General features: G+C 67.7%; 49 protein-coding genes (1 of these 49 running past the window's edge). 30 read left to right on the plus strand and 19 right to left on the minus strand.

Annotated elements, in window-relative coordinates; all coding sequences use genetic code 11:
- On the minus strand, positions 1-138 hold the 5' end (the start) of the coding sequence (locus ACT535_RS07300) for an IclR family transcriptional regulator domain-containing protein (RefSeq protein ID WP_168459894.1). 717 nt of this gene lie to the left of the window's left edge; only the first 138 of its 855 coding nucleotides appear in the window; the start codon lies at positions 136-138; the stop codon falls past the left edge of the window.
- Between the two features lie 206 nt (positions 139-344).
- On the opposite strand from ACT535_RS07300, the gene ACT535_RS07305 reads away from it, so the two are divergent.
- Positions 345-1385, plus strand: a complete 1041-nt coding sequence (locus tag ACT535_RS07305) for a 2-dehydropantoate 2-reductase (RefSeq protein WP_168459895.1) — start codon at positions 345-347, stop codon at positions 1383-1385.
- 199 nt (positions 1386-1584) lie between these two features.
- Here ACT535_RS07305 and ACT535_RS07310 read toward each other — a convergent pair whose 3' ends face one another.
- Positions 1585-1719: a hypothetical protein gene (locus tag ACT535_RS07310; RefSeq protein WP_476363855.1), complete on the minus strand. Its 135-nt coding sequence runs from the start codon at positions 1717-1719 to the stop codon at positions 1585-1587.
- Positions 1720-2161: 442 nt separating this feature from the next.
- Here ACT535_RS07310 and ACT535_RS07315 point away from each other — a divergent pair, with 442 nt between their 5' ends.
- Entirely contained in the window at positions 2162-2743 is a 582-nt protein-coding gene (locus ACT535_RS07315; RefSeq protein WP_476363856.1) for a YqaA family protein, read from the plus strand.
- 27 nt (positions 2744-2770) lie between these two features.
- On the opposite strand, the gene ACT535_RS07320 is transcribed toward ACT535_RS07315, so the two are convergent.
- Positions 2771-3640: a hypothetical protein gene (locus ACT535_RS07320; protein ID WP_476363857.1), complete on the minus strand. Its 870-nt coding sequence runs from the start codon at positions 3638-3640 to the stop codon at positions 2771-2773.
- 635 nt (positions 3641-4275) lie between these two features.
- Between ACT535_RS07320 and gltB the strand changes: the two genes are divergently transcribed.
- Positions 4276-8979 (plus strand): glutamate synthase large subunit, encoded by a 4704-nt coding sequence (gltB, locus tag ACT535_RS07325; RefSeq protein WP_476363858.1) that lies wholly within the window; start codon positions 4276-4278, stop codon positions 8977-8979.
- A 197-nt stretch (positions 8980-9176) separates the two neighbouring features.
- Complete coding sequence (locus tag ACT535_RS07330; protein ID WP_168459899.1) at positions 9177-10598, plus strand: glutamate synthase subunit beta; 1422 nt, start codon at positions 9177-9179, stop codon at positions 10596-10598.
- Positions 10599-10707: 109 nt separating this feature from the next.
- Here the strand turns inward: ACT535_RS07330 and kce are convergent, their stop codons facing one another.
- From kce to ACT535_RS07355, 5 genes are all read right to left on the minus strand, one after another.
- On the minus strand, positions 10708-11658 hold the full coding sequence (gene kce / locus ACT535_RS07335; protein ID WP_476363859.1) for a 3,5-dioxohexanoate:acetyl-CoA acetone transferase: 951 nt from the start codon (positions 11656-11658) through the stop codon (positions 10708-10710).
- A 62-nt stretch (positions 11659-11720) separates the two neighbouring features.
- A complete protein-coding gene (locus tag ACT535_RS07340) occupies positions 11721-12668 on the minus strand; it encodes a 3-hydroxyacyl-CoA dehydrogenase (protein WP_476363860.1) in 948 nt (315 codons plus the stop codon).
- 205 nt (positions 12669-12873) lie between these two features.
- Positions 12874-15399: a branched-chain amino acid ABC transporter ATP-binding protein/permease gene (locus ACT535_RS07345; protein ID WP_476364007.1), complete on the minus strand. Its 2526-nt coding sequence runs from the start codon at positions 15397-15399 to the stop codon at positions 12874-12876.
- A gap of 74 nt (positions 15400-15473) precedes the next feature.
- Positions 15474-16349, minus strand: a complete 876-nt coding sequence (locus ACT535_RS07350) for a branched-chain amino acid ABC transporter permease (RefSeq protein WP_168460330.1) — start codon at positions 16347-16349, stop codon at positions 15474-15476.
- A 563-nt stretch (positions 16350-16912) separates the two neighbouring features.
- On the minus strand, positions 16913-18193 hold the full coding sequence (locus tag ACT535_RS07355) for an ABC transporter substrate-binding protein (RefSeq protein WP_476324094.1): 1281 nt from the start codon (positions 18191-18193) through the stop codon (positions 16913-16915).
- Between the two features lie 132 nt (positions 18194-18325).
- On the opposite strand from ACT535_RS07355, the gene ACT535_RS07360 reads away from it, so the two are divergent.
- Both ACT535_RS07360 and ACT535_RS07365 read left to right on the plus strand, forming a co-directional pair.
- On the plus strand, positions 18326-19081 hold the full coding sequence (locus tag ACT535_RS07360; protein ID WP_168459903.1) for a GntR family transcriptional regulator: 756 nt from the start codon (positions 18326-18328) through the stop codon (positions 19079-19081).
- Positions 19082-19153: 72 nt separating this feature from the next.
- Positions 19154-19930, plus strand: a complete 777-nt coding sequence (locus ACT535_RS07365; RefSeq protein ID WP_476363861.1) for an SDR family oxidoreductase — start codon at positions 19154-19156, stop codon at positions 19928-19930.
- Between the two features lie 66 nt (positions 19931-19996).
- Here the strand turns inward: ACT535_RS07365 and ACT535_RS07370 are convergent, their stop codons facing one another.
- A complete protein-coding gene (locus ACT535_RS07370) occupies positions 19997-21442 on the minus strand; it encodes an NAD-dependent succinate-semialdehyde dehydrogenase (RefSeq protein WP_168459905.1) in 1446 nt (481 codons plus the stop codon).
- A 288-nt stretch (positions 21443-21730) separates the two neighbouring features.
- On the opposite strand from ACT535_RS07370, the gene ACT535_RS07375 reads away from it, so the two are divergent.
- Entirely contained in the window at positions 21731-22057 is a 327-nt protein-coding gene (locus tag ACT535_RS07375) for a hypothetical protein (RefSeq protein ID WP_476363862.1), read from the plus strand.
- 73 nt (positions 22058-22130) lie between these two features.
- Here ACT535_RS07375 and ACT535_RS07380 read toward each other — a convergent pair whose 3' ends face one another.
- The 4 genes from ACT535_RS07380 to ACT535_RS07395 all read right to left on the minus strand — a co-directional run bounded on the left by ACT535_RS07380 (position 22131) and on the right by ACT535_RS07395 (position 26210).
- Entirely contained in the window at positions 22131-22733 is a 603-nt protein-coding gene (locus tag ACT535_RS07380) for an FkbM family methyltransferase (RefSeq protein WP_168459907.1), read from the minus strand.
- Positions 22734-23041: 308 nt separating this feature from the next.
- The gene (locus tag ACT535_RS07385) at positions 23042-23794 is read right to left on the minus strand and encodes a response regulator (RefSeq protein WP_476363863.1); all 753 of its coding nucleotides are present in this window, start codon (positions 23792-23794) and stop codon (positions 23042-23044) included.
- Positions 23795-24076: 282 nt separating this feature from the next.
- Positions 24077-24979, minus strand: coding sequence for an RNA polymerase sigma factor RpoH (gene rpoH, locus ACT535_RS07390; protein WP_168459909.1), 903 nt, complete (start codon positions 24977-24979; stop codon positions 24077-24079).
- 160 nt (positions 24980-25139) lie between these two features.
- On the minus strand, positions 25140-26210 hold the full coding sequence (locus ACT535_RS07395; protein WP_476363864.1) for an RluA family pseudouridine synthase: 1071 nt from the start codon (positions 26208-26210) through the stop codon (positions 25140-25142).
- A 29-nt stretch (positions 26211-26239) separates the two neighbouring features.
- Here ACT535_RS07395 and ACT535_RS07400 point away from each other — a divergent pair, with 29 nt between their 5' ends.
- A complete protein-coding gene (locus ACT535_RS07400) occupies positions 26240-26587 on the plus strand; it encodes a hypothetical protein (protein WP_168459911.1) in 348 nt (115 codons plus the stop codon).
- 1 nt (position 26588) lies between these two features.
- On the opposite strand, the gene ACT535_RS07405 is transcribed toward ACT535_RS07400, so the two are convergent.
- Together ACT535_RS07405 and trxA are read right to left on the minus strand one after the other, a co-directional pair.
- Entirely contained in the window at positions 26589-27260 is a 672-nt protein-coding gene (locus tag ACT535_RS07405) for an LON peptidase substrate-binding domain-containing protein (protein WP_476363865.1), read from the minus strand.
- A 109-nt stretch (positions 27261-27369) separates the two neighbouring features.
- A complete protein-coding gene (trxA, locus tag ACT535_RS07410) occupies positions 27370-28296 on the minus strand; it encodes a thioredoxin (RefSeq protein ID WP_476363866.1) in 927 nt (308 codons plus the stop codon).
- 337 nt (positions 28297-28633) lie between these two features.
- Here trxA and smc point away from each other — a divergent pair, with 337 nt between their 5' ends.
- The 10 genes from smc to ACT535_RS07460 all read left to right on the plus strand — a co-directional run bounded on the left by smc (position 28634) and on the right by ACT535_RS07460 (position 38855).
- Positions 28634-32086, plus strand: coding sequence for a chromosome segregation protein SMC (smc, locus tag ACT535_RS07415; protein ID WP_476363867.1), 3453 nt, complete (start codon positions 28634-28636; stop codon positions 32084-32086).
- A 255-nt stretch (positions 32087-32341) separates the two neighbouring features.
- The gene (locus ACT535_RS07420; RefSeq protein ID WP_476363868.1) at positions 32342-32725 is read left to right on the plus strand and encodes an AtpZ/AtpI family protein; all 384 of its coding nucleotides are present in this window, start codon (positions 32342-32344) and stop codon (positions 32723-32725) included.
- Between the two features lie 177 nt (positions 32726-32902).
- Positions 32903-33655: a F0F1 ATP synthase subunit A gene (locus ACT535_RS07425; protein WP_168459915.1), complete on the plus strand. Its 753-nt coding sequence runs from the start codon at positions 32903-32905 to the stop codon at positions 33653-33655.
- 63 nt (positions 33656-33718) lie between these two features.
- On the plus strand, positions 33719-33946 hold the full coding sequence (locus ACT535_RS07430; protein WP_024280371.1) for a F0F1 ATP synthase subunit C: 228 nt from the start codon (positions 33719-33721) through the stop codon (positions 33944-33946).
- A 111-nt stretch (positions 33947-34057) separates the two neighbouring features.
- Positions 34058-34789, plus strand: coding sequence for a F0F1 ATP synthase subunit B (locus ACT535_RS07435; protein ID WP_476363869.1), 732 nt, complete (start codon positions 34058-34060; stop codon positions 34787-34789).
- A 154-nt stretch (positions 34790-34943) separates the two neighbouring features.
- On the plus strand, positions 34944-35426 hold the full coding sequence (locus ACT535_RS07440) for a F0F1 ATP synthase subunit B family protein (protein ID WP_168460339.1): 483 nt from the start codon (positions 34944-34946) through the stop codon (positions 35424-35426).
- Positions 35427-35718: 292 nt separating this feature from the next.
- Positions 35719-36888 carry an SGNH/GDSL hydrolase family protein gene (locus ACT535_RS07445; protein ID WP_476363870.1) on the plus strand — a complete coding sequence of 390 codons (1170 nt, stop codon included), beginning with the start codon at positions 35719-35721 and terminating at the stop codon, positions 36886-36888.
- A gap of 133 nt (positions 36889-37021) precedes the next feature.
- Positions 37022-37921 (plus strand): HpcH/HpaI aldolase/citrate lyase family protein, encoded by a 900-nt coding sequence (locus ACT535_RS07450; protein ID WP_476363871.1) that lies wholly within the window; start codon positions 37022-37024, stop codon positions 37919-37921.
- A gap of 7 nt (positions 37922-37928) precedes the next feature.
- Positions 37929-38630, plus strand: coding sequence for a DJ-1/PfpI family protein (locus tag ACT535_RS07455; protein ID WP_476363872.1), 702 nt, complete (start codon positions 37929-37931; stop codon positions 38628-38630).
- A 21-nt stretch (positions 38631-38651) separates the two neighbouring features.
- Entirely contained in the window at positions 38652-38855 is a 204-nt protein-coding gene (locus tag ACT535_RS07460; protein ID WP_168459919.1) for a DUF1737 domain-containing protein, read from the plus strand.
- A gap of 41 nt (positions 38856-38896) precedes the next feature.
- On the opposite strand, the gene ACT535_RS07465 is transcribed toward ACT535_RS07460, so the two are convergent.
- Positions 38897-39811 carry a cation diffusion facilitator family transporter gene (locus tag ACT535_RS07465; RefSeq protein ID WP_168459920.1) on the minus strand — a complete coding sequence of 305 codons (915 nt, stop codon included), beginning with the start codon at positions 39809-39811 and terminating at the stop codon, positions 38897-38899.
- A 193-nt stretch (positions 39812-40004) separates the two neighbouring features.
- Between ACT535_RS07465 and ACT535_RS07470 the strand changes: the two genes are divergently transcribed.
- A complete protein-coding gene (locus ACT535_RS07470) occupies positions 40005-41057 on the plus strand; it encodes a MaoC family dehydratase (protein WP_168459921.1) in 1053 nt (350 codons plus the stop codon).
- Here ACT535_RS07470 and ACT535_RS07475 read toward each other — a convergent pair.
- Positions 41033-42085, minus strand: coding sequence for a CE1 family esterase (locus ACT535_RS07475; protein ID WP_476363873.1), 1053 nt, complete (start codon positions 42083-42085; stop codon positions 41033-41035). The two genes, ACT535_RS07470 and ACT535_RS07475, sit on opposite strands and share 25 nt — an antisense overlap.
- Positions 42086-42499: 414 nt before the next feature.
- On the opposite strand from ACT535_RS07475, the gene ACT535_RS07480 reads away from it, so the two are divergent.
- The 6 genes from ACT535_RS07480 (at position 42500) to ACT535_RS07505 (ending at position 47674) form a co-directional block, all read left to right on the plus strand.
- Positions 42500-43186 carry an OmpW/AlkL family protein gene (locus tag ACT535_RS07480; RefSeq protein WP_168459923.1) on the plus strand — a complete coding sequence of 229 codons (687 nt, stop codon included), beginning with the start codon at positions 42500-42502 and terminating at the stop codon, positions 43184-43186.
- A 316-nt stretch (positions 43187-43502) separates the two neighbouring features.
- Complete coding sequence (gene sdhC, locus ACT535_RS07485) at positions 43503-43904, plus strand: succinate dehydrogenase, cytochrome b556 subunit (protein ID WP_168459924.1); 402 nt, start codon at positions 43503-43505, stop codon at positions 43902-43904.
- Positions 43905-43914: 10 nt separating this feature from the next.
- Positions 43915-44331, plus strand: coding sequence for a succinate dehydrogenase, hydrophobic membrane anchor protein (gene sdhD / locus ACT535_RS07490; protein ID WP_476363874.1), 417 nt, complete (start codon positions 43915-43917; stop codon positions 44329-44331).
- 3 nt (positions 44332-44334) lie between these two features.
- Positions 44335-46170: a succinate dehydrogenase flavoprotein subunit gene (sdhA, locus tag ACT535_RS07495; protein ID WP_168459926.1), complete on the plus strand. Its 1836-nt coding sequence runs from the start codon at positions 44335-44337 to the stop codon at positions 46168-46170.
- A 111-nt stretch (positions 46171-46281) separates the two neighbouring features.
- A complete protein-coding gene (locus ACT535_RS07500; RefSeq protein ID WP_476363875.1) occupies positions 46282-47067 on the plus strand; it encodes a succinate dehydrogenase iron-sulfur subunit in 786 nt (261 codons plus the stop codon).
- A gap of 352 nt (positions 47068-47419) precedes the next feature.
- A complete protein-coding gene (locus ACT535_RS07505) occupies positions 47420-47674 on the plus strand; it encodes a hypothetical protein (RefSeq protein ID WP_476363876.1) in 255 nt (84 codons plus the stop codon).
- Between the two features lie 136 nt (positions 47675-47810).
- Here the strand turns inward: ACT535_RS07505 and ACT535_RS07510 are convergent, their stop codons facing one another.
- Positions 47811-48302, minus strand: coding sequence for a hypothetical protein (locus ACT535_RS07510; protein WP_476363877.1), 492 nt, complete (start codon positions 48300-48302; stop codon positions 47811-47813).
- A 346-nt stretch (positions 48303-48648) separates the two neighbouring features.
- On the opposite strand from ACT535_RS07510, the gene ACT535_RS07515 reads away from it, so the two are divergent.
- The 5 genes from ACT535_RS07515 to ACT535_RS07535 all read left to right on the plus strand — a co-directional run bounded on the left by ACT535_RS07515 (position 48649) and on the right by ACT535_RS07535 (position 55763).
- On the plus strand, positions 48649-49944 hold the full coding sequence (locus ACT535_RS07515) for a lipopolysaccharide biosynthesis protein (protein WP_476363878.1): 1296 nt from the start codon (positions 48649-48651) through the stop codon (positions 49942-49944).
- Positions 49945-50114: 170 nt separating this feature from the next.
- On the plus strand, positions 50115-52277 hold the full coding sequence (locus ACT535_RS07520; protein ID WP_476363879.1) for an exopolysaccharide transport family protein: 2163 nt from the start codon (positions 50115-50117) through the stop codon (positions 52275-52277).
- 256 nt (positions 52278-52533) lie between these two features.
- Positions 52534-53346, plus strand: coding sequence for a polysaccharide biosynthesis/export family protein (locus tag ACT535_RS07525; protein WP_476363880.1), 813 nt, complete (start codon positions 52534-52536; stop codon positions 53344-53346).
- A 118-nt stretch (positions 53347-53464) separates the two neighbouring features.
- The gene (locus ACT535_RS07530; protein ID WP_476363881.1) at positions 53465-54334 is read left to right on the plus strand and encodes a WecB/TagA/CpsF family glycosyltransferase; all 870 of its coding nucleotides are present in this window, start codon (positions 53465-53467) and stop codon (positions 54332-54334) included.
- A 22-nt stretch (positions 54335-54356) separates the two neighbouring features.
- Positions 54357-55763: a hypothetical protein gene (locus ACT535_RS07535; protein WP_476363882.1), complete on the plus strand. Its 1407-nt coding sequence runs from the start codon at positions 54357-54359 to the stop codon at positions 55761-55763.
- Positions 55764-55769: 6 nt separating this feature from the next.
- Here the strand turns inward: ACT535_RS07535 and ACT535_RS07540 are convergent, their stop codons facing one another.
- On the minus strand, positions 55770-57398 hold the full coding sequence (locus tag ACT535_RS07540) for a GMC oxidoreductase (RefSeq protein WP_476363883.1): 1629 nt from the start codon (positions 57396-57398) through the stop codon (positions 55770-55772).
- Positions 57399-57671: the final 273 nt, after the last annotated feature.

Below are 57671 nucleotides of genomic sequence, written 5' to 3' on the forward strand. Positions count from 1 at the left end.
CGCCATGCCGTCCTGGTCCGCCACCACGCGCAAAAGGGCGATGGCGCGATCCAGCGACTGGACCTCGGCCCCGCCCTCCGACGCCGTGCCGGAGGCCGGCCGTCCCCTGCGCCGCGGTGCGAGCTCGGTGTCCGGCATGCCGCATTCTCCTCCCGTTTGGTTGCCCAACAAACTATCGTTCCCCTCGCCCCCGTCCACCCCGCGCGCTGCCCCTGCGTCAAATTTTCCACGTTGCGGAATTAATTTCCATAAGTATGGTGGCCAGCACTTGCCGAACGGCGGGGCTGCCCGCTAATCTGGTATACATAATACGACACAGATCGCGCACAGCAGGGAGGATCGCCATGAAGGTATGCATTTACGGTGCCGGGGCCATCGGCGGCTATCTGGGCGTGCAGCTCGCGCACGCCGGCGCCGAAGTCAGCCTGGTGGCCCGCGGCGGCCATCTGGAGGCCATGCAGACCAATGGCGTGAAGCTGCTGATCAATGGCGAGGAGCGCGTCGCCAAGGTGCGCGCCACCGACGACCCGCGCGAGCTCGGCCCGCAGGATTACGTCATCATCGCCCTCAAGGGCCATTCGGTCCCCGGCGTGGTGGAGCAGATGCGCCCGCTGCTGGGCAATGACACCTCGGTCGTCACCGCCGTGAATGGCGTGCCCTACTGGTATTTCTACAAGAATGGCGGCCCGCTGGAGAACCGCACCCTCGCCACCATCGATCCCGGCGCGAAGCAGTGGGAAGTGCTGCGCCCCGAGCGCGCCATCGGCTGCATCGTCTATCCCGCGACCGAAGTTGTGGCACCGGGCGTCATCCAGCACATCTATGGCGACAAGTTCCCCCTCGGGGAGCCGTCGGGCGAGATCACGCCCCGCGTCACCGCCCTCAGCGAGATGATGGAGAAGGGCGGCCTGCGCGCGCCGGTGATGCCCAACATCCGCGACGAGCTGTGGCTGAAGCTGTGGGGCAACCTCTGCTTCAACCCCATCAGCGCCCTTACCCACGCCACCCTCGACCTCATCGCCGCCGATCCCGGCACCCGCGCCGTGGCCAAGGCCATGATGCTGGAGGCCAAGGCCATCGCCGAGCGCATCGGCGTCAACTTCCGCGTGGATGTGGAACGCCGCATCAACGGCGCCGGTGCCGTGGGCGCGCACAAGACCTCCATGCTGCAGGACCTGGAGCGTGACCGGCCGATGGAGATCGATCCGCTGGTCAGCGTCGTCCAGGAAATGGGCCAGATGCTGGAGATGCCCACCCCGACCCTCGACGTGGTGCTCGCTCTGGTGCGCCAGCGCGCCGCCATGGCCGGCCTCGGCGGCATCCTCGCCAACCCGCCCCTGACCGCCGCCGATCTGGAGCCGCAGAAGAAGGCGGCCGTCCACTGAGCCCCCTCCCCCGATGGCCGGGCCTGCCCGGTCATCGATGCGGCAACGGGCATGAAAATGAAAAGGCCGGGCGCTTGCCCGGCCTTTTTTCATATCTGCTTTGCTTCATGGAAACTGCGCGGCCATCGACCTGACACCCGCCGTGGTCCATCGACCGAGGACGGGAGGCGCCCCGATGGGCGCCTTGATCGGGATGCGATCAGTTGCTCTCGGTCTGCGCAGTGGCAGGCGAGGCGGGGGAAGCGGCGTCGGCCGGCTGGCTGGCGTTCAGCGCCATGCCTGTCAGCACATAGCCCAGCACGAGAGCGGCAAACACGGCGATTCGCTTGGTCATCCTCGATCCTCGGAACTTGCGTCGCGGCTTCCGTTGCCGACGGCACCCTTGCGGCGGTGCAGCACGTTTACGCTTCCCGTGCGGCACCGGAGCTGAATGAGTGTGTCAGCACCGGTTCATAAAGACTGAACGGCACCGGGGTGTTCCCCGGAAAATCGTCCGGGGCGTGGCCCGCCCCGCCGGCACCGCGACCGGGGTGACGCCCCCGCGACTCGACCGCAGCGAAACCGGGTTTACACCGCGCCGCGCCATGTGTCTGTGTCTTGCGAGTCACAGGGACCTTGCGTGAACCGGGGTGGTAAAGCATCGGTTTACGAGCCCAGGCGTGGCCATGCCCCGCCCCGCGATGGCACCCCCGCGAAAGGCCGCGCGGCGCGGCGCTTTACTCGGATCGGTCGAGGCTCTAAGCGAAAGCACTCTTCCGCAACGCAGCAAGGCGCCCATGCTCCGCAAGCTCTACGACTGGATCATCGCGTATTCGGCGAAGCCGTCGGCGCCCTGGGCCCTCGCCATCGTGGCCTTCGCGGAAAGCTCGGTGTTCCCGGTCCCGCCGGACGTGCTGCAGGTGCCCATGACGCTGGCGCGGCCGGACAAGGCCTGGCGCTACGCCCTCATCGCCACCATCGCCTCGGTGCTGGGGGGCCTCGTCGGCTACGCCATCGGCGCGCTGCTCTATGACAGCGTGGGCAAGTTCCTCATCGAGCTGTACGGCTACGGCCAGAAGGTCGACCAGTTCCGCGCCGCCTACGCCCATTACGGGCACTGGGTGATCCTGCTGAAGGGATTGACGCCGATCCCGTTCAAGCTGGTCACCATCACCTCGGGCTTCGCCGACTACAGCCTGTTCTGGTTCATCGTGCTGTCGGTCATCACCCGCGGCGCGCGCTTCTTCCTGCTGGCGGCGATCCTCTACTATTTCGGCCCGGCCGCGCGCGAGTTCATCGAGAAGCGGCTGGGCCTCGTCACGCTGGGCTTTCTCGCCATCATCCTGATCGGACTGGTGGCCGCGGCCTACCTGGCGTGAGGCCGCCGGCCTCTCGCTGACCCTCTCCTACTGACCTTTCGGACGCGACAGGACCGAGGCGGTGCCCGCCGACGCGCTGTCGGTGGTCGCCGTGCCGGCGCCGGCCTTGCGCTTCTGCGGCTGGGCGGCGCTCGCGGGCGGTGCCGGCGTCGCGGAGGGCGCGGCATTGGCCGATTGCTGGGCCGCCGTCTGGCCTGCAGGCGCGTTGGCGCTCGCGCCCGGTGCCGGCTGGGCCGCGGGGGCGGCGGGAGCGGGAGAAGGCGCAGGCGCCGCAGTAATCGGCGTGGCTGGGGCGACCGCCGAAGGCGCGGGCGTCACTGCCGCCATGGTCGCCTCGGGCGGGCGCTGGGGCGGCAGCGGCGCCGGGGTCCCGGCCATCGCCGGCGCGGGAGCGGGGGCGCTGTAGGCGGGCGCCGGAGGCGGAACCGCGCGCGCGGTCGCCGGAGGCGCCGCACGCTGGGGCGCGGGATAGGGCGCAGGCGCGGCCACGGCCGGTCCGCCCGGAATATTGCGAGCGCTGACTACCCGGCCGGTGAAGGCGTTCACCCGCAGGAGCGCCCGCCCCTCCTGGTCGGAGGCGGCCACCAGATAGAAGCGGCCGGAGAGCTTCGGGGCACCGATGTTCCAGTAGCCGAGGCTCTGCGCGATGGCGCGGATTTCCTCCGGCGGCAGCACCGGATAGCGCGCCTGCGGAACGGCATACGCGCCGCCGGGATAGGTGCCGGGCGGATAGGCGCCGGGCGGCACGGGATAGCCCCGCGGCGCGAGGCCGGGCTGGCCCTCATAGATCAGCACCTGCGCCGCCGTCGGCAGCGCGCTGCCGAAGAGAAGGGCAGAGACGGCGGCCGCGCGCAGCAACGGCCGGGAGCCGAGGGGAAGTGAGACGGTGTGGCGCACGGCGCTGCTCCGGAACAGTGGAAACCTGCGGCGGTCGGCCGTTCTCCCCTGCCCCACCCCGCGCGCATCCGCGCAAGCGAGGAAGAGACCCGGGGACGGCCCGATTCCCGATCACATAAGCCTTTCAATGCGGCAGCCGTGGGACGGGCCCCGGCGGGGGAAGCGGGACGCCCGCCGGCTTTCGCCACGGCGTCGGCAGCCACCCCGAAATCCCGTTGCGCGAGGACCAACCGCCCCGTACCGTTCTTGCGTCAAACGCGCCGGCCGCGCAATTTTTCGCCAAATTGGCGGTTTCTGCGCCATCGTGGCGCTTGTGAGGCTGCTGCTTTTCTGGCATCTTCGCCGAGATAGGGCAGTCCTGCTTCCCTATCTCCCGTGCGCGCCGAATTGCCGAGCTTACGTTCCATGGGGCCGGCCCGTCGCCGGCCGAGGCCGGACGGGGGCGCATTTCTGCGCGGCGCGGCTGTGGTGCAAAAGTTGCAAAGCAGGTATCGGATATCGCCGGGACGTCCCGTCCGGGCGAAGGGGGTCCGACGCCCGGCGCGATGCGCAGGGGCGCCGACAATCTGGGGAAGGCCGGCGGCGAAGCCGGCGAATGCGGGCGGCGTGCCGCCCTATGGAAAAGGAATGGTCAGATGGCACCGATGGATCGCAAGGATGGCTTGATCGGAAGCGTGGCTCACACTGCCGCCGCCGTGAAAGACACGGCGATCGTCGGCCGTCCGGACGCCTTCGGCCTGTTCGACCCGGCGCACGAGCGTGACGCCTGCGGCGTCGGCTTCATCGCCGACATCAAGGGCCGCAAGAGCCACCGCATCGTGCAGGACGGCATCAACATCCTGCTCAACCTGGAGCACCGCGGCGCCGTGGGTGCCGATCCGCGCGCCGGCGACGGCGCGGGCATGCTGGTGCAGATCCCGCACAAGTTCTTCGCCAAGGAGGCCGCCCGCCTCGGCTTCGCCCTGCCCGAGCCCGGTGAATATGCCGTCGGCCACATCTTCATGCCGCGCGATCCCGAGGGCGAAGCCATCGTGCGCGCCGCCTACGAGCGGGTTGTCGCCGAAGAGGGCTTCGCGCTGATCGGCTGGCGCGACGTGCCCACCGACAATTCCTCCCTCGGCGTCAGCGTGCTGCCCACCGAGCCCAAGCACGTGCAGATCTTCATCGGCCGCGGCGAGTTCGCGGGCGACGAGGACGGCTTCGAGCGCCGCCTGTTCGTGCTGCGCAAGGTGATCTCCAACACCGTCTACGGCGCCAAGGACCCGCGCACCGCCGGCTATTATCCGGTTTCGCTGTCCTGCCGCACGCTGGTCTACAAGGGCATGTTCCTCGCCGACCAGCTCGGCGCCTATTATCCGGACCTGCATGACCCGGACTTCGAGAGCGCGCTTGCCCTCGTCCACCAGCGCTTTTCCACCAACACCTTCCCGGCCTGGCCGCTGGCCCACCCCTATCGCATGGTGGCGCACAACGGCGAGATCAACACCCTGCGCGGCAACGTCAACTGGATGGCGGCGCGGCAGGCGAGCGTGGATTCGGAACTGTTCGGCGCCGACATCTCCAAGCTCTGGCCCATCAGCTACGAGGGCCAGTCCGATACCGCCTGCTTCGACAACGCGCTCGAATTCCTGGTGCAGGGCGGCTACTCGCTGCCCCACGCGGCCATGATGCTGGTGCCCGAGGCGTGGGCCGGCAACCCGCTCATGGACGAGGAGCGGCGCGCCTTCTACGAGTATCACGCCTCCCTCATGGAGCCGTGGGACGGCCCCGCCGCCATCGTCGCCACCGACGGCCGCCAGATCGTCGCGACGCTGGACCGCAACGGCCTGCGCCCCGCCCGCTACATGGTGACGAGCGACGACACCATCGTCCTCGCCTCGGAAATGGGCGTGCTCACGCTGCCCGAGGAGAAGATCGTCACCAAGTGGCGCCTCCAGCCCGGCAAGATGCTGCTGGTGGACCTCGAGGAAGGCCGCCTCGTCCCCGACGAGGAGATCAAGACCGAGCTGGCCCGCGCCAACCCCTACAAGGAGTGGCTGAAGCACACCCAGCTGGTGCTGGAAGACCTGCGCCCCGTGGAGGCGCGCGAGGTGCGCACCGACGTGTCGCTGCTCGATCGCCAGCAGGCGTTCGGCTACACGCAGGAAGACCTCAAGCTGCTCATGGCGCCCATGGCCATCACCGGCCAGGAGGCCGTCGGCTCCATGGGCACCGACACGCCGATCAGCGTGCTGTCCAACAAGTCGAAGTCGCTGTTCAGCTACTTCCAGCAGAACTTCGCGCAGGTGACGAACCCGCCCATCGACCCGATCCGCGAGGAGCTGGTGATGAGCCTCGTCTCCTTCATCGGGCCGCGGCCGAACATCTTCGACCTGGAGGGCAACGCCCGCCGCAAGCGCCTTGAGGTGCGCCAGCCCATCCTCACCAACGAGGACCTGGAGAAGATCCGCTCCATCGGCTTCATGGAGGAGCGGTTCGACACCCGCACGCTGGACATCACCTACCCGTCCGACAAGGGCGCGGCGGGCCTGGAGGATGCCGTCGAGCGGCTCTGCGAGCGCGCCGAGGCGGCCGTCCATGGCGGCTACAACATCATCATCCTGTCCGACCGCCTCGTGGGCGCGGACCGCATCCCGATCCCGGCGCTGCTCGCCACGGCGGCGGTGCACCACCACCTCATCCGCAAGGGCCTGCGCACCTCGGTCGGTCTCGTGATCGAGACCGGCGAGGCGCGGGAAGTGCATCACTTCGCCTGTCTCGCCGGCTACGGCGCCGAGGCCATCAACCCCTATCTCGCCTTCGAGACCCTGCTCTCCATGAAGGACGAGATTCCGGAGGAGGTGGACGACAAGGAGATCGTGAAGCGCTTCATCAAGTCCATCGACAAGGGGCTGCTGAAGGTGATGTCCAAGATGGGCATTTCCACCTACCAGTCCTATTGCGGCGCGCAGATCTTCGACGCGGTGGGCCTCTCCTCCGAGCTGGTTCACAAGTATTTCTTCGGCACCGCCACCACCATCGAGGGTGTCGGCCTGCCGGAGATCGCGGAAGAGACCGTGCGGCGGCACAAGCTCGCCTTCTCGGACGCGCCCATCTTCCGCTCGGCGCTCGATGTGGGCGGCGAATACGCCTACCGCATCCGCGGCGAGGACCATGCCTGGTCGCCGGACTCGGTCGCGACCCTCCAGCATGCCGTGCGCGGCAACGCGCAGGACAAGTACCGGGCGTTCGCCGCCATGATCAACGAGGAGGACAAGCGCCTCCTCACCGTGCGCTCGCTGTTCCGCATCAAGGGTGCGGAGGAGATCGGGCAGGCGGGCGTGGACATCTCCGAGGTGGAGCCCGCCTCCGAGATCGTGAAGCGCTTCGTCACCGGCGCCATGTCGTTCGGCTCCATCTCGCGCGAGGCGCACACGACGCTTGCCATCGCCATGAACCGGATCGGCGGCAAGTCGAACACCGGCGAGGGCGGCGAGGAGCCCGAGCGCTTCAAGCCCCTGCCCAACGGCGACAGCATGCGCTCCGCGATCAAGCAGGTGGCCTCCGGCCGCTTCGGCGTGACGGCGGAGTATCTCGTCAATTCCGACGTGATGCAGATCAAGGTCGCGCAGGGCGCCAAGCCCGGCGAGGGCGGCCAGTTGCCCGGCCACAAGGTGGATGCGGTGATCGCCAAGGTGCGCCACTCCACCCCGGGCGTGGGCCTCATCTCCCCGCCCCCGCACCATGACATCTATTCCATCGAGGACCTTGCCCAGCTCATCTACGACCTCAAGAACGTGAACCCCGACGCGGACGTGTCGGTGAAGCTCGTTTCCGAGGTCGGCGTGGGCACGGTGGCGGCCGGCGTCGCCAAGGCGCGCGCCGACCACATCACCATCTCCGGCTTCGAGGGCGGCACGGGCGCGAGCCCGCTGACCTCCATCAAGCACGCCGGCTCGCCGTGGGAGATGGGCCTCGCCGAGACCCAGCAGACGCTGGTGGCCAACCGCCTGCGCTCGCGCGTCGCGCTGCAGGTGGACGGCGGCCTGCGCACCGGCCGGGACGTGGTGATCGGCGCCCTGCTCGGCGCCGACGAGTTCGCCTTCTCCACCGCCCCGCTCATCGCGGCGGGCTGCATCATGATGCGCAAGTGCCACCTGAACACCTGCCCGGTGGGCGTGGCGACGCAGGACCCCGTGCTGCGCAAGCGCTTCAAGGGCACGCCCGAGCACGTCATCAACTACTTCTTCTTCATCGCGGAAGAGGTGCGCGAGATCATGGCCTCCCTCGGCTTCCGCAAGCTGGAGGAGATGGTGGGCCGCGCCGACGTGCTGGACCAGAAGGCGGCCATCGACCACTGGAAGGCCAAGGGCCTCGACTTCTCGCGCATCTTCGCGGTGCCGCAGGTGCCCGCCGACGTGGGCATCCGCCACACCGAGCGCCAGCACCACCCCATCGAGAAGGTGCTCGACCGCACCCTCATCGCAAAGGCGGCCCCGGCGCTGGAGCGCGGCGAGCGCGTGGAGATCGAGACGCCCATCCGCTCGGTGGACCGCTCCGCCGGCGCCATGCTCTCGGGCGCGGTGGCCAAGGCCTATGGCGGCGCCGGCCTGCCCGACGACACCATCCACGTCACCCTCTCGGGCACGGCGGGCCAGGCCTTCGGCGCCTTCCTCGCGGCGGGCGTCACGTTCGATCTCGTGGGTGAGGCCAACGACTACGTGGGCAAGGGCCTGTCGGGCGGGCGCATCATCGTGCGGCCGCCGGCCAACTCGGCCATCGTGGCGGAGAATTCCATCATCGTCGGCAATACGGTGATGTATGGCGCCACCGAGGGTGAATGCTACTTCCGCGGCGTCGCCGGCGAACGCTTCGCCGTGCGCAATTCGGGGGCAATCGCCGTCGTCGAAGGCACCGGCGACCATGGCTGCGAATACATGACCGGCGGCATCGTGGTGGTCATCGGCCCCACCGGCCGCAACTTCGCGGCCGGCATGTCCGGCGGCGTCGCCTACGTGCTCGACGAGGACAAGAGCTTCGCCAAGCGCTGCAACCTCTCCATGGTGGACCTGGAGCCGGTGGAGGAGGAGGAGGACCTGCTGGAGCGCCTCCACCACCACGGCGGCGACCTGGAGTTCAAGGGCCGCATCGACGTGCAGGGCGACATGTCCCGCCACGACGAGGAGCGCCTGCACCAGCTCATCGCCAAGCACCTGCACTATACGGGCTCGGCGCGGGCCCAGCAGATCCTCGACAACTGGGCGGACTACCGCTCCAAGTTCGTCAAGGTGATGCCGGTGGAATACCGCCGCGCCCTGCGCGAGATGGAGAAGCGCCGCGGCCTCGCGGCGGCCGAATGAGGCAGGAGCGTCCCCTCCCCGGAGGGGACGCCGGCCGGCCCGGAGCGGCCGGCGAGCGGGCCGGTCGCCCGTGCGGGAACGCGCGCGAAAACCGAGTCCTCAAGCTGGAACAATTCTTGTAATGGAACTGGTGGTGCGGCACGCGGAGACATCCGGCGCGCGCGGCGGTTCCCTCAAGGTTCGCCAACGAGGTTTTTATGGGCAAGGTCACGGGGTTCCTGGAGATTGATCGGCGCGAGCAGAAGTATCAGCCCGCATCCGACCGCATCCGCCATTTCCGCGAGTTCACGCTGCCGCTGCCCGACGCCGAGGTGGAGAACCAGGCGTCGCGCTGCATGGATTGCGGCATCCCCTTCTGCCACGGTCCCACCGGCTGCCCGGTCCACAACCAGATCCCGGACTGGAACGACCTCGTCTATCGCAACGAGTGGGAAGAGGCCGCGCGCAATCTCCACTCCACCAACAATTTCCCCGAGTTCACCGGCCGCATCTGCCCCGCCCCGTGCGAGGAAGCCTGCACGCTGAACCTCGAGGACGTGCCCGTCACCATCAAGACGGTGGAGCAGGCCATCGCCGACAAGGCCTGGAAGAAGGGCTGGATCAAGCCCGAGCCCGCCGAAGTGAAGACCGGCAAGAAAGTGGCCATCGTCGGCTCCGGCCCGGCGGGCCTTGCCGCCGCCCAGCAGCTCGCCCGCGCCGGCCATGACGTGCATGTCTATGAGCGCGAGCCCAAGGCCGGCGGCCTGCTGCGCTACGGCATCCCCGACTTCAAGATGGAGAAGCACCACATCGATCGTCGGGTGAAGCAGATGGAGGCGGAAGGGGTCACCTTCCACTACAACGAGAACATCGGTGTGGTCCGCCCCCTGCAGGAGCTGCTTGATACCCACGACGCGGTGCTGCTCGCCGGCGGCTCCGAAGCCCCGCGCGATCCCGGCCTGCCCGGGCAGGAGATGGAGGGCGTGCACTTCGCCATGCCCTATCTCGTGCAGTCCAACCGCCGCGAGAGCGACGAGCCGGTGAACGAAATCCCGATCCTCGCCGGCGGCAAGCACGTGGTGGTGGTGGGCGGCGGCGACACCGCCTCCGACTGCGTGGGCACCGCCTTCCGCCAGGGCGCGCTCTCGGTCACCCAGCTCGACATCCGCGCCGTGCCTCCCATGAAGGAAGACAAGCTGGCGGTGTGGCCCTTCTGGCCCACCAAGTTCCGCACCTCCTCCTCCCAGGCCGAGGGCGCCGAGCGCGAGTTCGCCTGCGCGACGCTGGGCATCGAGGGCCGCAACGGCCGCGTCACCGGCGTGAAGTGCGCCCGGGTGGATGCCAAGCGCCAGCCCATCCCCGGCACCGAGTTCGTGCTGCGCGCCGATCTCGTCTTCCTCGCCATCGGCTTCGCCCATCCGCTGTTCGCCGGGCTCATCGAGCAGTCCGGCGTGGCGCTGGACAAGCGCGGCAACGTGAAGGCGGACGAGGAGGCCTATGCCACCTCCGTGCCGAAGCTCTACGCCGCCGGCGACATGCGCCGCGGCCAGTCGCTGGTGGTCTGGGCCATCCGCGAAGGCCGCCAGGCCGCCCACGCCATCGACAAGGATCTGATGGGCGCCACCACCCTGCCGCGCTGAGGCACATCGCCCGCGCCGCAGATCGAGATCACCCGCTTCTCAAAGCAAAAGCCCCCAGCCGATGGCCGGGGGCTTTTTCGTGTGTCGTTGATGCGGCCCGCAGGGGCCCTCAAATATTCGTCTTGTCCGCGCCCTTCAGCTCCAGGATCTCGCGCGCCTCGTCGGGGCTGGCGACTTCCAGTCCCAGACCCTCGATGATCTTCGCGGCGAGCTTCACCTGATCGGCGTTGGAGGTGGCGAGCTTGCCGCGCCCGGCCCAGAGCGAATCCTCCAGCCCCACGCGGATGTTGCCGCCCATGGAGGCGGCCATGGCGGCGATCGGCAGCTGGTTGCGACCGGCGCCGAGCACGGACCAGCGATACTGATCGCCGAACAGCCGGTCGCAGGTGCGCTTCATGTGCATCACGTCCTCGGGGTGGGGACCGATGCCGCCGAGGAGGCCGAACACCGACTGCACAAACAGCGGCGGCTTCACCAGCCCACGCTCCAGGAAGTGCGCGAGATTGTAGAGATGGCCGATGTCGTAGCACTCGAACTCGAAGCGCGTGCCGTTGTCGTAGCAGGTGGTCAGGATATATTCGATATCCTTGAAGGTGTTGCGGAAGACGAGATCACGCGTGTTCTCAAGATGGGTCTTCTCCCACGGGTGCTTGAACTCCTTGTACTTGTCGAGGAGGTGGAACAGCCCGAAATTCATGGAGCCCATGTTGAGAGAGGCGACCTCCGGCTTGAAGGTGGCGGCGGGCAGCACGCGCTCCTCCACCTTCATGTAGGGGCTGCCGCCGGACGTGATGTTGATGACGGCGCCGGTGGCCTGCTTGATGCGCGGCAGGAAGGGGGCGAAGGCCTCCGGCGTCTGGTCCGGCTGTCCGGTTTCCGGGTTGCGGGCGTGCAGGTGCAGGATGGCCGCGCCGGCCTCGGCTGCCTTCAGCGCGTCGGCGACGATCTCGTCCGGCGTGATGGGCAGGTAGGGCGACATGGTGGGCGTGTGGATCGCCCCCGTGATGGCGCAGGTGATGATGACCTTGCGGTTGGATTTCTTGGGGGCGGCCTCGGTCATGACGGTCTTGCCTCTGTGGTCGGGAATGTCGGAAAGGCGAAAGATTCAGGCGCCGATGAAATTCAGGCGCCGATGTCCTTGGCGGCCTTGCGCTTGTGGGCAGCGAGCGCCATCAGCCGGCGGTCGCGCCACACCTGCCGCTCCTGAAGCGCATCGTGGGCGAGGCGCGCGCGGCGCTCGGCGAGCACGGTCTCCAGCACCGGGCCGGCCCAGTCCACGCGGCGCCACTGGTCGGGCGAGATGCGCTCGTAGATCTGCTGGTAGCGCGCCACATAGTCCGCGACGCCGCCGGGCGCGTTGAGATCGATGGTCTCGAACGGCCCCATGAAGGACCAGCGCAGGGCCAGCCCCTCGCGGATGCCGATGTCCACGTCCTCGACGCTGGCATAGCCGTCGGCGACGAGGCGGAACGCCTCCTCCAGGAGCGCGCCCTGCATGCGGTTCATCACGAAGCCGTCCAGCTCGCGCTTCATCACGATGGGCGACTGGCCGGCGGCGCGCATAAGGTCAGCGGCGCGGCTCATGGTGTCCGCGGAGGTCCACGGCGCGGGCACCACCTCCACGGCGGGGATGAGATAGGGCGGATTGATGGGGTGGCACACGCACACCCGCTCGCGGTGCGTCAGGGTCTCGGAAAAGCGCGACGGCAGGATGGCCGAGGTGGAGGAGGCGAGCACGGTCTCGGGCGCGGCGAGCGCGTCGAGTTCGGCATAGAGCGCCTGCTTGAGGGCGAGGTCTTCCGGCGCATTCTCCTGCGCGTGGACGGCCCCCTCCAGCGCTTCCGCATAGGAGCCGGCGGCGGAAAGGCGCCCGCGCACGGCCTCGGGGGTGGCGCCGTTGAGGAGGTCGTTGGCGGCGAGGTCCGGCAGCACGCCTTCGATGTAGGCGAGCGCCGCCTCGGGCGCGCCTTCCGCCTTGTCCGCCAGCGCCACGTCGAAGCCGGCGCGGGCGAAGGTGATGGCCCAGGCCCGGCCGATGAAGCCCGAGCCGATGATGGCGATCTTGGTCATGGATGCCTCGTCATGGAAATGGAACCCGCGCCCCGGACCAGCGACGGCGCAGCCGGAGCGCCGAGCCGGGGCCCAGGGGAAAAGTCGGCGCAGCCGGCAAGGGCCTCCAGCCGACGGTGTAGAGCCGCCTTCGGCGTACCATTGCGCTGGACCCCGGCTCTCCTTCCGCTGACGCTGCAGTCGGCCGGGGTGCGAGGCAGGCGCATCACAGCCACAGCACCTGCCTTCTGAGATCGAGATCGCGCGCCAGCGGGCGGGCGGGGCCTTCGTGGACCACCTCGCCGCGCTCCAGCACCACCGCGCGATCGGCGAGGTTCAGAACCACGTCGAGATGGTGATCGACGATGACGAGGGTGAGCGAGCGGCGCAGCCGGTCGAAGGCGTCGAACAATTCTTCCGTGACCGCCGGGGACAGGCCCTCGAACGGCTCGTCCAGCAGCAGCACGCGGGTGTCGCCCATGAGCGCGCGGGCCACCGCCACCATCTGCTGCTCGCCGCCGGAGAGGAGATCGGCCGGCGTGTCCATGCGCACCTTCAGGCGGGGGAAGAGCTCCAGCACCTCCTCCTCACTGAAATGCTTGCCGGCCCCGGTGATGCGCTTCAGCCGCCCGAGTTCGAGGTTGTGGCGCACGCTCATGCCGTGGAACAGCGCCCGCCCCTGCGGCACGTAGCCGACGCCGCGCCGGGCGATGGCGGCGGAGGAGAGGCCGGCGAGTTCCTCGCCCGCCAGCGTCAGCGACCCGTTCATGGGCTTGACGATGCCGGTGATCGCCTTGAGGAGCGTGGACTTGCCCGCCCCGTTGCGGCCGAGCAGGGCGAGGATTTCCCCCTCCTTCGCCTCCAGCGAGACGCCGGCGAGGATGCGGCTCTTGCCATAGAAGGCGTCGATGCCGTGGAGCCGCAGCATGGTTTTGTCGGTGGCGGCGGATTCGAGGTCGCGGGCAGCGAGCGCGGCAGCGCCGGAGCCGATATAGACCTCCTGCACGCGCTTGTCGGAGCGCGCATCCTCCACCGTGCCGTCGACGAGGACCGCGCCGTCGGCCATCACGGTCACGGCGTCGGCCAGCTCGAACACGCGGTCGATGTCGTGCTCCACCAGCAGCACCGGCACTTCGGCGGAGATGTCCTTGATGAGGTTGGAGACGCGCGTGCGCTCCGCCGCCGCGAGGCCCGCCAAAGGCTCGTCCAGCAGCAGCACGCGCGGGCGTGAGGTGAGCGCGAGGCCCATGTCCAGCAGCCGCTGCCCGCCATAGGAGAGCGCGCCGGCCTCCGCCTTCTCCATGCCCGCGACGCCGAGGAAGGCCACCATTTCCGCCGTCTCGGCATTGATCTCGGGGATGGCGGCGGCATCCCGCCAGGGGTCGAAGCGGCTCTTGTGGGTGGCCTGCACGCCGAGGCGCAGGTTTTCCTCCACGCTGAGCGTCGGGAACAGATTGGTGATCTGGAAGGAGCGGGACAGGCCCTTCATGCACACTTGATTGGGCGAGAGCCCGTCGATGCGCTCCCCCGCGAGGCGGATCTCGCCGGCATGGGGCGGGAACATGCCGGAGATGATGTTGAAGGTGGTCGTCTTGCCGGCGCCGTTGGGGCCGATGAGGGCGTGGAGGGTGCGGTCCTTCACCGCCACCGCGCCCTGCCGCACCGCCTTGATGGCACCGAAGCCCAGCGCCAGCTCCTTCGCCTCCAGCAGCGGGGCGGTTCCGTCCCAATGCGGGCGCTCCGCCAGCGCGCGGGGCAGCGGCCGCTTCTCGGCGGAGGTGCGCCGGCCCATGGCGGCGGCCTCGATGGTCTTCTTCCGGAGCGGCGCCAGCAGCCGGCCGGCGACCCCCACGAGGCCGGTAGGCGAGAAGACGATGAAGGCCATGAACAGCAGGCCGAACCAGAACAGCCAGTTCGCCGTCCACATGGACAGGAACTCGCGGAACAGCACGAAGAACAGCGCCCCCAGCGCCGGCCCGAGGAAGGAGCGCATGCCGCCGATGACCACCATGGCCAGAAGCTCGCCCGAGAAGGCGATGGCGATGGGATCGGCCGAGGCGAAGCGGTGGTTGAAGGCGAGCAGCGCGCCAGCGAACGACGTCAGCCCTGCCGAGAGGGTGAAGCAGGCGATCTTGTAGGCCCGCGTATCGTAGCCGATGAAGCGCGCCCGCTGCTCGTTCTCGCGGATGGCGACGAGCACCGTGCCCACCGGCGAGCGCACGAAGCGCTGGAGGGTGAGGATGATGAGGAAGGCCGCCCCCGCCACCACCCAGTAGAAGGTGGCGTTGCGGTCCACATCGAGGCCGAGGAAGGGGCCGCGATTGACGCCGCCGAGGCCGTTCTCACCACCCGTCACCGCCGTCCAGCGGAAGGCGACGGTGTAGGCCAGCGCGGTCAGCGCCAGCGTCAGCAGCGAGAAGTAGACGCCGCGCCGGCGCAGCACCACATAGCCCACCGGGATCGCCGCCAGCGTCACCAGCACCGCCGCCGGGATCGCCAGCGCGAGGCCCCACTCCGGGAACAGCCGCTGCTGCAGGAGCGCCGCCGCATAGGCGCCGAGGCCGAACCACGCGCCATGGCCGAAGGAGACGAGGCCGGTGTAGCCGACGAGCAGGTTCAGCGCCATGCAGGCGAGGGCGAGGATCACCACGTCGGTCGCGGACGTCACCGTCAGCCCGAGGGCGGAGAGCAGCGCCGGCAGCAGCGCGAGCGCCACCGCGGCGATGATGAGGTTGGCGTTGCGGGCGAGCATCGCGGCTCCTGAGGCGGGAGGGGTCGCAGTCACGAAGGGGGCGGCGGGAGCGTTGGTGGCCTTGAGCATGGTGGTCACTCGAAGCGCAGGATGCGCTCGCCGAACAGGCCGCGCGGCCTCGTGAGCAGCACCGCCAGCATCAGCACGTACATGGAGGCCTCGGCGGCCGGCGGAATGAAGTAGACCGTGAGCCCGCGCACGAGGCCCACCAGCAGCCCCGCCGCCACCACGCCCCAGAACGAGCCGAGGCCGCCGATGACCACCACCACGAAGGCGGCGGTGAGGATTTCCGAGCCCATGGCCGGATGCACGCCGGAGATGGGCGCCAGCATGATGCCGGCGAGGCCCGCAAGACCGATGCCGATGGCCGCCACGGCGGTCAGATAGGGCCTGAGCGAAATGCCGAGCGCGCCGACCATGTCCGGATTCTGCACGCCGGCCCGCACCACGCGGCCGAAGGCGGTGCGCTGGAGCAGCAGCCACAGGCCCAGCACCGCCACCGCCGCCACCACCAGAATGGCGAGGCGATAGCGCGAATAGATGAAGTCACCGAGGAACACCTGCCCCTTCAGGAAGGCCGGGATGGAGAAGGGGATGGGCGTGGCGCCGAAGGCCATGCGCAGCGCCTGCTCGATCACCATGGCAAGCCCGAAGGTGAGCAGCAGCGAGAGGATGGGATCGGCCCGGTAGAAGCGCGAGAACAGGGTGCGCTCGATGACCATGCCGATGAGCGCCACCGCGATGGGCGCGCCGATGAAGGCGGCGGGAAAGCCGTAGCGGTTGCCGATCTCCACGCCGATGTAGGCGCCGATGGCATAGAAGCCGCCATGGGCAAGATTCACGATGCCGCCGAGGGAGAAGATGAGCGACAGGCCGAGCGCGATCAGGAGATAGGCGACGCCCACCAGAAGCCCGTTGAGCAATTGCTCGATGAGAAAGACGAGTTCCATGGGCATGAAGTCTTCTCCGGCCTGAGGCGTTTTTTACTGGCGGACATCAACGGCGCCCCCGCGCCGCCCGGACTCCCTCTCCCCTTGCGGGAGAGGGAGGAGTTGGTGCCCCGGACCAGCGACGGCGAAGCCGGAGCGCCGAGCCGGGGCCCAGGGGAAAGTTCGGCGAAGCCGGCAATCCCCCAAGGCATCCCCGCTTGAGCCGCCTTCGGCGAACCCGTGCGCTGGGCCCCGGCTCGCATTCCGCTATCGCTGCATGCGTCCGGGGCGCGAGGACGGTGCCGAACCGGCCGGGGGGCCTACCCTTCCGCGGAAAGAAAAGAAGCCCGCTCCCGGACCAGCGACGGCGGAGCCGGAGCGCCGAGCCGGGGTCCTGCGGAAAGTTCGGCGAAGCCGGCAAAACCCCGCCACCCTCCCCGCTTGAGCCGCCCAAACTCCCTCTCCCCCTGCGGGAGAGGGCGGGGGTGAGGGGTATGGCGTCGCAAGAACCGTTGGCCGGCGCACGCGGAGGCATCCCTACCCCTCACCCCAACCCCTCTCCCGCAAGGGGAGAGGGGCGCCCCTCACCCCGCGGGGAAGGTGCAGGCGTTCTCTTCAGGGGTCGGCGCGATGACGTCGAGGGCGGTGCCGGCGGCCGGGACGGCGGGGCCGAGGACCATGATGTCCCAATTGTCCTTCACCTGCGCCACCGGGCGGGGGGTCACCGTGTACATCTCCTGGATGAGCTGGTGGTCCCAGTCACGGAAGTAGCCCTTGCGGTCCTTGAGGATGTCCAGCTCCTTCTCCTTCTCGAAGAAGGAGATGATCTGCGCGGAATCCGTGCTCTTGGTCTCGATCATGGCGCGGGCGACGAGCTTGGTGGCCACATAGTCGCCCCAGGCCTGGTTCTCCGGCGGCTTGCCCCACTTCTTCACGAAGGCGGCAACGAAGGCCTTGGAGGACGGCGCGGAAACATCATGGTGCCAGATGAGCGGCCAGATGCCGCCGAACGCATCCTTGCCCGCGCCCCAGGCCACCGCCGTATCGAAGCCGAAGCCGCCGAATGGATACTTCAGGCCGAATTCCGAATACTGCTTAATGAAGTTGGTGATCTGGTTGCCGGCGAGGTTGGAGATCACCACGTCCGGTCGGGCCTGCCGCACCTTGAGCAGATAGGGCGAGAAGTCGGTGGCGTCGGTGGGCACCAGTTCGTCCGCCACCACCTCGCCGCCGTTCTGGGCGATGAAGCGCTTGGCGACGCGGGAGAGGTCGTGGCCGAAGGCGTAATCGGCAGTGAGGAAGAAGAGCTTCTTGCCCTTGATGAGGCCGTCCCGCAGCATCGCCGCGCCCACCGCCTTCACATATTGGGTGTTGGCGCCTTCCACATGGAACATGTAGCGGTTGCAATCCTTGCCGCGCAGGGCATCAGAATTGCCGCCGGTGTTGACGAATACGATCTTGTTGCGCGCCGCGACCTGGGCGATGGCCAGCGCCGAGGCCGAGGAAATCTCGCCCACGATCACCGCCGCCTTGTCGCGCTCGATATAGCGCTCCGCCTTGGAGGAGGCGGTGGCGGGGTTCACGCTGTCTTCCATGACGAGGTTGATCTTGCGGCCGTTGATGCCGCCGGCCGCGTTCAGCTCCTCCACCGCGAGCTGCACGCCCATCTGGCCATAGGCGCCGAGCGGGCCGAGGAAGCCGGTGAGCGGGGTGAGGTGGCCGAAGGTCACGGTGTCGGCCTGCGCCTTCACGATGGCCGGCATGCCGACGCCGCCGAGAAGCGCGGCCGCGCCGACGCCCTTCAGCAGCGTGCGGCGGCCGATGGATGCGGACGCAATTCGGGCGTGATGAGGAATGTCGTTCACGGCGTCGTCTCCTCCCATGGGTCCGGCTTGGATGTTGCGGCGGCAGGATTTTTCCCGTCCGATCCGCTCCGGAATGATTGCCGACTGGCTCGGCTATCTGTTATCTGTGATCACACATAGCAGACGCGGAACATGGAACACAAGACACGATCCGCCGGCGACGGCGATGCCTCAGAGGTCCGCGGCGAGGCGCCGGCGGAAACGCTCGATGCCCGTGTCGGCCGCATCGTCCGCCAGACTTTGGCCGATCAGGTCTATGGGGATCTGAAGGAGCTTCTGCTCTCCGGCCGCGCCGCCCCGGGCGAGCGCTTCACCCTGCGCGGGCTCGCCGGAGCCATCGGCACCAGCGCAATGCCGGTGCGGGAGGCCGTGTCCCGCCTCGTCGCCGAGAATGCGCTGGAGGTGCTGCCCAACCGGGCCGTGCGCGTGCCCCTCATGTCCCGCGCCCGCTTCGCCGAGTTGCGCCTCATCCGCACCAGCCTCGAAGGCCTCGCCGCCGCCACCGCCGCCCGCGAAGCCACCGCCGAGGAGATCGCCGAGGTGGTCCGCCATGAGCGCGCCTTCGCCGCCGAGCGGGACAAGAAGCGCCCGGACGGCGCCGCCGCCATGCGCCACAACAAGGACCTGCACTTCGCCCTCTACCGCGCCGCCCACCTGCCCACCCTGATGGGGATGATCGAGGGTCTCTGGCTGCAGATCGGCCCCGTCCTCAATCTCGACTTCCGCGCCGGCCCGGAGCGGGTGCGGCAGGGGGAGGCCCACCTCCACCATGAGCGCCTCGTCGCCGCTCTCAAGGCCCGCGATTCGGACGCGGCCCGCGACGCCCTCGTGGCGGATATCTGGAGCGCGGGCGACTTCATCCTCTCGCGCGACGTGCTGCCGGACTGATTCATAGCTGACTGCACCCGAACCGGCACCTGACAGCACCGATACCCCACAAGAAAACCTAGGGAGAACGCCATGGACCTCGGCATCGCCGGCATCCGCGTCATCGTCACCGCCGGCGCCGGCGGCATCGGGCTGGAGATCGCCCGCGCCTTCCTGAAGGAGGGGGCAAGGGTGGAAGTCTGCGACGTGGACGACGCCGCTTTGGAGGCCTTGGGCAGTACCGCTCCGGGGGCGGTGGGAACCTGGTGCGATGTGTCCGATCGGACCTCGGTCGCGGCCTTCATGGACGGCGCACTGGGCCGCCTGGGCGGGCTCGATGTCCTTGTAAACAATGCGGGAATCGCCGGCCCCACCGGCCGCGTGGACCAGATCTCGCCGGAGGACTGGGACCGCACTTTGGCGGTGGACATCACCGGCCATTTCAACGTCACCCGCCTCGCCGTGCCGGCCCTGAAGGAGAGCGCCAACGCCTCCATCATCGGCCTCTCCTCGGCCGCCGGCCGCTTCGGCTTTCCGCTCCGCTCGCCCTATGCGGCGGCGAAGTGGGGGGTGATCGGCTTCATCAAGTCGTTGGCCATGGAGCTGGGCGAATTCGGCATACGCGCCAATGCGATACTGCCCGGATCGGTGGACGGCCCGCGCATCCGATCAGTGTTCGAGAACAAGGCGCGGGAGCGCAACATGTCAATGGAGGAGGTGCAGGCAATGGCCCTCTCGGCTACGTCGCTGAAGCGCCTCATCCCACCGCAACACCTTGCCAATGTTGCAGTTTTCCTGTCATCCCCGATGGGTTCCACCATCTCCGGCCAGGCCATCGCGGTGGATGGCGACATGCAGATGCTGGTGTAAACGCCCAAACCGCCGCCGCCCTCGAGCCCAGCCGGAGGGCGGCGAAAGTGTTTTTCCGGCGGAGGGTTAGATCCCGGCCTGCGACACGAACTTGGGGTTCAGATAGGCCTCGATGGCCTCCGAGCCACCCTCCGAGCCATAGCCGGAATCCTTGATGCCGCCGAACGGAACCTCAGGCAGCGCAAGGCCCAGGTGGTTGATGGTCATCATGCCCGCCTGCACCCGGTGCGCCACCTGCTGGGCGGTCTTGGCCGAGCGGGTATAGGCATAGGAGGCAAGGCCATAGGGCAGACGGTTGGCCTCGGTGACGGCCTCCTCGAAGTCGGAGAAGGGCAGCATCATGGCCAGCGGGCCGAACGGCTCCTCGTTCATCATCCGCATCTCGCGGGTGACGCCCGTGACCACGGTGGGCTCGAAGAAATAGCCTTTGTTTCCAATGCGTCCACCGCCAGTGGCCACCTCCGCGCCCTTCTGGCGAGCGTCAGCGATGAGGGCTTCCATGGCCGGGATGCGGCGCTCGTTGGCGAGCGGCCCCATGGTGGTGCCGGCCTCCAGGCCGTTGCCCACCTTCACCGCCTTGGCGACGGTGACGAAGGCGTCCACGAACTCTTCGTAGACCCTCTCCTGAATGAGATAGCGGGTCGGCGAGACGCACACCTGCCCGGCATTGCGGAACTTGGCGGCGGCGATCTGCTTGGCCGCGGCGGTCACGTCGGCATCATCGAAGACGATGACCGGCGAGTGGCCCCCCAGTTCCATGGTGGCGCGCTTCATGTGCTCGCCCGCCAATGCCGCCAGCCGCTTGCCGACGGGGGTTGACCCGGTGAAGGTGATCTTGCGGATGGTCGGGTGCGGAATGAGATATTCGCTCACCTCCGCCGGCACGCCATAGACGAGGCCGATGACGCCGGCCGGAATGCCCACGTCCACGAAGGCGCGGATCAGCTCGGCGGGCGAGGCCGGCGTCTCCTCGGGTGCCTTCACGATGATGGAGCAGCCGGCCGCCAGGGCGCCGCACAGCTTGCGAACCACCTGGTTGATGGGGAAGTTCCAGGGCGTGAAGGCCGCCACCGGCCCGACTGGCTCCTTGATGACGAGCTGATAGACGCCGGGTGCGCGGGCGGGAATGACCCGGCCATAGGCGCGGCGGGCCTCTTCGGCGAACCAGTCGATGATGTCGGCGGCGGCCAGCGTCTCCATGCGCGCCTCGACGAGCGGCTTGCCCTGCTCGAGCGTCATCAGGCGGGCGATACCGTCCGCGCGCTCGCGCAGCAGGTCCGCGGCCTTGCGCATGAGCTTCGACCTGTCGAAGGCCGACACCTTGCTCCAGGTCGCGAAGCCGCGCTCCGTCGCTTCCAGCGCCGCGTCGAGGTCGGCGCGCGAGCAGTGGGCAACCGAGCCGATCTCCTCCTCCGTCGCAGGATTGATAACCGGGATGCGGCGCCCGCCTTCGGCATCGCGCCAGACGCCGTCGATGTGGAGCTGGACGTGGGGATAGGCGTCGGATGTCATGGGGCTTCCTCCTTGGGGCGCCGCGCCGTGGACCGCGCGCGCGTCCGTCGAATCAGGCGTTCGAGTCCGGTTTTGCGCCCCGGCGCGCCGAACGTCCCCGCTCTTCCGGCGCGCCAGCGGGAGCGTGATGAACAGCGGAAAGGGATTGGCGGGCGTGCGCCGGGGCGGGCGGGCATCCTAAGCGGCAACCGCGCGGTTGAGAACCGCGACGGGCGCGGGAAACCGGCATGAGGTCCGCAGCGTTGGCATGGCTGCACGGCGGCTCACCCGCCGAGACCGGAGACACCGATGAACACCGCAAACCTGCAGCTGGAAGGCGTGCTGCTCGCCCTGTCGCGCCTGCTCGAGACCATGCGGCACAAGGGCCTGCTCACCTCCGGCGAGATCGAGACCGCGCTCGCCGAAGCGGAGGACGCCGCCCGGCGCGATGCCGCCTCCCGCAGCATCAGCCCGGCGCAGGCGGAGGGTGTACTCTTTCCCATCCGCTTCCTGCGCGCGGCCACCAATCGTCAGGAGGGGCTTCCCCCGACCTTCACCGACCTCGCCACCACCATCGGGGAGAACAAGGACCGGCACGGCGGAGAGCCGCACCGGGACGCCACGCAACGCTTGTAGCGGCCTATGTATGGTGGGTTTCTTCCGGAAGGCGATCCCTCCGAAATGAACCAATCACCGCGACTGGGAATGATCAGGCCAAAAAACGGCGCACGAGGCGCCGCACCAGACGGCCCGGCCCATAGTGCCAGGCCAGCGTCACCTGGTCGGTCAGCGACGTCCGCCTCAGGGCACGCGGCACAAACCACGCGTTGTGGCCGGTCCGGCGGGCCAGGATGTAGCCGTGGGCAGCAAGCAGACGTCGGCTGCGGCCGAAACCAACCCGGTCATCGACAAGGATGAGACGTGGGTTGAAGCGGGATGCGGAAAAGCCGGCCAGCACATCGGCCTCCGTCCCCGTCACATCAATCGAAACGAAGTCGACACTGCTGATGCCGACGTCGCCAAGGACATCATCCAGAGTGCGCACCGGCACCCGAAGGGTACCGCGGGGCAGGTCGCCCGGATAAAGGATCGCTCGCGCCTCCCGGCCGAGCAGCCACAATTGCGTGGTGGAGGGCGAGCCGGGCGCGCCGCAAGCGACACAGGCGACGTGCGCCTTGCGCACCGCCTTGAGTGCATTCGCCAGTTCCGTCGATGGCTCGACGAGCAGGCCCGCCCAGCCGTTCAACTCCAGATGGTAGGTCTGGCTGCCGCGGATCGGATCGCCCGCCCCCACCTCGACGAACGTGCCCACACCAGACCCCAGCCAGGACTCAACCAGGCTTCGCTCATGGTGTGCAGGACTTATAACCCCCACACCGTCAACATAAACAACAGAAGAATGCATTTCATTAAGCCCGTGTTATCGGGCAAAACGTAACATTCAAAAAATAACCAGCAATTACAACCGCGTCCGCAGTGAACACGATATGTTCAATATGAATGAATTTAAATATGAAATACTGTCCATATTACATTCTGAAACGTGGATTTACAGATTCGTGCGATTGAGTAAATCTTAGGCTATTCGCCCAATCCGCCCCAGAGAGCCAGCCGGGACGTCTAGATCAATGTGCGCAATGTCTCTGCGAACCGTCGGCCCGTCTGGCGCACGGATGCGCAGCCCTTGCGGGTGAGCTGGAGCCAAACCCTCCGGCGGTCTTCAGGGTCGGGAAGGCGCTCCACGAGCCCCTGCTGCTCGAGCATTTCGAGCCGGCGCAAGGCTGTTGTGACCGACGTCCCGGCGCCCGAGCAGAGCGCCGACACCGAGATTCGCCGCCCTTCTTCCTGCGCCATGGCAAGATCGAGCAGCATGTCCCAGGCGGTCACGCCCCCCGCCACGTCCGGAAGCACCCGCTGCCGATCGAGCCGAAGGCCGGCGAGAACGCGCAGGACCTCCGCTGGATCTTCAAGGGTGGTCGCAGCCGGTCGCTTCCGCAGGGATATTTCCAGCGCCCGGCGGATGGCGGCGGCGAGATCTCCCATCTCGACCGGCTTCTGCAGGAAATCCACGACGCCCGTCCTGAGGGCGGCGATGGAACTCTCCAGCGAGGCGCACCCCGTGAGGACGATGGAGACAATCGGCTCCCCCTGGCGGATTTCACCGGCGCGCTCCACAAGCGCCAGGCCGTTCATGCCCGGCATGGCGAGGTCCGTGACGAGAACGCGGATCGCAGGGTTCTGCTCGATGAGATCGAGAGCGCTCATCGGCGAGGAGGCGCAGATCACCCGCAAATTTTCGATCGCGAGGCCTTCACTGACCTCGACGAGAAAATCCTTGTCATCATCGACGACAATGACCGCTATGTCGCGCATTGCTCACATGTCACCCGTCCGGCGCTGACGGCGTTCATGGCAGAACGCTGTCCGCGGCCGGCTCGCCCCCGCAGAGCCCTTGATAAGGTTAAGCTGGTATCATGCTAGGTCGTAGGGAATCTAGCGCAAATTGATCCGGCTCACTCCGATTTGGATCGATCTACTGATGGAAAGGACAGGGGGCTCAACGGGCGCCACACACGCTGCGCGCGCGAAAAACCCGGATTTCGGGCGCAAGGACGCGGGCAGCTTGGCCGCATCGCGACACGTCGCGGAGTCGGCTTAGGCCGAGACGGCCTCAGCCTGCGGCGCCTCGATCTGGCGCACCCGGTCCATCACGGCCTTCTGCACCTTCTCGAAGGCGCGCACCTCGATCTGGCGCACGCGCTCGCGCGAGACGCCGAACTCGGAGGCGAGATCCTCCAGCGTCATCGGATCGTCGGAGAGGCGGCGCGCCTCGAAGATGCGACGCTCGCGATCGTTGAGGACGGACAGGGCGCCGGACAGGGCAGAGCGGCGGTTGTCGAGTTCCTCGCTCTCGGCGAGCTGCTCCTCCTGGTCGAGGCGCTCGTCCACAAGCCAGTCCTGCCACTCGCCGCCTTCCGAATCCTCGCGGATCGGGGCGTTGAGGGAGGCGTCGCCGGAGAGGCGGCGGTTCATGTCCACCACGTCCTGCTCAGTGACGCCGAGCTTGGTGGCGATCTGCTGCACCTGGTCGGGACGCAGGTCGCCCTCCTCCAGCGCGGAGATCTGGCTCTTGGCCTTGCGCAGGTTGAAGAACAGCTTCTTCTGCGCGGCCGTGGTGCCCATCTTCACGAGGCTCCACGAGCGCAGGATGTATTCCTGGATGGAAGCGCGGATCCACCACATGGCATAGGTGGCGAGGCGGAAGCCCTTCTCGGGCTCAAACCTTTTCACCGCCTGCATGAGGCCCACGTTGCCCTCGGAAATCACCTCGGAAATGGGCAGGCCATAGCCGCGGTAGCCCATGGCGATCTTCGCCACGAGGCGCAGGTGGCTCGTCACCAGCTTGTGAGCGGCGTCGCGGTCCCCGTGCTCGCGCCAGCTTTTCGCGAGCATATATTCCTCCTGCGGCTCCAGCATGGGGAACCGCCGGATTTCCTCCAGGTACCGCGAAAGCCCGCCCTCTGCGGAGGGAATGGGCATGGACTTCTGCTGGGCCATCACGAGGCCTCCTTCTCCCGCGGCCCCCGTCCGGGCAGCCGCCTGTGCGGCCGCATGACGCCGACCGCGACGCACGATGATATAGATACGAATGGGGCGCGGATAGGTTTCATCCTCTCACGTCGCTGCGAGAGCGGATTGCGTTTCTGCACGCCCTCGATCAGTCGCGCAGCGCCGCCTCGAGCGCCGCAAGATCCTGCGGCAGCGCGCTTTCAAACGACAATTCCTCGCCCGTCACCGGATGCGCGAAGCCGAGCCGCGCCGCATGCAGCGCCTGTCGGCCGAGCGCGGCTAGGCACGCCCTCGCCTCGTCCGGCAGAAGTGAGACCTTGGTCCGGAAGCCCTGGCCATACACCTCGTCTCCCAGCAGCGGATGGCCGGCATGGGCCATGTGGACGCGGATCTGGTGGGTGCGCCCGGTCTCCAGCCGGCACTCGATGACGCTCGCGACCTCCGCGCCGTTCTTGCCGACGAAGGTCTCCAGCACCTCCCAGTGGGTCACCGCGTGACGGCCGGAACCCCGCACCGCCATTTTCTGGCGATGGGTCGGATGCCGGTCGATGGGCGCATCCACCCGTCCGCGCGGCTCGGGCACGCCCCAGACGAAGGCGAGATAGGCGCGCTCCAACGGCCCGGCGCGGCCATGGTCGGCAAACTGGGCGGCGAGACCCTTGTGGGCAGCATCGGACTTCGCCACCACCAGCAGGCCGGAGGTATCCTTATCGATCCGGTGAACAATGCCCGGCCGCCGCACGCCGCCGATGCCGGACAGGCTGTCACCGCAATGGTGCAGGAGCGCGTTGACCAGCGTGCCCGAGGCGTGGCCCGGAGCCGGATGCACCACCAGCCCCGCCGGCTTGTCGATGACGATGAGGTGATCGTCCTCGAAGGCAATGCTGAGCGGGAGGTCTTCCGCCACCGGCTCGGCGGGTTCGGGGGGCGGCAGGGTCAGGGTGTATACCTCGCCGGCATTGACCCTCGCGGCCGCGTCCCCTACCACTCCCCCGCCGAGGGACACCTGCCCTTCCGCAACGAGACGCTGGATGCGGGTGCGGCTGAGTTCGGGCGCAAGGCGCGCCAGGACGCGGTCCAGCCGCTGGCCTGCATCCTCGGGCGCGACGGCGAGGGTAAGGCTCGCGCCAGTGTCCTGACCGGCTTCGTCCGGCCCGATGTCGTCGGTGAGGTCGTCGAAGCCGTCGGCAAGGGCAGCTTCGGTCGTTTTCGCGTTCATTCTTGTTCCGTCAGGAGCCCCGGCCCCTCATGTTCCACCGCCCGCCCCAGATCGACACCCCCGAAGAGGCGCTGACGCCGGAGCAGGAGCGCGTCATCCGCAAGTTCCGCCGCTTCTCCAGCATCTCCATGCTGGTCATGGTGCTGGGGGTGGCGGCCGTGTTCGGCGTCATCGGTTATCGCATGATCCGGGCAAAACCGCTTGCGTCCGGCGAAATGACTGCCCTGCTGCCCAAGGGGGCCCGGATCGTCTCCACGGCCGTCTCCGGCGATGTAGTCGTGGTGGCGATCGAACTCAACGGCGCGACGGAGATCCGCACCTTCGACGCCCGCACCCTTGCCCCGGCCGGGCGGCTGCGCTTCGCGGTGGAGCCCTGAGCTACTGAAGCGAGCCCTCGCCGTCTCCCGGCATGCGGGCGAGCATCATCTGGGTGATGGCGACCAGCATGTCCGCGCGCGCCTTGAGGTTGTCGGCCTCCAGAAGCGCCTGTTTCTCCAGCGCGCCGTAGGGCGACATCACCGAAAGCGCGTTCACCAGCGTCTCGGTCCCGGCCTGACGGATGCCGTCCCAGTCGGCCTCAAGCTTGTTGGCGTCGAGAAAGGCCGCGAGCGCCGCGAGAACCGCCTCCCGGTCCACCTCCGCCTCGCCGGCCGAAACATCGAAATCCTCGGCGAAGGTGCCCGTGTCGATGCGGAACTGGCGGTACGGCGTCGTTACCGGCATTTCCTCAATCACACGGAAGCGGCAGATGCCGCTCAGGGTGATGAGATAGCGCCCATCCCCCGTCTCGCCGAACTGGGTGAGCCGACCCACGCAGCCCACCTTGTGTACCGCCGGGCCATTCGCGCCCGCAGGCGCGGCCTCGTCGGGCTGAATCATGCCGATGAGCCGCGCGCCGCCGAGCGCATCATCCACCATGGCGAGATAGCGCGGCTCGAAGATGTTGAGCGGCAGTTCCGCCCGCGGCAGCAGCAGGGCGCCGGTGAGGGGAAAAACAGGGATCACCGGCGGAATATCCGCCGGTGCCAGGTAATTGCGGTTGGCAGCCACGAAAAAATCCTTCTCGAGCGCCTGCGAGCGAAAGTCCGTCCGCATCGGGAAAGCGCATCGACCCAAACGATCGAAAGCCGCGCCCGCCCCGGACAGGAAGGCCGCGCTCTCAGGCGAACATGATCGCCGACAATTTCTTACGGCCTGAAAGGGTGAGCGGATCGGTCGGGCCCCAGGCCTCGAACAGCTGGACCAGCTGCTTGCGCGCCGCATCCTCATTCCAGGAGCGGTCGCGCTTGACGATATCGAGCAGGTGGATCAGCGCGTCCTCGCGCCGGCCCTTGGCATTCAGCCCGAGCGCGAGGTCGAAGCGGGCCTGATGGTCGGCGGGATCGAGGTCGAGTTTTGCCTGAAGCGTCGCGAGATCGCCTAGAGAGGCCGCCTGCTCGGCGACATCAAGGGCGGCGCGGGCGGCAGCGATGGACGCGTCGTTCGCCTTGTCGGCGGGCGCCAACGCCAGCGTCGCCTTCGCCTGCTCCAGCGCACCGGCCGCTACCTGGGTGCGCACGAGGCCGGCGAGCGCCTTCAGATTGTCGGGCTCCTCACCCAGCACGCCGGCGAAGATTTCCGCTGCCGCGGCCAGGTCGCCGTCCGCCAGCGCGCCTTCGGCCGCCGCGAGGGCTTCCTCGAGCCCGTCCGTTGCGGGACCGAGGAGACGATCGATGAACGCCTTCACCTGCCCTTCCGGCAAGGCGCCCATGAAGCCGTCCACCGGCTGGCCATTCACGAAGGCATAGACGGTGGGCACCGACTGGATGCCGAGCTTGCCGGGGATGACCGGGTGATCGTCGATATTGAGCTTGGCAAGGCGCACCTTGCCCTTGGCGGCCTTCACCACCTTCTCGATCACGGGGGTAAGCGTCTTGCACGGGCCGCACCAGGGCGCCCAGAAATCCACGAGGACCGGACGGCGCTTCGACTCTTCCATCACCTCGGCCATGAAGGTCTGGGTGGTGGTATCGATGATGTCGCCGCCGGCGCTGTCCGAACCCGCAGCCGGTTTGGCACCCGTGGCGCCTGCCTGATTGAGCAGCATGTGTCGCAATCCCCGAAAATCCAGCCCCGCAGCGCCCAGAAGCGCCATCGCCGGGACGGCCGCCCCCTTAGATGGGGCGCCGCCGCACCGACGCAATGCGGCGCTTGCGGCCTTGTACCCCTTTCGCGGGCGGAAGGTAAGGCAGGGGGCGCGGACACAACCATAAGAGGTGAATGCGCCCACCTCTCGCCGATCCGAGGGGCGACCCCTGTGGATCGTTGGCAATCCAAGGGTTGCGCGGGGGCGGCGGCCCATGCACGCTGGTTTGACCTCCACCGGAAAGGCTGGCACACCCCGCGCCGATGACCGTCCTCGTCCCCACAGCCAAGATCGCGGCATGAAGTTCGACCGCCTGCGGCTCGTGGGCTTCAAGACCTTCGTCGAGCCGACCGATCTCCTGATCGAGCCCGGCCTTACCGGCGTGGTGGGGCCGAACGGGTGCGGCAAGTCCAACCTTGTCGAGGCGCTGCGCTGGGTGATGGGCGAAAGCTCATACAAGGCCATGCGCGCCAACGACATGGAGGATGTCATCTTCTCCGGCACCACGGGGCGGCCGGCGCGCAATTCCGCAGAGGTGGTGCTGCACCTCGACAATTCCGACCGCACCGCCCCGGCCGCCTTCAACGAGTGGGACCAGCTGGAGATCGTCCGCCGCATCGAGCGCGGCGCGGGATCGAGCTACCGCATCAACGGCAAGGACGTGCGCGCCCGGGACGTTCAGCTTATCTTCGCCGATGCCTCCACCGGCGCCCGCTCCCCCGCCCTCGTGCGGCAGGGGCAGATCGGCGAGATCGTCGGCGCCAAGCCCAATGCCCGACGCCGCATCCTGGAAGAGGCTGCCGGCGTCGCCGGCCTTCACGCCCGCCGCCACGAGGCCGAGACCCGGCTCAAGGCGGCCGAGCAGAATCTGCTGCGGCTGGAAGACGTCATCACCCAATTGGGCACGCAGGTGGACAGCCTGCGCCGCCAGTCCCGCCAGACCGTGCGCTACAAGTCGCTCGCCGCTGAAATCCGCCAGTGCGAGGCGACCCTGCTCTGGCTGCGCTGGCAGGACGTCACGAAGGCACTGACCGACGCCGAGCAGGCGGTGGAGGCCGCCCGGCGCGACGGGGCGGAGCACACGCGCCTTCAGGCGGAGGCCGCGCGCCTTCAGGCCCTGGCCGCCCACGCCCTTCCCGCTTTGCGCCAGAAGGAGGCGGAAGCCGCCGCAGCGTTGCAGCGCCTCACCCATGCCCGGCAGGAGCTGGATGCCGAGGAGGCCCGCCTTGCCGCCCGCAAGGAGGAGTTGGAACGTCGTCTCGTCCAGCTGGCTCAGGATACCGCCCGTGAGGAGGCCCTCTCCCACGACGCCGAGAGCGTGCTGGAGCGTCTCGCCACGGAGGCAGAAAACCTGCGTTTCGAACAGGAAGAGGCGGCCGAGCGCGAGGCCATCGCCTCGGACATGCAGGAAGAGGCCGCTGCCTTTCTGGAAGAGGCCGAGCGCGCGCTCGAGGAAAAGACAGCGCACTTCGCCGATCTCGGCGCCCGCCGCGCCTCGCTGGAGCAGCTTCTGCGCGAGACGCGCGACCGGCTGGTGCGCAACGCTGCCGAGCGCGCCTCGGTGGAGGCGGAGGAAAGCCGCCTGAAGCAGCAAGCCGGCACCGACGCCCTCGAAGGCCTGCGCATGGAGGCCGAAGCCGCCCGCGACGCGCTGGCCGAGGCCGAGGAATCCAGCATCGACGCCGAGGTGGCCCACACCCTCGCCCGCCGCGCCATCGAGGAACTGCGGCCGACCCTCGCCGAGGCGCAAGCCCGCTTCGGGCGGCTGGAGACCGAGGCGCGGACGCTGGCGAAGGTGCTCCAGTCCAGCGATGCGCGCTTCCCGCCTGTGGCCGATCTCGTGACTGTCGCCAAGGGCTATGAGACGGCGCTGGGTGCCGCCTTGGGCGACGATCTCGACTTGCCGGTCGATGACGCGGCCCCTGCGCGCTGGGCCGGCGCGGCGCGCGACCCGTCCGATCCCGCTTTGCCGGAAGGGGTCGAGCCCCTGTCGCGATTTGTCTCCGGCGCCCCGGCATTGGCGCGGCGTCTGGCGCAGGTTGGCATCGTTTCCCGCGCGGATGGCCCCGCTCTGGCAAGCCGGCTGAAGGCGGGCCAGCGCCTCGTCTCCGTGGAAGGGGACCTCTGGCGCTGGGACGGCGTGGTCGCCGCCGCCGATGCCCCCACAGCCGCCGCCCGCCGCCTTGCCGAGCGCAACCGCCTCGCCGACATCGAGGCCGAGGCCGCACTGGCGGAAGCGCATCTCGACGAGGTACGCGCCACGCTCGCCGATCGGGAAAGCAGGCTCAGGCAGGCGGCCGAAGGCGAAAATCTCGCCCGGGAGGCCCGCCGCGCCGCGCAACGCTCCGCGGAAGCGAGCCGCGCCACCTTGGAGGCGGCCGAGCGCCGCGCCGCCCAGCATCTCGCGCGCCTTTCCGCTCTGGCCGAGGCCCGTAACCGCCTCGCTGCCGTACGCGCCGAATCGGAAGCTTCGCAGGTCGAAGCCGAGCGCCAGCTTGCCGCCCTCGACACGCCGCAGGCGCTCGAATCGGAACTCGCCCGCGCCCGCGCAGACACAGCCGAGCGCCGCGCCGCCGTGGCGGAGGCCCGTGCCCGCCTCGATGCTTTGCGGCGCGACGCCACCCAGCGCATGCGCCGGCTGGAAGCCATCGCGGCCGAAGAACGTTCCTGGCGCCAACGCGCCGGAGGTGCGGGGGAGCGCCTTGCCGCGGTCGCCGCCCGGGAAGGCGAGGCGAAGACCGAGCTTGCCGAGATCGAGGAGGCCCCCTCCGAATTCATCCGACGCCGCCGCGCGATCATGAATGCCCTCGAAGAGGCGGAGGCCGCCCGCCGGGAGGCCGCAGACCGTCTCGCCGAGGGTGAGGAGGCGCTTGCCGCCGCCGACCGCGCCGCCCGCGAGGCGCTGGAAGCCATGTCCGGCGCCCGCGCCGAGGCCGCCCGCGCCGACGCCCGGCTGGAGGGCGCCCGCCAGCGCCGCGACGACCTCCAGCGGGAGATCGCCGATATTCTCGACGGCCCGCCAGACCTCGCCCGCGAGCAGGCTGGCCTCACCGATTCGTCCCCCTCCCCCAACGTTGCGGCCATCGAGGCGACGCTGGAGCGGGCGAAGCGCGACCGGGAGCGGCTCGGCGCCGTGAACCTGCGCGCTGACGTGGAGCTGGAGGAGGCCGAGGCCCAGCACACCAAGCTCACAACGGAACGCGACGACCTCAACGAGGCCATCCGCCGCCTGCGCGCCGCCATCCAGAGCCTCAACCGTGAGGCGCGCGAACGGCTTCAGGCCTCCTTCGCCGTGGTGGACGGCCATTTCCGCAAGCTCTTCGACACGCTGTTCGGCGGCGGCGAGGCGCAACTGGTGCTGACCGATGCGGACGATCCGCTGGAAGCCGGCCTCGACATCATCGCCAAGCCTCCGGGCAAGAAGCCGCAGACGCTGATGCTGCTGTCTGGTGGTGAGCAGGCGCTGACTGCCATGGCGCTCATCTTCGCGGTCTTCCTGACGAATCCCGCCCCCATCTGCGTGCTGGACGAGGTGGACGCGCCGCTCGACGACGCCAATGTGGAGCGATTCTGCACCCTGCTGGAGGAGATGACGCGCCTCACCGACACGCGCTTCCTCACCATCACCCACAATCCGATCACCATGGCCCACCAGAATCGCCTCTTCGGCGTCACCATGGCGGAGCGGGGAATCTCCCGTCTGGTGTCCGTGGATCTGCAGAGCGCCGAGCGCCTGCGGGAGGCGGTTTAGCCGGCCCGGACCATGCTTGAACGGGGCCTTTCCCGTGCGGCGGACTCGACCGTGCGGAAGGGCGCCGGCCCACGCTTTCCATTGCGGCAGCGACGACGCGGCGAAGCACGATGTCGCAGCCACATTTTTCTCTTTTATTTTCAGAAGCTTGATACCTACTGCGGCCGCCTTGACACTCAATTTTGACGCAACTATGGTGCGCCGCGGTTCGAGGGGGAGGGCTGCTGTCCTCCACCGGAGCCAGGAACTTGCGCCATGTCCGGACCTGACGATACCTCCACAGGAGGCAAAAGAGGATCGGACGGGGCGGCAGGCTCCCGGCCCACCGATACCGAGCTCTCCGCAAGGCTTGAGCAGCTCAACACCTCGTTGGGCCACGTCCGCGCCAAAGCCGAGGTCCCGGCTCCGAAAGAGCAGGATACCTCGTCCAAATCGGGCGTCGCGCTTGCCTTCCGGCTGGGTGCCGAATTTGTGTCGGGCGTTCTGGTGGGGTCTCTCATCGGGTACGGGATCGATCGCTTCTTCTCGATCACGCCCTGGGGGCTGATCGTGTTCACGCTGGTCGGCTTCGCCGCGGGCGTGGTGAACATGCTGAGGGCGTCCGGCGAAGGCCGGAAGGTCGGCCCCGGCAAGTCCTGACGAGCGCCCCCTGCGAATGGGGCAAGGCGCGGCGGGACAGGGTTTTCGGGATGGCGCGAGCCGTCCGGGTCATTGGGGCGGGTCCGGCGACGGATTCGGCCTGTTGATACATTTGGCGGCTTCGGCCGTGATCTTGGGTTCAGCGGCTGAGGCCGCGATGGCAGGGGGCGCGTTCGGATGACCGTCGATCCGATCCACCAGTTCGAGATCAAGCGCTATGTCGACCTGCTGAACTTCAGCAGCGTGCAATTCTCGTTCACGAACGCCGCCGTCTTCATGTTCGGCATCGTGGCGATCATCTTCTTCTTCCTCACCTACGCCACCCGCGGCCGCACTCTGGTGCCGGGCCGGGCCCAGTCTGCGGCGGAGATGAGCTACGAATTCATCGCCAAGATGGTGCGCGACAGCGCCGGCAACCAGGGCATGGTGTTCTTCCCCCTGGTGTTCTCGCTGTTCATGTTCGTCCTGGTGGCGAACGTGGTGGGGCTCATTCCCTACACCTTCACCGTCACGGCCCACCTGATCGTCACCGCCGCCCTGGCGCTGCTGGTGATCGGCACCGTCATCATCTACGGCTTCTGGAAGCACGGCACCCACTTCCTGCACCTGTTCGTGCCGTCGGGCGTCCCGGGCTTCCTGCTTCCCTTCCTGGTGGTGATCGAGGTCGTCTCGTTCCTCTCCCGCCCCATCAGCCTGTCGCTGCGTCTGTTCGCCAACATGCTGGCAGGTCATATCGCGCTGAAGGTGTTCGCCTTCTTCGTGGTGGGCCTCGCCTCGGCCGGTGTCGCCGGCTGGTTCGGCGCGACGCTGCCCTTCCTGATGATCGTGGCGCTCACCGCGCTGGAGCTTCTGGTGGCGGTGCTGCAGGCCTACGTGTTCGCGGTGCTCACCTCGATCTACCTCAACGACGCGATCCACCCGGGTCACTGATCCGGACGTCGCCTCGCCGTTCCACCGGTTTCCCCAACACTCGAGTTTTTGAAGGAGCAGTCCATGGATCCCGCAGCTGGTAAGTTCATTGGTGCCGGTCTCGCCTGCCTCGGCATGGGTCTCGCCGGCGTCGGCGTCGGTAACATCTTCGGCAACTTCCTCTCCGGCGCCCTGCGCAACCCGTCGGCTGCCGACGGCCAGTTCGCCCGCGCGTTCATCGGCGCCGCGCTCGCGGAAGGTCTCGGCATCTTCTCGCTCGTCGTCGCCCTCGTCCTGCTGTTCGTGGCCTGATTTCAGGTTCGCGACGACAGAGGCATCCCGGGCGCCTGGCGCCCGGGCGCAGTGATTGACAACCTGTGCTTGAGACACCCTTGTCTTGACAGGTGCGAAGGCGGGCAAGCCATGATGAAGTCGTGGAAAGTGACTGTCGCGCTGGCGTTTGCGGGTGCGGTCCTGATGGGCGCTCCCGTCTCGGCGGCGAGCGATCCAGCCGGCAAGCCGGCGACGGTCGCGCAGGCGGCTCCGCCCACCGGCGCTGCCGGGCATGGGACCCACGAGCCTGCCGCCGCAGTTCCCGGAGCGGGACACGCGGATGCGGGCCATGGCGGCGGGGCCGAGCATGGCAGCAAGAGCCATTTCCCCCCCTTCGATGGCACGACCTTCGCCTCGCAGCTGCTGTGGCTCGTCCTGAGCTTCGGCCTGCTCTATTTCCTGATGAGCCGTATCGCCCTTCCGCGCATCGGCCGCATCCTGGAAGAGCGCCACGATCGCATCGCCGACGATCTCGAAGATGCGGCGAAGCACAAGGCCGACAGCGAGGCCGCCCAGGCGGCCTACGAGAAGGCCCTCAACGAGGCCCGCGCCAAGGCCAATTCCATCGCTGGCGAGACGCGCAACCGTCTCAGCGCCGAGCAGGACGCCAACCGCAAGTCGCTTGAGGCGGAACTCGCCACCAAGCTTGCGGCGGCCGAAGAGCGCATCACCTCCACCAAGACCGAAGCCCTGACGCATGTGAAGGGCATCGCCGTGGACGCCACCGGCGCCATCGTCTCCACCCTCATCGGCACGAGCCCTGCTCAGCACGAGGTGGAACAGGCCGTCGACAGCGCCCTCGCCAAGAAGGACGCGGCCTGACGGTCGTGCTGCCCGCCCGCCTTAAAGGTCGCCGGGACCGGAATTCCGAACGCGCCGATCGGTTTGCGTTCTTGACAAGACCCTGACGTTTCAACGTCGCGCAGGCCCGGACCGGGCGGTCGCAGACGGACCCGAGGACGACGTTATGAACGAGATGTCACTGGCTGAACTTTGGGTCGCCATCGCCTTCGTGGTCTTCGTCGGCATCCTGATCTATGCCGGCGCCCACCGCGCCATCGCTTCCGCGCTCGATAGCCGCGGCCAGCGCATCTCTGCCGAGCTGGAAGAAGCCCGCCGGCTGAAGGAAGAGGCGCAGAAGCTGGTGGCCGAGTTCAAGCGCAAGCAGCGCGAGGCCGAGGCCGAGGCGGAGTCCATCGTCACCGCCGCCAAGGCGGAGGCCGAGCGCCTCGCCGCCGAGGCGAAGGCCAAGCTTGAGGACTTCGTGTCCCGCCGCACCAAGATGGCTGAGGACAAGATCGCCCAGGCGGAGCATCAGGCCGTGGCCGATGTGAAGGCCATCGCCGCAGAAGCCGCCGCCAAGGCCGCCGAGGTTCTCCTCGGCCGCGCCGCGACGGGCGACGTGTCCGACCGCCTGATCTCCAACGCCATCGGCGAGGTCAAGGCCAAGCTGAACTGAGCGTCGGCGCTCCGTCCTCCCGAAAGGCCGCCTTTGGCGGCCTTTTTCAATTTTGGCGCCGCTCATGCTCCTTGCGCGCCGTCGCCGAAGATTCCCAGGCGCCTTTGGTCGAAAGACCTGTGGCCAGCCGCCCCGGACAGTCGCGGAAGCGTGGCCGGTCTGCGGACGCCTTGATTGAGCCGCCGGCCTGGTCCATTGCTAGGGCATGTGGCGCGCAGCGGAAACACATGCTTCCCAGCCCGGACCTGGCCGGCAGAGCGGTCACGTCCGTGGGCGGACGAACCCGTTCGCCGTGCTGGTGCTCGCCCTCCTCACCGGCGTGCTACTCTGCGCCGATGCTGGCCGCCCGGCCTTTGCGCAGAACGATTTCTTCTTTTTCCTGCGCCCCCCGGCCAACGTCCCGCGCGGCAATCCGCAGCCCCAGCAGCGTCCGCAGCAGCAACGCCCCCCGCAGAATTCCGGCTGGTGGCCCTTCCAGCCCCAGCCTGATCTCCTGCCGCCGCCCCAGCAGGCCAAGCCCCAGGCACCGGCCGAGCCGACCGGCGTGGTCTATGGCTCCGCCGACGCTGCGAGCCAGGGCAAGCGCGTGCCGCCGAGCCAGTTCGTGCTGGTGCTGGGCGACCGCCTCGCCGGACAGCTTGCGCAGGGCCTCGCCGATTCGTACGTACCCGACCGCCAGCGCATCGCCATCATCGACAACACGGTCGATGAGAGCGGCTTTCTGCCGACCCCTGTCGACTGGCTCTCCCGCCTCCCCGACGCGATCGCCGCGGCGCGTCCCTCCGTGACCGTCGTGGCCTTGGGCTCGGACGACCTCCAGCCCATCAAGGACGGCGACGCCCAGGCCCAGCCATTGACCGAGCGCTGGAACGAATTGTACGGCAAGCGCGTGGACGAGGTGCTGGCCGCACTGCGCGAGAAGGCCGGGCGGGTCATCGTGGTCGGCGTCGCCCCGGTCGCCAACGGCCAACTCTCCGATGACTATGCAAAGCTGAACGAAATTCTGCGCGCGCGGGTCGCGCGGGCGGGCCTCACCTTCGCCAATGTCTGGGACGGCTTCGTCGATGAGGACGGAAAATACATGGCGAACGGCCCGGCAGTGGACGGCCAGCGCCGGCGCCTGAGGTTCAACGACGGCGTGCGGTTCACCCGCGCCGGCGGACGAAAGCTCGCGTTCTTCGTGCAGAAGGACATCAACCGCATGTTGGAGGAGAGCGGCGGAGCCCGTACGGCACCGACGCCTGATGCCACGAGCGGGCCGGAACGTCCCTCCGCGCTCGCCGGCGCCCCGGTCACTGGCCGCGATGCCCGCCAGGAGCCGCTTCAGGTGTCCGCGGGTGCTGCCTCCGCGGCGAAGGTCCTCAAGGATGGCGTCGCTCCGCCGCCCGTCCGCGGGCGGGCCGACGATTTCACCTGGCCGCCCCTTGGCGCAGAGCCCGCCGCTGCTCCGCCAGCGCGCTGACCGCCCCTTTCATTCCGACGGCCGACCCTCTGCCGCAGCGCGGCAAAATCCGCTTTTCAAAGCCGGAGCGCCGCTTTACCGATTTGAGGGAAGAAGTGCGGGCGCCGCCCGCCGCATCGGTCGAGGAGCCGTCATGTCCGAGGGAATTTCCGCCGCGTCCATCCGTCCGCGCCGCAGCGTCCTCTACATGCCCGGCTCCAACGCCCGTGCGCTGGAGAAGGCGCGGACCCTGCCCGCGGACGCGGTGATCCTCGACCTCGAGGATGCGGTCGCGCCAGACGCCAAGGTGGAAGCCCGCGGCCGCATCGTCGAGACGGTGAAGGCCGGCGGTTTCGGGCCGCGTGAAGTCGTCATTCGCATCAACGGCCTCGACACGCCGTGGGGGCCGGATGATCTGGAAGCTGCCGCATCCGCCACGCCGGACGCGATCCTGCTGCCGAAGGTGCAGTCGGTGGAACAGCTCGTCACCGTCGGCCGCCGCCTCAAGGCGCTGGACGTGCCCGCCACCACCCGGGTCTGGGCGATGATCGAGACGCCCCTGGCGATCCTCGACATCAAGTCCATCGCCGCCGCCGCGCAGGACCCGCTCACCCGTCTCTCGGTATTCGTGCTGGGCACCAACGACCTCGCCAAGGAAACCCGCGCCGCGCTAGTTCCCGGGCGCGCACCCATGGTGGGCTGGCTGAGCCTCGTGGTGGCCGCCGCCCGCGTTTATGGCGTCGACGTGCTCGACGGGGTGTGGAATCAGTTCCAGGACCTCGATGGCTTCAAGGCCGAATGCGCCCAGGGCGTCGAGTTCGGCATGGACGGCAAGACGCTCATCCATCCGAGCCAGATCGAGCCCTGCAACATCGCCTTCAGCCCGCCGGAGGCCGACGTGGCCCGCGCCCGCGCGATCATCGCCGCCTTCGCGCTACCCGAGAACGCCGGCAAGGGCGTCATCACCCTCGACGGCCGCATGGTGGAGCTGCTGCACGCGGAGATGGCCAAGCGCACCGTGGCGCTGGCCGACGCCATCGCCGCCCGCGTCTGAGCGCGCCATGGACACGTCTGCACCGGCCAGGCCCGCCCCCCTGCACATCGTCATGCTTGCCTATCCGGACATGGCGCAGCTCGACCTGACCGGGCCGTTCGAGGTGTTGGCGCGCCTGCCCGGCGCGAAGATCGACATCGTCTGGAAGGCGAGCACCAAGCCGGTGAAGGACGTGGCAGGCCTCGCCATCATGCCGACGGCCGCCTTCAAGGAAGTCCACGGCTGCGACGTGCTGTTCGTGCCCGGCGGCCCGGGGCAGCTCGAACTGATGGAAGATCGGGAAACCCTCGGCTTCCTGCAGGAGATGGCCGCCGGCGCGCGCTATGTGACGTCCGTCTGCACCGGATCGCTGATCCTTGGCGCGGCGGGACTGCTCAAGGGCTACCGGGCCACCTGCCACTGGCTGTCTCTCCCGCAGCTGGCCCATCTCGGTGCCATCCCGGTGGAGGAACGGGTGGTGATCGACCGCAATCGCTTCACCGGCGCTGGCGTTTCCTCCGGCATCGACCTGGCTCTGGCGCTGGCGGGCGAGATCGCCAGCGAGGATGAGGCGCGACGCATCGCCCTCGCCATCGAATACCAGCCCGAACCGCCCTTCCCGCCCCGCGACAAGGAGGATCCGCGCCTCGTCGACGAGGTGAGGGGGCGGACGCAGGGCTTTCAGGACAGGCGTGATGCCGTTGCCCGCCGCATCGGCGCGCGGCTCTGACACCTTAAGGGGGACTGACCCATGAAGCTTTATCGCTATCTCACCGGCCCTGACGACGCCGCCTTCTGCAAGCGCGTGTCCGCTGCCCTCAACCGGGGCTGGCAGTTACACGGCGCGCCGACGCTGACCTTCGACACCGCGCAGGGCCGCGTCATCTGCGGCCAGGCCATCGTCAAGGAAGTCGAGGGCGAGTGGTCGGACGACGTGGTCCTCTCCGAGCACTGAGATTGCCGGCGCGGAGGGCGCCTGAAAGACCCGACGGCGGATCAGGCCGCCGTCGCCTCGGCCGCTGCGGCGTGGCCCGGCATGAGGACGATGGAGACATCCACCTCGTCGCCCGCCTCGCGGAATTCCCGCTTCACCGACTCGGTAAGCTTGGCCACCACGGCGCGGGCGCGGGCCACCGTCCAGTCGCTCTCAAAGCCGAGATGCAGCTCAACGAACATCTTGCCGCCGAACTGGCGGGTGCGGATGTCGCCCAGTTCGTCGAAATCGTCAAAGTGGGTGGTCAGCACCTTGAGGATGCGCAGCTGCCCCGCCTCGTCGATGGCTTGGTCGAGCAGCGAGGCCACCGAGTTCGAGAGCATGGCGTAGATGTTGTAGATCATGAACCCGATGACGACGAACGAGCCCAGCGGGTCGAGGTAGTACAGGATCGGGATGTTGTTGAAGATCGACAGGATCACCGTGACCGTGAACACCGAGCCCGAGGCGATGGCCGAGACGAGGTGCACGCGGGCCTGAGCGGCCAGCACCGGCGAATGGGTCTCGTGGGCGAGGCGGGTCGCCTTGCGGTTCAGGATCACGTTGCCGATCACCGCCAGGGCCGCCACGAAGAGGCCCAGCTCGGCGCCGTCCACGCCCTCTGGGTGCATCACGCGGATGATGGCGCGGGTGCCGGCGATGACCACCAGGATGGTCTGCAGCAGCGCGATCATCAGTTCGGCGAGGTTTTCCAGCTTGCCGAGGCCATAGGCATATTTGCCCGCGTGCGCCTTGTGGGCGAGCTTCAGCACCAGCCAGCAGGCGGTGAGCGCCGTGAGGTCGAAGGAGGTGGCAAGCAGATCGGTGAGGATCGCCGCCGAATTGGTGAGCGTCGCGGCAAGGATGTAGAAGGGGAACAGGCAGGCCGTGAAGATCATGGCCTGAAACGACAGATTCTGGCTCGCCGAACCCGACACGAACGCCCCCTCTTTCCGCTGCGCCCTCCGGAGCGGCCCAGCACCCCACCGGAATGCCCCCATGAGGACCATGAGGGGGGCATGCGTCAAGCCGAACCGGCATTCCGGCCGCAATTCGGCACCTTCTCCCTTCGGCCTGTTGCGTCGCACCCACGCGCTCTGCAACATGCGCCAACAAACGGGGGGACCCTAGATGAGCAAGACCAACCGGGGCAATTTCTTCGAGGATTTCAGCGTCGGCCAGGTGATCCGCCACGCAACGCCGCGCACCGTCACCGTGGGCGACGTGAGCCTCTACAGCGCCCTGTATGGCACCCGCTTCGCGGTCCAGTCGGCCGATACGTTTGCCCAGGAGATCGGCTATCCCGCCGCGCCGGTGGACGACCTGCTCGTGTTTCACACGGTCTTTGGCAAGACGGTGCCGGACATCTCGCTCAACGCAGTGGCCAACCTCGGCTATGCGGGCGGACGCTTCCTCGCCCCGGTCTATCCGGGTGACACCCTCACCGCCGTCTCCGAGGTGATTGGCCTCAGGGAGAATTCCAACGGCCAGAGCGGCGTCGTCTATGTCCGCTCCGTGGGCTTCAACCAGGACGGCACCGAGGTGCTGGACTATGTGCGCTGGGTGATGGTGCGCAAGGCCGACCCGTCCCTGCCCGCGCCGGAGCCTGTGGTGCCCACCCTTCCGGCCGCGCTGGCGCCCGATGCCCTCGGCGGCGCCGTGCCGGTGCTCGATATCGAAGGCTGGCGCTTCGACCTCTCCGGCTCGACCGCCCGCTTCAGCGACTATGCGGTGGGCGAGCGCATCGACCATGTGGACGGCATGACGGTGGAGGAGGCGGAGCACATGATCGCCACCCGCCTTTACCAGAACACGGCCAAGGTGCACTTTAACCAGTTCACCGAAGGCCAGGGCCGCTTCGGCCGCCGGCTGATCTACGGCGGGCACGTGATCTCGATCGCCCGCGCCCTGTCGTTCAATGGCCTTGCCAATGCCTTCCACGTCGCCGCCATCAATGGCGGCCGGCACGTTGCGCCGCTGTTCGCGGGCCTCACCGTGCATGCCTGGAGCGAGGTGCTGGACGCGCAGGAGCTGCCGGGTCGCGACGATGTGGGCGCGCTGCGCCTGCGTACCGTCGCCACCAAGGACCGGCCGACCGCCGATTTCCCCTTCAAGGCGGAGAACGGTGATTACGACCCGAGCGTGATCCTCGATCTCGACTACTGGGCGCTGATCCCGCGCTGACCGGTCGCGCCGGACGCCGCCCCGGCCGAGGTCGTGGGCGGCACAGCGCTTGCCCCTTGCGGCTTAGGAGCCGGCGGCTTCGCGTCCGCCGGCTTGCTTCCGTCGGCCGGACCCGAGGTCGGCGCAGGTGACTTCGGCGCAGCGCCGGATGTGGCCGGCTTGGGCTTCGGCTTGCGCGGCGGCACGGATGGCACGGCCGCCGGCAAGCCGCCATAGACCGACATGAAGCGCCAGACTTCCTCGCCGGCATCGATGTCGTGGCTGCGTAGGCCGAGGAAAGGCGTGGCGAGATCCGGCTTCGTATCCACCATGGCCGGGGACTGGTGGCCGCCGCGCTCAATGGTAATGAGCTCCACGGCGCTGCCATCCCGACACCCTTCCCAGCGGCGCAGCTCGGCCGTGGTGCCGTCATCCGGGGCGAGGTCGGGCAGTTTGGTGGTCGTGGCCGGCCCGCATCCGTCGAGAGCGGCATAGAGGCGTGCGCTGTCGGGTGCCGAGAGGGTCGAGCCCAGCGGCGTCCAGAAACCCGCATAGCCGATCACCGAATCCGCCGTGCCGTGAATGAACTGGATGGAGACCGGCTTCGACGGCTGGCACTCTTCCTTATAATTGGCGGGGGCGGTGGACATGATCGCCGAATAGGCGGCGAACAGCTCCGCATACTCGCACGCCATGCGCTGCACCATGAAGCCGCCGTTCGAGATGCCGGTGAGATAGATGCGGTTGGGGTCGGCGATGCCATCCGAGGCGAGGCGTCGCGCCAATGCCACGAGGAACGCCACGTCGTCGCCCGGCCGCAGCATCATCTTGAGCCGCATGGCCGCTGGGCGGCCATCGTTCCACGTGCGCCCCTCGCCTTCCGGATAGACGGCGACGAATCCGTGTTTAGCCGCGGCGGCGTCGAGGCCGAAATAGGCGCGGAAGCTTTCCGGGGTCTGCGCCGCGCCGTGGAGCGCGATCACCGTGGGCGCAGGCGTCGTGACTCCCTCGGGCGTCAAGACGACGTAGCGGCGCGTCTCTCCGTTCACGGAGAGCCTGAGGTCCTTGACCGATTCCGCATGGAGCGGAGCAGATGCCGACCAAAGCAGGAACAAAAAGAGACTCGCAAGGAACATCCAGCTGCCAGCGGCGCCCCGCCGCAGCCACGATTGCCACACGCCTAAAGTCGGAGCGTCAGGGGCCAGTCGGCGGCAGACAAGGGCGGCAAAGACCGTCATGGGCGCAATAAGCCTCTTGAAACAATGAGATTTTATCGCAGTCGCCGCCCCTGCGAGCAGGTGCAGGCTTGCCTTGCGAATACGGCGGCGGCGGGGCGGAGGTGTGTCGCCACGGCCACACAAGCGGCGGCTCCGCCGTATTTTTGATCTAGATCAAACTGAACAGGGCCTCTCGGGAGGAAGTGTTTCCCATCAGTTATCTCAAAGGGCTTGTGGGAGCGGGGCATGTCGAAGCTCGGACTTGGTATCATTCTCGCGGCGGGGCTCAGCGCCCTGGTTGCCGGCAGCGCGACCGCCGCCGATCTGTCCACCCCGGTGTACAAGGCGCCGGCGGTGGAAGAACCCCTCAGCCCGTGGCAGATCCGCGTGCGCGCCCTCTACGTGCTGCCTGAGAACGGCGGCTCGGTGACCGGCGTCCCGTTCTCCAACCTCACCTACTCGAGCGCGGTCGTTCCGGAGCTCGACATCTCCTACTTCTTCACCAAGAATATCGCCGCCGAACTGATCCTCGGCGTGACCCCCCACAACATCTACGGTGCCGGCACCCTCACCGGTCTCGGTCAGGTCGGCAAGGTGTGGCTGCTGCCCCCCACCCTCACCCTGCAGTACCATTTCACCGACTTCGGCCCGTTCAAGCCCTATATCGGCGCCGGCGTGAACTACACCGCCTTCTTCAGCCAGGAAGCCACCAACCCGGCCTTCTCCTCGCTGAAGGTCCAGGACGCGTGGGGCCTTGCCCTGCAGGCCGGCTTCGACTGGATGATCGACCGCCACTGGGGCATCAACGTCGACGTGAAGAAGATCTTCCTGCAGCCCGACTTCCTGCTGCAGACGGTGGGCGGCACCTACCTCCAGGGCGGCGCGGACCTCAACCCCTGGATCTTCGGCACGGGCGTGACCTACCGCTTCTGATCGCCAGATCCAGACCCAACCCAGAAAACGCCGGGCTCGCCCGGCGTTTTTTTTCGTCTGCGCTTGGAGCCTACGGACGGCTGATCCTTCGCCCGCCTGATGCGATGATGTCGCGGGCGCTGCCCCGCGATGCGCGATCTGCCTGGCGGGGCGTTGGCACCGCAGCAATCGGCGGCTACAAGCGCAGGCATAGGACGATCATCCAATTGCCGGCCGCTGCGTATCGGTCTTTAAAGCCGCCCAAGGTGCTTTGGAATCGTTGCGAAGAGACGACGATTGAGATACCTGATCGATCGATTTTTCAGGAGGAGGCCCCATGGCCGACAGCCCTCAGCGCATTGATCGCCCCCTTTCGCCACACCTACAGATTTACCGTCCGCTGTTCACGATGATGATGTCCATTGTGCATCGCATCACGGGCGTCGGACTGTATTTCGGCACGGCGATCCTGGTTTGGTGGCTCCTCGCCGCGGCGACGTCCCCAACGGCCTATGCCACGTTCAGCGCGGTGGCAGGTTCACCCATTGGCCTCCTGGTGCTGTTCGGCTTCACCTGGGCGCTGCTGCACCATGCGCTCGGCGGCGTGCGGCATTTCTTCTGGGACTTCATCCACGGCTTCGGCCCGCAGGAACGCGTGCTGCTCGCCAAGGCCACCCTGGCCGGCTCGGTGGTCCTCACCGTTGTCGTCTGGATCATCGGCCTCGCGCTGAAGGGCTGAGGAGAACGCCATGAGCACCCCCCATTCCGGTCACGCGCCCGTTCGCGCCACCATGCGCACCCCCCTCGGCCGCGTCCGCGGGCTTGGCGCCGCCAAGTCAGGCACAGAGCATTTCTTCATGCAGCGCCTCACCGGCGCGGCGAACCTGCTGCTCTCCATCGCCTTCATCATCATCGTGATCTCGGTGGCCGGCCAGAGCTACGCTGCGGCGCGCGCGACGCTCGGCCATCCGCTGGTGGCGGTCATCATCCTTCTGACGCTGCTTTCTGTTACGACCCACATGCGCATCGGCATGCAGGTGGTCATTGAGGACTACGTGCATACGGAAGGCCTCAAGGTGCTGCTCATCGTGGCCAACACCTTCTTCAGCATTGCCGTTGCCCTCGCCGGCGCCTTCGCCGTGCTCAAGATCAGCCTGGGAGGCTGACACATGGCCGATACCGCAACGAACGGGGCCGCCGCGCCCGGCATCAACGGCGCCGCCTACCCCATCGAGGATCACACCTACGACGTGCTCGTGGTCGGCGCCGGCGGCGCGGGCCTGCGGGCGGTGGTGGGCTGCTCCGAGGCTGGCCTGCGCACCGCCTGCATCACCAAGGTGTTCCCCACCCGCTCCCACACCGTGGCCGCCCAGGGCGGCGTCGCCGCCTCGCTCGGCAACATGGGCGACGACAAGTGGGAATGGCACATGTACGACACCGTCAAGGGGTCGGACTGGCTGGGCGACCAGGACGCCATTGAATACCTCGTGCGCAACGCGCCGGCCGCCGTCTACGAGCTGGAGCACTGGGGCGTGCCCTTCTCCCGCACCGAGGACGGCAAGATCTACCAGCGCCCGTTCGGCGGCATGACCACGCATTTCGGCAAGGGCACCGCCCAGCGCACTTGCGCCGCGGCGGACCGCACCGGCCATGCCATGCTGCACACGCTCTATGGCGCGGCACTGAAGCATCAGGCGGAATTCTTCGTCGAATATTTCGCCATCGACCTCATCATGGATGAGGAAGGCCGCTGCCGCGGCGTGGTGGCCATCAAGCTCGACGACGGCACCATCCACCGTTTCCGTGCGCACCTCACCGTGCTCGCCACCGGTGGCTACGGCCGCGCCTATTTCTCCGCCACTTCGGCCCATACCTGCACCGGCGACGGCGGCGGCATGGTGCTGCGCGCCGGCCTGCCCCTGCAGGACATGGAGTTCGTGCAGTTCCACCCCACCGGCATCTACGGCTCGGGTTGCCTCATCACCGAGGGCGCCCGCGGCGAGGGCGGCTACCTGACCAATTCCGAGGGCGAGCGCTTCATGGAGCGCTATGCCCCCTCGGCCAAGGATCTCGCCTCGCGTGACGTGGTGTCCCGCGCCATCACCATGGAGATCCGCGAGGGTCGTGGCGTCGGCAAGGCGAAGGACCACGCCTTCCTCCACCTCGACCATCTGGACCCCGCCGTCCTCCACGAGCGCCTGCCCGGCATCTCGGAGAGCGCGAAGATCTTCGCCGGCGTGGACGTGACCCGCGAGCCGATCCCGATCCTGCCGACCGTGCACTACAACATGGGCGGCATTCCCACGAACTATTACGGCGAAGTGCTCGACAAGCGCGCCGGCGATCCGGACAAGGTGGTGCCCGGCCTGATGGCCATCGGCGAGGCTGCCTGCGTCTCGGTCCACGGCGCCAACCGCCTCGGCTCCAATTCGCTCATCGACCTCGTGGTGTTCGGCCGCGCCGCCGGCCTGCGCGCGGCGGAGCTGGTGAAGCCCGGCGAGAAGCACCGGCCCCTGCCGGAGAACAGCGCCGAGCTGTCGCTCTCCCGCCTCGACAAGTATCGCTACGCGTCCGGCGGCACCCCCACCGCCGAGCTGCGCCTGTCCATGCAGAAGGTGATGCAGAACAACTGCGCCGTCTTCCGCACCGGCGAGGTGCTCGAAGAGGGCAAGAAGCTCATCCACGACGTGTTCAACGCCTCGAGCGACATCGGCGTCACCGACCGCTCGCTGGTGTGGAACTCCGACCTCATCGAGACGCTGGAATACGAGAACCTCATCTCGCAGGCCATCGTCACCATGGAGAGCGCCGCGAACCGTCAGGAAAGCCGTGGCGCCCATGCCCGCGAAGACTTCCCGGACCGCGACGACGTGAACTGGATGAAGCACACGCTGGCCTATTTCGACCCGGCCTCGGGTGCGGTCCGCCTCGACGACCGTCCGGTGCATACCTACACGCTGTCCAACGACATCCAGTACATCGAGCCGAAGAAGCGCGTGTACTGAGGCCCCACCTGGGCCCCACTCGACCGCGCGCGCTAGGGCAAACGCCCGCCGCGCGCGGCCATGGCAAGAATTCCTGCGGGCGGTCACCGCTCCAGCGCTTCAGGACGTCCCATGGTTGAGCTCACTCTTCCGAAGAACTCGCAGGTCACCACCGGCAAGACCTGGCCGAAGCCGGCCGGCGCCAAGAAGCTGACCGAGTTCCGCATCTACCGCTGGAATCCGGACGACGGGAAGAACCCGCGCATCGACACCTATCATGTCGACCGCGAGGATTGCGGCCCGATGGTGCTGGACGGCCTGATCTACATCAAGAACAAGATCGACCCGACCCTCACCTTCCGCCGCTCCTGCCGCGAAGGCGTGTGCGGCTCGTGCGCCATGAACATCGGCGGCACCAACACCCTCGCCTGCACCAAGGGCATGGACGAGGTGCTGGTGAAGGGCGTGGTCAACATCTATCCCCTGCCGCACATGCCGGTGGTGAAGGATCTGGTGCCCGACCTCACCAATTTCTACGCCCAGCACGCCTCCATCGAGCCCTGGCTCCAGACGGACACCGCCGCCCCCGAGAAGGAGTGGCGCCAGTCCAAGGACGACCGCGAGAAGCTGGATGGCCTCTACGAGTGCATCCTGTGCGCCTGCTGCTCCACCTCGTGCCCGAGCTACTGGTGGAACGGCGACCGCTACCTCGGCCCGGCCGCGCTGCTCCAGGCCACCCGCTGGCTGAAGGACAGCCGCGACGAGCGCACCGGCGAGCGCCTCGACTATCTGGAAGATCCCTTCCGGCTCTATCGCTGCCACACCATCATGAATTGCGCCCAGGCGTGCCCGAAGAGCCTCAACCCGGCCAAGGCCATCGCCGAAATCAAGAAGATGATGGTCGAGCGCCAGATCTGACGCGCCACGCATCTCCGGCTTTTCCGGGACCGCCCGCCTCACTGGCGCGGCGGTCCTTTTGTTTTCCGAAGGCTCCGCACCGCCGACGGCCATGACCGCCCTCAAGGACCTCGCCCCCGTCTGCCTGATGGGGCGCGCCGGTCCGCGCTTCGGCTGATCTAGAGCGCCGCCGACGGCGTTTTTAACGCGCCTCGCCGAGCCCCCTTTTCCAAGTTTTCCGCCAACGAATCACCCGCGTCCCAAGGGGCGCAGGCCGCCGGTCCGCGTCCTTCTCAAAATGATAAATTATGTGTTAACGTTAATTTTACATGTGACGAAAAGTCCCTGGACAGATTCAGTCGGAGAAGCAGCCATGTCGATCGTTCGCGCCGTCCTTCCCGCGTTTATCGCCTTTGCCCTGCTGTTCGGGGTCGTGACGCATCCGTCAGAGATGTTCGTCGTGCTCGGCAGCATCGTGCTCACGCTGAGCACCGCCAGCAGCATCATCTTCTTCGCTTTCGTGCTGATGGCCGCGATCTTCGGCTTCGAGCGCACCTCCGGCCGTCACATGGCTCCCGCCGCCGCTGTTCATGTGCATCGCTCGCTCCGCGACGAGGTGGCGGCCTGATCCTCGACCGGGCGTCAGCCCGCGACGACCGGGCGGAGCGCGCGTCGAGGAGACGTGCTTCCTTCGGTCCGGTCTTGTCACCGCGTTAAGAAGAATGGGGAGCCCCTCCCCGGCGCGAGACGCGCGCCGGGCGCCCTCACGGCCTGCAGGTGACGTAGGGCCAGGTGGCGTGCCGATAGAAGGGATAGAGGTCGATCGCCTTCAGGCGGCGCCACAGGTGGCTATCCGGCGGCGGACATAGGCGCTGCATCGCGCCTGTGGGATTGCCGCTCCAGGAATCAGGAACGAACACCTTCACCGAGAACACCCCATCCTGCAGGAAGGGATCCGGCGCCCACCAGCCTTGAGGCAAATTGTCCCTCATATAGGTCTTGATCGATTGGTAGGCGTCGAACGGATAGGGATCGGTATCGGGCCGCATGATCGGCCGGGCGCCCGGCAGGGAATCCAGCCCCTGCATGGGCGACTGTGCCATGGCGTTTCCGCCCACGATCAGGAATCCGAACAGCTTGAGCAGGAGCATGGCGCACCGGCCCGCCGCGCGCGACCGACGCCCCGCGCGACAGGGCGTTGAGGACGCCACCTCCGACGCCCGCGCACTTCCCCCGCGAAGAACCATCCGCGCCATGATCCGTCTCCCGACCTTCTCCCGAAAGAGGTAGACGATTTGCGGCTGCTCGGGATATGCGGAAAGCAGGTCGGCGATGGTCGAAAGCGCGCGAGCCCGCGAGGGTCCGGGTCCATTTCGGGGTTGCCGGGCGTGGTTCAATCCCGGCGTGGCCGGGCGCGACCGGTCGTCGGCTCGACCGCGACGGATGGCACCCATCCGGTGCGGCCTGGTCAGCTGCAAGTCTTGATGCGGTGGACGGGCCGAGACAGGCTCTGCCCGTTTTCTGCCGGTCGATCGCGCCTGTCCTGTTTGGGCTCCTGGGGCGGAACCCGCGGTTCAGCCTCTTCGCTTCCCGCGGATTTTCATGACCTCGCTTTCCCTACGCAAATTTGCGCCGCTCCTCACCACCTACGGGGCCTACGCCGGCTCAATGATCTCCCGCGGGCTGGAGCTTGTCGGCAAGCTCGGCCTTTACATGTTCGGCGCGCGGGCGCTGGGCCTGCATGATTCCGGCTATTTCTTCCTGTGCCTCACCTGGATCGGACTGATTTCCACGGTGGCGCGCGCTGGCTTCGACAAGGCGGTCCTGCGGCACATGGCGGCGGAACTCGCGGTGGGACGCGGCCGGGAAGCGCGCAAGGCGCTGCTGACCGGCGCCGCCATCGTCACCGGCGGTGGCACGCTGGCGACGCTGCTGACCGTCGCCCTCGCCGAGCCGCTCGCGGTCTATCTGTTCCACGATCCGCAGGTCGCGCACGCGCTGAGGCTCTCGGCGTACGCCATCCTGCCGCAGACCCTGTGCATCTTCGTCGGCTATGCGCTGGTGGGCTTCCATCGCGGGGCCGCGGGGCAGCTGGTGCAGAACGGCATCTGGCCGATGCTGACCCTCGGCGCGCTGTTCGTCGGGGCCGATACGCTGGACAGTCTGCTCTATGCGCTCGCCGCCTCGCTGCTGGCCGCGACCGTGCTCGGCCTCGTCATGGTGGTGATGGACCGGTACCGCTTCCTCGCCACCCCGTCGCCCGATGCACCCGCGGATGCCCTGCCCGCGCTGTGGCGCACCGCCATGCCGCTGAGCGTCGTGGAAGTGGTGCAGATCTTCCTCAACTCGCTGCCGGTGCTGCTGCTGGCCGTGTTCGGCGAACCTTCGGCAGTGGGTGCCTTCTCGGTGGCGAACCGCATCTCCATGCTCATCTGGGTGGTGGCGAACTCCATCGGGACGGTCGCGGCGCCCTCGTTCGCTGCCCGTCACCGCCAGGGGCAATGGGACGAGTTGCGCGCGCTCAACCGTCGGGTCCGCCTCGCCGTGGCGCTGTTCGGCACCCCCGTCGTCGCGGCCATGGTGTTCTTTCCCAAGTCGATCCTGAACCTGGTCGCGCCGGGGTTCGAGGTGGCCGGGCCCGCGCTCATGGTCATGGGCCTCGGCCAGCTGGTGAACTGCCTCCTGCCCTGCCAGGACTTCATGCTGTCGATGACCGGCTACGGCAGCGTCCACCGCTGGCTGAACATCGGCCAGCTCGTGGTCTGCAGCGCACTGTGCGCCGCGCTCATTCCCTTCTTCGGGATGATGGGCGCGGCAATCGCCACCGCCGTCTTCATCGCCCAGGGGGCCATCGGCACGACGCTCGCCGTGCGGCATCTGATGCCCAAGGCATTCTGAGACACGGACAAGCGGGCTGAACGGCCCTTATTGACGTTGCGGTTAAAGCAAAATCAATTTCGCCAGTCGATTTTCATAATCGTCTGCGAAAACAGCGCGGGCGTGCCAGGTATGGGCAACGGGTCCGGGCGGCGGACCTGCCGGGCTGGTGGTCAAGCAAGGTGATGCTGATGGGTATGGCGCCGGCCTCGGGGGCATCGGAGCAGTCGGAAAGGTTCATGGTGGTGCGCCAGGCGGACCAGACCGACGTCGACGTCGCTCCGGACGCAGGCTCCGGCACGACCAACTTCACCCTGCGCGATTTCCTCATCGCGGCCTTCTACCATTACCGGATCATCCTGCTCGCCGCGGCCCTGCCAGCGCTGGTCGGCATCGTCGGCGCGCTCAGCGCCCGCACCGAATATACCGCCAGCAGCCTCTTGATGGTGATCGTGAGCCGCGAGGTCTCGACCGCGCAGAACGTGACCGACAGCGGACCGAGCGTGCTCAGCATTGAGGGCCTCAAGCAGGTCGAGGCGGAAGTCCAGATCGTGCAGAGCGCGGAAGTCGCCCGCGCGGTGGTGGAGCAGATCGGCATCGACCGGCTCTTCCCGAAGGGCCGGCTTGCGACCCTGCTGGGCCTCGGCGGCTCCGACGACGATCTCGATCGGGCCATCGAACGCTTGCAGGGCAACATGCGCGCCGCCGTGCAGGCAAATTCCAACATCATCAAGGTGAGCTATACCAACGCCGACCGCGCGCTCGCCGTGGAAACCACCAACGCCATCGTCCACAACTATCTGGCGGTGCGCCGCCGGACGCTGGAGAACCCCACTTCCAAAATTCTCGTCCAGGAAGTCCAGCGCTTCAGCAACGACCTGTCCGCCGTCGACAAGCAGATCGAGAGCCTCAAGAGCAAGGCCGGCATCATTGATTTCGCACAGGACGCCGTCCTCGCTGCCAACCAGGTCGACAGCATCATCCAGCGCCAGCGCCAGGTGGGTGAGCGCGAGGTGGCCGTGACGGCCCAGCTCGCCGAGGCCGAGAAGCAGCTCGCCGCGCTGCCCAATTCCGTGTTCGAGTTCGCCGAGAACACCAATGCGGTGCCCGGCGACGAGGATCCAAACACCCTTACCAAGCTGCTCATGGAGCGCGATCGCATCGCCGCCCAATATGCCCCGGGCAGCGTGCTGCTGCGCGAGCTGGACAAGCAGATCGCCACCGTGCGCGCCAAGATCAAGGTCCGCGAGGATCGCCGCTATGTGACCGACCGGGCCTCGCGCAACCCGCAGATCAACTATGTGCAGACCATGGTGCTCAGCCTCCGGGTCGAGAAGGATTCGCTCTCCCGCCAGCAGGTAGAATTGGTGGAGCAGCTCAAGGTGGCGCGTGAGCGCCTCGCCACCCTGCGCGCGGTGGAGACGCCGCTCATCGAGCTGAACCGGCGGCGCGACGCGCTCAACGACGGTTTCCGCGAATACCAGCGGCGCGCAGTGGCCGCCTCCATCGAGGAAGCGGCGGCGCAGTCGCGGCAGTCTTCGGTCCGCGTGGTTCAGGATGCCGGAGCGGCCGTGGTGAAACGCTCGCTCACCTTCCCGATCCTCGCGGGCGGCCTGTTCGCCGGCCTGCTCTTCGGCGCCGCCGCCGGCGCGCTGGCTTCGGCCATGCGAACCACCATGATTACACCGCACGAGGTGGAGAACCGGCTCGGCATCCCCGTCGTCGCCGTCTTCGACATGGACCCCGACGAAACCGAAATCGACCTCTCGGAACGGGCCATCGGCACCTGCGCCACAGTGCTGCTGGATGCCCGGGTGGATGGGGAGCCGGTACACGTCTTCCACGTGCTCTCGCCCGATTTCGACGATTCCCTCCCGAAGTTCTCTCGCGATCTTGCCGAGGAATTCGCCGGACAGCGCGGCCGTCGCACCCTGCTCATCGATCTCACCACGCCGCCGCCGCCGATCCCTTCCGTGCGGGACGTGGAGGTGCGCGGCGGCGTCGCCATGATCGGAACGCCGGTTCCGAACCTGTGGATGTTCACGGACGCGCAGCCCTCTCCTCTGCTCGACCTGCGCATTCCCATCTCCGACGCCCTCAGGATGACGATGGAGCTGAAGACCAGCTTCGACCACGTCCTGATCGCCTCCAACCCCACCGTGGCGACGCTGCTGAGCCAGCGTTTCTGCCAAGTCGCGGACGGCAACCTGGTCGCCATCCAGGCGGAGAAGACCCGCACGCCCGCCGCCTCTCACCTGGTCGGCCAGGTCACGGAATGCGGGGGTCTGCTGCTCGGCTCAGTCCTGTTCGGGCGGCGCTACTACCTGCCGGACTGGCTCTATCACCGCACTTAAATACCAATAGTCGGGTTCGACTCCACCCTCCCGCACCGCGAATAAGCTGTCGTTAACCCTAACGAATTATAGCTTCCCTTGAAGTGTGGCGTCACAGCCGCTCCGTCTGCCTCCTCTTTGCTGGGGAGAAGAAGGGGACAGGCTATCGCCCGACTCAAGCCGATGTTGATATTTTGCCAAGGGTCGGTTGATGCCGCGAGCTGGGGCTAAAGGGCGGATGAGGATCGGGCGTCCCGCGTGGAGCTTCCGCGCAGACATGTGCCGCCCGGCCGCACGTGCCGCCGCCGGGATGCACCGCGCGTCGGTCCTCCTCCTCATCGTGCCGCTCGCGCTGAATGGCTGCGCCGCCATCGCGACGTCGCAGAACACCGGAACGCCGCCTTTCACCACCGGCCACGAACTGCGCTTTACCGAGACCAACAGCGACCGGTTCAAGCCCTGGACCGACCAGACCCCGTCATATCGCCTCGGTCCCGGCGACAAGATCAAGATCAAGTATTTCCTCACCCGCGAGATGGATGAGGACCTGACGGTGAGCCCGGACGGCTCCATCGCGCCTCGCGCCATCGGCCAGATCCGCGTGGAGGGTTCGACGCTCTCCAGTGTGGAGAGCTACATCCGCACCGAATCGCGCAAGGAGCTGGCCGATCAGAAGGTGGTCGTGGCGCTTGAGGAGGCAGTGTCGGCCAAGGTCTATGTCGGCGGCTCGGTGCCGCGGCCCGGGGCCTACAAGATCACTGACATGAACTTGAGCGCGCTCAAGGCCATCCTGCTTGCCGGCGGCTTCACCGACGAGGCGCGCACCGGTCAGGTCGCGCTGATCCGCCGTGGGCCGAAGAACGAGCCGATGCTGCGCCTCATCAACGTGCGCGACACCATCGAGACCGGCTTCGACGCAGACGACGTGCCGCTGATGAGCGGCGACATCATCTATGTCCCGAAGAGCTCCATCGCCGAGGTGGACCTGTGGATCGACCAGTTCATCAACAAGGTGGTGCCATTCCAGCGTAGCTTCAGCTACACGCTGGGCAGCTATTCGACCACCACTGCGGGCGGCATCGTGCCGTAAGATCGAAGCGGGCGCGCCAGCGACTTCGCGGCGGCCGTTTCTCCGATGCAGGCGTCCGGGCGCAACAGCGCACCGCCCGGGGCCATGCGGGATCAACGCGCGCTCCTGAAGCGAAGCCATGACGTCCTCCTCACCGTCCCCCGACATCCCGCCCTCCCCCACCGTGCCGGCCGCGGCGGCGCCGGAGAAGCCGTTCGAGGAAATCGTCTTCCTGCGGGTTCCCTTCTCCATCATCTCGCTGGACGAGGCGTGCCGCCTGATCGCGGCACGCCCGCCCGGCGCGCCGCTCGCCTACGTGGTGACGCCGAACGCGCAGAATCTGGTGCGCCATAGCCACCTTGAGGATCCCCGTTTCATTGCCTTCTATGAGAAGGCCTGGCTCCACCTGATGGATGGCAAGGTGCCGCGCGCCCTGGCGCGTCAGGTGTTCGGGCTCGACATTCCGCTGGCGGCCGGCAGCGATCTCACCGCCCATCTGTTCGAGGCCTATATCCAGCCCGACGACGCCATCACCATCATCGGCGGCGAGTTGGAGATGGTGGACAATCTGAAGGCGCGTTTCCACCTGACCAACGTGGCCCACCACAATCCCCCCATGGGCTTCATCAACAAGCCGGACGAAGTGGAAAAATGCGTCCGCTTCATTCTCGACCATCCGGCCCGCTACATCTTCATGGCGGCCGGCTCTCCGCGGTCGGAATATGTAACGCAACTGGTGGACCAGCGCGGCGGCGCGGTCGGCACGGCGCTGTGCATCGGCAGTTCGCTGAACTTCCTCACCGGCCACGCCAAGCGCGCCAATCCGGTGTTCCGCAAGCTCGGCCTGGAATGGCTCTATCGCCTCATCGTGAGCCCGCAGACCCACATCCGGCGGGTATTCGTGGAATCCATGCCCGTCCTGCTGATGGTGGCGAAGGCCCGGGTGAACCCCGCCGCCTACGGCATGGACCGCAGCCGGTCGGGCAAGGGGCCACAGAGCCGCGCGTGAGGGGCGCCATGGTGGATCGGTCATGACGGCCCAGGACGGCTCTGCAGCCCCGCGCGGCGCACTGCGGCGTGTGACCATTCCGGCCATGACCGCGCGCGTGCGGCGGGCTCGGCGCAATCTCGGCGAGCGGTTTTCTCCCGGCCTCACCATGGCGGTGCTGCTCTTCATCCTGCCGGTGTTTGCCGAGTGCTTCCATTATTACTCGGAGCTGCTGCCGCTCTACGCCTTGTCGAAGGCGTGGCCGATCCTCACCCTGCCCCTCACCGTCCGCGGTCTCGCCAAGCTCGACCTGCCCTGCAAATACGTCTACGTGGTTTTCCTGGCCTATGGCCTCGGCATCACGCCGCTCGTGTCGATCATGCAGCTCGGCAACGATTTCTTCGGCTCCATCGCCACGACGGTGAAGATCTGGCCGATCACCTATTATTTCGGCCTGTCGGTGATGCTCCTGTGGCTCAGCCCGGTGCCCGACCGCGTGCGCCGCGCCTGCGTGGTGCTCGGCATCGCCACCTACGTGCTGATGCTGATGATGTGGATCCTCATCCCGGACGCCTGGTACACGGACAATTCCTCCCAGGGAAAGCTTCTGTTGACCGACGACGAGCGCGGCAACCGCATCTACATGCCCATGTTCTTCGGCATTCTCCTCGTCTTCTATCTCGTGCGATCCTTCATGGAGAAGCCGCACGTGGTGAAGGCACTGGGTGTCGTGGTGGCGTTCGTGCTCATGCTGTGGATCTATAAGCAGCGGGCCGCCATCGGCTGCAGCATCATGATCTGCGGCTATGCCGCGTTCAGTTCGCTCTCGCCGCGGTGGAAGCGCGCGGCGCTCGCCGGCCTCCTGATGCTGTTGCCGTTCGCGGTGATTGCCGCCATCAACCTCGGCGGCAATGCCGCGCAGGATCTCGGCGGCTCGCTGTCGGTGCGCCAGACGTCGCTGGCCCAGGCCTTCGGCTTTCTCGGTGACCAGCCGCTGCGTTGGCTGTTCGGCGTCGGCGCCACCACGCGCTTCGGCACGGTGACGCTGGCGGACATCTTCCAGAATGCCGACTTCTACGTCTCGGACCTCGGCTGGGCCGGCGTCGCCTTCGAGTACGGTCTCGTGGGCTCCATCCTCATCATGACGCTCTTCATCACCGGCTTCCTCGCCGCGCGGACGGCGGCCAAGCGCACCGGGCACTGCCTCGACCTCGCCCTCAGCGACTACATTCTCTACATGCTGGCGACGTCGGCGGTGTATCCGCTCACCTTCACCCCCGGCGAACTCTGCGTCGCCATGGGCCTTGCCATCTACATGAGCCGTTGGAGGCCCCCGGGCGAGGCGCTGGCCGGCGGGGGCGGCCGGCGCGTGGCCTTCCGCACCCATGTGGTCGAGATCGGCGGCAACCGCCGACGGCGCCAGGTCGCCATCGGCAAGCTCAACGGATGATGGGTCTCAGGCCGTGACCGCAACGCCGGCCGGCGTCGCGAGCCGGCCGGTGAGGTGCTTGGCGAGCCGCACGCCCAGGGTCACCGCCGTGAAGGTGGGATTAGCCTGGCTGGACGTGGGATAGACCGCCGAGCCCGCGACGAACAGGTTGGACGAGCCGAACACCCGGCAGTCGCGATCCACGACGCCGGTTCGCTCGCTCGCGGCCATGCGGGCAGTGCCGATCTGGTGGTGGCCGTCGTAGCACTGCTTGAGGATGTAATCGACGCGCTCCTCCTCGGGAACGAGCCAGTTCATGCGCCCGGTCCCCGTGCGCTGCAGCCAGTCCGCGAAGGCGTCGTGGGTGCGCAGCAACGGCTCGACGTCCGCCCGGGTATACTTGAGATCCACCTTGAGGCGCGGCAGACCGGTGGCGTCGCGCGCACCGGAGAGCGTCACCCGGGAGGTGGGGTCCGGCAGGTGCTCGGCATGGAAGCGCACGGCGTAGCGCCGGCCGGCGTTGCGCTGGAAGAAGCCCGGCTTGCGCGGGCGCGCGAAATACCGGCCATAGAAGAACGACGGCACGAACGCGGCCGTGGTCGGCAGATCCCGCAGGATGTTGAGGATGTGCGGCAGGCGGCGCACATCGTGCCCCACATAGTGCTGGCGGATCGATTCGGCGACGATCTGGCGCCCGAGCGGGGGAATGGACAGCGCGAGATAGGCGAGCGACAGAATGCCGTTGCGGTGGATCGGGTCGCGGATCAGCGGATAGTCCGGCCACAGCGCCACATTGGTCAGTCCCAGCCGCTGCTGGAGATCGGCGCCGGGCATGAAGCGCCGGCGCACGTAGTTCACGCCGTTCCGGAAATAGTCGATGCCCCCGTCCACCACGTCAGAGGTCAGCGTCATCTCGGCGGCGATGGCATAGAGGTGACCCATGTAGAAGCGGCCGAGTGGGCCATCCTCGCCGCCGAACCGCGCCGGCGCCTCCGCCTGGGCGGCGAGCAGCAGGCGGGTGCTCTCCAGCGCGCCGGCGGCCAGCACGACGGTCTTCGGCGAGACCTGGGCCTCCGTCCCGCCGGGGGCCTTCACCTTCACGCGGGACACCGATCCATCCTCGGCGAAGTCGATGCCGCAGGCGGTGGCGTTGAAGCGCAAATCGATGTTTCGCTCGGCCTTGAGCGTCTCGGCGTACGTCAGGTCGAAGCGCGGCTCGAGGCTCCACCGCTCCAGGCGGCGGAAGGAGAAATCGTCGTCCTTCGGATCGAAGCCCGGCACGTCGATGTCGAACAGATCCTGCCCGCAGCCGATCAGGTCGCAGGCCTCCTGCATGTGGGGCGCGACATCGCTGAAGGATATCGGCCAGCCGCTGTGCGGGATGGACGGACGGGTCTCGAAGTCCTGCGGATCGAAGCTGACGCAGCGGCCACCCCACAGGTTCGATGCGCCGCCCAGGCTGCGTTGCACGCCGATGGCCATGGGGACATGGGTATTGGGATCGACGATCTCGGCATCCGAGAGCGCCTGCGCCACCGGCTCCGGTGCCGGACCGCCCGACTCGAGCAGGACGACGGAGCGGCCGGACCGCGCCAGCACCAACGCCATGGAGATGCCCACCGGCCCCGCACCCACGATCAGGACGTCGGGGGTCATTCCATCCAGTCCGGCAAGGCCCGTGGTGATCACGTGATACTCCGTCAGCAGAAGGGGATTGGAAGCAGAACGCGGCCCCGCGCTCGTGTTCCGGCACGGGTTGTCCTCCCGTCCCGGGCAGCGGACAGTCGAACACCAAAGATGTCGGGCGAAGAAGTTCCGGGCGAATTGATTTCGGGCAAACGGAGACCGCGGTTCGCGGCTGGCGGGACGCGGCCGAGGAGGACGCCCCACGGCACAAGCTTTTCGCGTACCCCGGCAGACATCCCGGAC

It is taken from the genome of Xanthobacter sp. DMC12, from assembly GCF_056314105.1.

What these genes read in the sequence shown, in the direction of transcription:
- ACT535_RS07305 (WP_168459895.1), top strand. Translation starts at nt 345, where the DNA reads ATGAAGGTATGCATTTACGGTGCCGGGGCCATCGGCGGCTATCTGGGC.
- ACT535_RS07310 (WP_476363855.1), bottom strand. Translation starts at nt 1,719, where the DNA reads ATGACCAAGCGAATCGCCGTGTTTGCCGCTCTCGTGCTGGGCTATGTG.
- ACT535_RS07315 (WP_476363856.1), top strand. Translation starts at nt 2,162, where the DNA reads ATGCTCCGCAAGCTCTACGACTGGATCATCGCGTATTCGGCGAAGCCG.
- gltB (WP_476363858.1), top strand. Translation starts at nt 4,276, where the DNA reads ATGGCACCGATGGATCGCAAGGATGGCTTGATCGGAAGCGTGGCTCAC.
- ACT535_RS07330 (WP_168459899.1), top strand. Translation starts at nt 9,177, where the DNA reads ATGGGCAAGGTCACGGGGTTCCTGGAGATTGATCGGCGCGAGCAGAAG.
- kce (WP_476363859.1), bottom strand. Translation starts at nt 11,658, where the DNA reads ATGACCGAGGCCGCCCCCAAGAAATCCAACCGCAAGGTCATCATCACC.
- ACT535_RS07340 (WP_476363860.1), bottom strand. Translation starts at nt 12,668, where the DNA reads ATGACCAAGATCGCCATCATCGGCTCGGGCTTCATCGGCCGGGCCTGG.
- ACT535_RS07345 (WP_476364007.1), bottom strand. Translation starts at nt 15,399, where the DNA reads ATGCTCGCCCGCAACGCCAACCTCATCATCGCCGCGGTGGCGCTCGCG.
- ACT535_RS07350 (WP_168460330.1), bottom strand. Translation starts at nt 16,349, where the DNA reads ATGGAACTCGTCTTTCTCATCGAGCAATTGCTCAACGGGCTTCTGGTG.
- ACT535_RS07360 (WP_168459903.1), top strand. Translation starts at nt 18,326, where the DNA reads ATGGAACACAAGACACGATCCGCCGGCGACGGCGATGCCTCAGAGGTC.
- ACT535_RS07365 (WP_476363861.1), top strand. Translation starts at nt 19,154, where the DNA reads ATGGACCTCGGCATCGCCGGCATCCGCGTCATCGTCACCGCCGGCGCC.
- ACT535_RS07370 (WP_168459905.1), bottom strand. Translation starts at nt 21,442, where the DNA reads ATGACATCCGACGCCTATCCCCACGTCCAGCTCCACATCGACGGCGTC.
- ACT535_RS07375 (WP_476363862.1), top strand. Translation starts at nt 21,731, where the DNA reads ATGAACACCGCAAACCTGCAGCTGGAAGGCGTGCTGCTCGCCCTGTCG.
- ACT535_RS07385 (WP_476363863.1), bottom strand. Translation starts at nt 23,794, where the DNA reads ATGCGCGACATAGCGGTCATTGTCGTCGATGATGACAAGGATTTTCTC.
- rpoH (WP_168459909.1), bottom strand. Translation starts at nt 24,979, where the DNA reads ATGGCCCAGCAGAAGTCCATGCCCATTCCCTCCGCAGAGGGCGGGCTT.
- ACT535_RS07395 (WP_476363864.1), bottom strand. Translation starts at nt 26,210, where the DNA reads ATGAACGCGAAAACGACCGAAGCTGCCCTTGCCGACGGCTTCGACGAC.
- ACT535_RS07400 (WP_168459911.1), top strand. Translation starts at nt 26,240, where the DNA reads ATGTTCCACCGCCCGCCCCAGATCGACACCCCCGAAGAGGCGCTGACG.
- trxA (WP_476363866.1), bottom strand. Translation starts at nt 28,296, where the DNA reads ATGCTGCTCAATCAGGCAGGCGCCACGGGTGCCAAACCGGCTGCGGGT.
- smc (WP_476363867.1), top strand. Translation starts at nt 28,634, where the DNA reads ATGAAGTTCGACCGCCTGCGGCTCGTGGGCTTCAAGACCTTCGTCGAG.
- ACT535_RS07420 (WP_476363868.1), top strand. Translation starts at nt 32,342, where the DNA reads ATGTCCGGACCTGACGATACCTCCACAGGAGGCAAAAGAGGATCGGAC.
- ACT535_RS07425 (WP_168459915.1), top strand. Translation starts at nt 32,903, where the DNA reads ATGACCGTCGATCCGATCCACCAGTTCGAGATCAAGCGCTATGTCGAC.
- ACT535_RS07430 (WP_024280371.1), top strand. Translation starts at nt 33,719, where the DNA reads ATGGATCCCGCAGCTGGTAAGTTCATTGGTGCCGGTCTCGCCTGCCTC.
- ACT535_RS07435 (WP_476363869.1), top strand. Translation starts at nt 34,058, where the DNA reads ATGATGAAGTCGTGGAAAGTGACTGTCGCGCTGGCGTTTGCGGGTGCG.
- ACT535_RS07440 (WP_168460339.1), top strand. Translation starts at nt 34,944, where the DNA reads ATGTCACTGGCTGAACTTTGGGTCGCCATCGCCTTCGTGGTCTTCGTC.
- ACT535_RS07450 (WP_476363871.1), top strand. Translation starts at nt 37,022, where the DNA reads ATGTCCGAGGGAATTTCCGCCGCGTCCATCCGTCCGCGCCGCAGCGTC.
- ACT535_RS07455 (WP_476363872.1), top strand. Translation starts at nt 37,929, where the DNA reads ATGGACACGTCTGCACCGGCCAGGCCCGCCCCCCTGCACATCGTCATG.
- ACT535_RS07460 (WP_168459919.1), top strand. Translation starts at nt 38,652, where the DNA reads ATGAAGCTTTATCGCTATCTCACCGGCCCTGACGACGCCGCCTTCTGC.
- ACT535_RS07470 (WP_168459921.1), top strand. Translation starts at nt 40,005, where the DNA reads ATGAGCAAGACCAACCGGGGCAATTTCTTCGAGGATTTCAGCGTCGGC.
- ACT535_RS07480 (WP_168459923.1), top strand. Translation starts at nt 42,500, where the DNA reads ATGTCGAAGCTCGGACTTGGTATCATTCTCGCGGCGGGGCTCAGCGCC.
- sdhC (WP_168459924.1), top strand. Translation starts at nt 43,503, where the DNA reads ATGGCCGACAGCCCTCAGCGCATTGATCGCCCCCTTTCGCCACACCTA.
- sdhD (WP_476363874.1), top strand. Translation starts at nt 43,915, where the DNA reads ATGAGCACCCCCCATTCCGGTCACGCGCCCGTTCGCGCCACCATGCGC.
- sdhA (WP_168459926.1), top strand. Translation starts at nt 44,335, where the DNA reads ATGGCCGATACCGCAACGAACGGGGCCGCCGCGCCCGGCATCAACGGC.
- ACT535_RS07500 (WP_476363875.1), top strand. Translation starts at nt 46,282, where the DNA reads ATGGTTGAGCTCACTCTTCCGAAGAACTCGCAGGTCACCACCGGCAAG.
- ACT535_RS07505 (WP_476363876.1), top strand. Translation starts at nt 47,420, where the DNA reads ATGTCGATCGTTCGCGCCGTCCTTCCCGCGTTTATCGCCTTTGCCCTG.
- ACT535_RS07510 (WP_476363877.1), bottom strand. Translation starts at nt 48,302, where the DNA reads ATGGCGCGGATGGTTCTTCGCGGGGGAAGTGCGCGGGCGTCGGAGGTG.
- ACT535_RS07515 (WP_476363878.1), top strand. Translation starts at nt 48,649, where the DNA reads ATGACCTCGCTTTCCCTACGCAAATTTGCGCCGCTCCTCACCACCTAC.
- ACT535_RS07520 (WP_476363879.1), top strand. Translation starts at nt 50,115, where the DNA reads ATGGGTATGGCGCCGGCCTCGGGGGCATCGGAGCAGTCGGAAAGGTTC.
- ACT535_RS07525 (WP_476363880.1), top strand. Translation starts at nt 52,534, where the DNA reads ATGTGCCGCCCGGCCGCACGTGCCGCCGCCGGGATGCACCGCGCGTCG.
- ACT535_RS07530 (WP_476363881.1), top strand. Translation starts at nt 53,465, where the DNA reads ATGACGTCCTCCTCACCGTCCCCCGACATCCCGCCCTCCCCCACCGTG.
- ACT535_RS07535 (WP_476363882.1), top strand. Translation starts at nt 54,357, where the DNA reads ATGACGGCCCAGGACGGCTCTGCAGCCCCGCGCGGCGCACTGCGGCGT.
- ACT535_RS07540 (WP_476363883.1), bottom strand. Translation starts at nt 57,398, where the DNA reads ATGACCCCCGACGTCCTGATCGTGGGTGCGGGGCCGGTGGGCATCTCC.